This window comes from Leptotrichia massiliensis (assembly GCF_900104625.1).
GTDB classification, from domain to species: Bacteria; Fusobacteriota; Fusobacteriia; order Fusobacteriales; family Leptotrichiaceae; genus Leptotrichia; species Leptotrichia massiliensis.
In genome coordinates this window covers 1-57,671 of sequence record NZ_FNVZ01000003.1, presented here as the reverse complement: position 1 = coordinate 57,671, position 57,671 = coordinate 1, and the positions used below count along the sequence as shown (strand labels likewise).

General features: G+C 30.8%; 48 protein-coding genes, 8 tRNA genes and 1 rRNA gene (1 of these 57 running past the window's edge). 46 read left to right on the top strand and 11 right to left on the bottom strand.

Features of this window, described 5'->3' with window-relative positions; genetic code table 11:
• The 11 genes from tyrS to BQ5344_RS01050 form a co-directional block, all read left to right on the top strand.
• Positions 1-296 carry the 3' end of a tyrosine--tRNA ligase gene (gene tyrS, locus BQ5344_RS01100; protein WP_071123821.1) on the top strand. The gene continues 943 nt to the left of window position 1, outside the view, so the window shows 296 of its 1,239 coding nt (coding positions 944-1,239); its start codon lies off the left edge, out of view; it ends in the stop codon at positions 294-296.
• A gap of 777 nt (positions 297-1,073) precedes the next feature.
• Positions 1,074-1,442, top strand: coding sequence for a holo-ACP synthase (acpS, locus tag BQ5344_RS01095; RefSeq protein WP_071123870.1), 369 nt, complete (start codon positions 1,074-1,076; stop codon positions 1,440-1,442).
• Positions 1,443-1,463: 21 nt separating this feature from the next.
• The gene (locus BQ5344_RS01090; RefSeq protein ID WP_071123820.1) at positions 1,464-2,753 is read left to right on the top strand and encodes a thioredoxin/cytochrome c biogenesis CcdA family protein; all 1,290 of its coding nucleotides are present in this window, start codon (positions 1,464-1,466) and stop codon (positions 2,751-2,753) included.
• Positions 2,754-2,871: 118 nt separating this feature from the next.
• Positions 2,872-3,687, top strand: a complete 816-nt coding sequence (locus BQ5344_RS01085) for a toxin-antitoxin system YwqK family antitoxin (protein ID WP_071123819.1) — start codon at positions 2,872-2,874, stop codon at positions 3,685-3,687.
• Between the two features lie 31 nt (positions 3,688-3,718).
• Positions 3,719-4,621, top strand: a complete 903-nt coding sequence (whiA, locus tag BQ5344_RS01080; protein ID WP_071123818.1) for a DNA-binding protein WhiA — start codon at positions 3,719-3,721, stop codon at positions 4,619-4,621.
• A 28-nt stretch (positions 4,622-4,649) separates the two neighbouring features.
• The gene (lpxK, locus tag BQ5344_RS01075) at positions 4,650-5,663 is read left to right on the top strand and encodes a tetraacyldisaccharide 4'-kinase (protein ID WP_071123817.1); all 1,014 of its coding nucleotides are present in this window, start codon (positions 4,650-4,652) and stop codon (positions 5,661-5,663) included.
• Between the two features lie 148 nt (positions 5,664-5,811).
• Positions 5,812-6,591, top strand: a complete 780-nt coding sequence (locus BQ5344_RS01070; protein WP_071123816.1) for a hypothetical protein — start codon at positions 5,812-5,814, stop codon at positions 6,589-6,591.
• A 21-nt stretch (positions 6,592-6,612) separates the two neighbouring features.
• Entirely contained in the window at positions 6,613-7,884 is a 1,272-nt protein-coding gene (gene serS / locus BQ5344_RS01065) for a serine--tRNA ligase (protein WP_071123815.1), read from the top strand.
• A 150-nt stretch (positions 7,885-8,034) separates the two neighbouring features.
• Entirely contained in the window at positions 8,035-8,754 is a 720-nt protein-coding gene (locus BQ5344_RS01060; protein WP_006805021.1) for a glycoside hydrolase family 25 protein, read from the top strand.
• Between the two features lie 218 nt (positions 8,755-8,972).
• Entirely contained in the window at positions 8,973-9,956 is a 984-nt protein-coding gene (locus BQ5344_RS01055; protein WP_006805020.1) for a class II fructose-bisphosphate aldolase, read from the top strand.
• 676 nt (positions 9,957-10,632) lie between these two features.
• Positions 10,633-12,246, top strand: coding sequence for a CTP synthase (locus tag BQ5344_RS01050; RefSeq protein WP_071123814.1), 1,614 nt, complete (start codon positions 10,633-10,635; stop codon positions 12,244-12,246).
• A gap of 737 nt (positions 12,247-12,983) precedes the next feature.
• Here BQ5344_RS01050 and BQ5344_RS01045 read toward each other — a convergent pair.
• From BQ5344_RS01045 to BQ5344_RS01015, 7 genes are all read right to left on the bottom strand, one after another.
• Positions 12,984-13,244 (bottom strand): HPr family phosphocarrier protein, encoded by a 261-nt coding sequence (locus tag BQ5344_RS01045; RefSeq protein WP_006805017.1) that lies wholly within the window; start codon positions 13,242-13,244, stop codon positions 12,984-12,986.
• A gap of 123 nt (positions 13,245-13,367) precedes the next feature.
• Positions 13,368-14,999: an Rqc2 family fibronectin-binding protein gene (locus BQ5344_RS01040; RefSeq protein ID WP_071123813.1), complete on the bottom strand. Its 1,632-nt coding sequence runs from the start codon at positions 14,997-14,999 to the stop codon at positions 13,368-13,370.
• Between the two features lie 61 nt (positions 15,000-15,060).
• Entirely contained in the window at positions 15,061-15,966 is a 906-nt protein-coding gene (locus BQ5344_RS01035) for an Abi family protein (RefSeq protein WP_071123812.1), read from the bottom strand.
• A gap of 216 nt (positions 15,967-16,182) precedes the next feature.
• Entirely contained in the window at positions 16,183-16,845 is a 663-nt protein-coding gene (locus tag BQ5344_RS01030; RefSeq protein WP_071123811.1) for a MarR family winged helix-turn-helix transcriptional regulator, read from the bottom strand.
• A 64-nt stretch (positions 16,846-16,909) separates the two neighbouring features.
• Positions 16,910-17,548: a ribulose-phosphate 3-epimerase gene (gene rpe, locus BQ5344_RS01025; RefSeq protein WP_071123810.1), complete on the bottom strand. Its 639-nt coding sequence runs from the start codon at positions 17,546-17,548 to the stop codon at positions 16,910-16,912.
• A 33-nt stretch (positions 17,549-17,581) separates the two neighbouring features.
• The gene (rsgA, locus tag BQ5344_RS01020) at positions 17,582-18,451 is read right to left on the bottom strand and encodes a ribosome small subunit-dependent GTPase A (RefSeq protein WP_235846087.1); all 870 of its coding nucleotides are present in this window, start codon (positions 18,449-18,451) and stop codon (positions 17,582-17,584) included.
• Positions 18,452-18,550: 99 nt separating this feature from the next.
• The gene (locus BQ5344_RS01015; protein WP_071123808.1) at positions 18,551-19,504 is read right to left on the bottom strand and encodes a PASTA domain-containing protein; all 954 of its coding nucleotides are present in this window, start codon (positions 19,502-19,504) and stop codon (positions 18,551-18,553) included.
• A 758-nt stretch (positions 19,505-20,262) separates the two neighbouring features.
• Here BQ5344_RS01015 and BQ5344_RS01010 point away from each other — a divergent pair.
• From BQ5344_RS01010 to BQ5344_RS00905, 22 genes are all read left to right on the top strand, one after another.
• Complete coding sequence (locus BQ5344_RS01010; protein WP_071123807.1) at positions 20,263-21,393, top strand: SIMPL domain-containing protein; 1,131 nt, start codon at positions 20,263-20,265, stop codon at positions 21,391-21,393.
• 77 nt (positions 21,394-21,470) lie between these two features.
• Positions 21,471-22,532: an SIMPL domain-containing protein gene (locus BQ5344_RS01005; protein ID WP_071123806.1), complete on the top strand. Its 1,062-nt coding sequence runs from the start codon at positions 21,471-21,473 to the stop codon at positions 22,530-22,532.
• Between the two features lie 321 nt (positions 22,533-22,853).
• Complete coding sequence (locus BQ5344_RS01000; protein ID WP_071123805.1) at positions 22,854-24,248, top strand: sucrose-specific PTS transporter subunit IIBC; 1,395 nt, start codon at positions 22,854-22,856, stop codon at positions 24,246-24,248.
• Positions 24,249-24,319: 71 nt separating this feature from the next.
• Complete coding sequence (locus BQ5344_RS00995; RefSeq protein WP_071123804.1) at positions 24,320-25,918, top strand: prolyl oligopeptidase family serine peptidase; 1,599 nt, start codon at positions 24,320-24,322, stop codon at positions 25,916-25,918.
• 237 nt (positions 25,919-26,155) lie between these two features.
• On the top strand, positions 26,156-27,409 hold the full coding sequence (locus BQ5344_RS00990; RefSeq protein ID WP_071123869.1) for a Glu/Leu/Phe/Val family dehydrogenase: 1,254 nt from the start codon (positions 26,156-26,158) through the stop codon (positions 27,407-27,409).
• 183 nt (positions 27,410-27,592) lie between these two features.
• Positions 27,593-27,889, top strand: coding sequence for a YciI family protein (locus BQ5344_RS00985; RefSeq protein WP_083378167.1), 297 nt, complete (start codon positions 27,593-27,595; stop codon positions 27,887-27,889).
• Between the two features lie 267 nt (positions 27,890-28,156).
• On the top strand, positions 28,157-30,637 hold the full coding sequence (locus tag BQ5344_RS00980) for an AMP-binding protein (protein ID WP_071123803.1): 2,481 nt from the start codon (positions 28,157-28,159) through the stop codon (positions 30,635-30,637).
• 330 nt (positions 30,638-30,967) lie between these two features.
• Positions 30,968-31,055: transfer RNA gene (locus tag BQ5344_RS00975), tRNA-Leu, on the top strand.
• 13 nt (positions 31,056-31,068) lie between these two features.
• Positions 31,069-31,144 (top strand) — tRNA-Gly (locus tag BQ5344_RS00970).
• 6 nt (positions 31,145-31,150) lie between these two features.
• Positions 31,151-31,226: transfer RNA gene (locus tag BQ5344_RS00965), tRNA-Lys, on the top strand.
• A gap of 16 nt (positions 31,227-31,242) precedes the next feature.
• Positions 31,243-31,319 (top strand) — tRNA-Arg (locus BQ5344_RS00960).
• 3 nt (positions 31,320-31,322) lie between these two features.
• A tRNA-Ile gene (locus BQ5344_RS00955) sits at positions 31,323-31,399 on the top strand.
• Positions 31,400-31,412: 13 nt separating this feature from the next.
• Positions 31,413-31,487, top strand: a tRNA-Glu gene (locus tag BQ5344_RS00950).
• Positions 31,488-31,564: 77 nt separating this feature from the next.
• Positions 31,565-31,651 (top strand) — tRNA-Ser (locus BQ5344_RS00945).
• Between the two features lie 10 nt (positions 31,652-31,661).
• Positions 31,662-31,737: transfer RNA gene (locus BQ5344_RS00940), tRNA-Phe, on the top strand.
• A 242-nt stretch (positions 31,738-31,979) separates the two neighbouring features.
• A complete protein-coding gene (locus BQ5344_RS00935) occupies positions 31,980-32,576 on the top strand; it encodes an outer membrane beta-barrel protein (RefSeq protein WP_071123802.1) in 597 nt (198 codons plus the stop codon).
• Between the two features lie 236 nt (positions 32,577-32,812).
• On the top strand, positions 32,813-33,925 hold the full coding sequence (locus tag BQ5344_RS00930; protein ID WP_071123801.1) for an ABC transporter substrate-binding protein: 1,113 nt from the start codon (positions 32,813-32,815) through the stop codon (positions 33,923-33,925).
• Between the two features lie 56 nt (positions 33,926-33,981).
• Positions 33,982-35,097: an ABC transporter substrate-binding protein gene (locus tag BQ5344_RS00925; RefSeq protein ID WP_071123800.1), complete on the top strand. Its 1,116-nt coding sequence runs from the start codon at positions 33,982-33,984 to the stop codon at positions 35,095-35,097.
• Positions 35,098-35,348: 251 nt separating this feature from the next.
• Positions 35,349-36,245, top strand: coding sequence for a branched-chain amino acid ABC transporter permease (locus tag BQ5344_RS00920; protein WP_071123799.1), 897 nt, complete (start codon positions 35,349-35,351; stop codon positions 36,243-36,245).
• 24 nt (positions 36,246-36,269) lie between these two features.
• On the top strand, positions 36,270-37,400 hold the full coding sequence (locus BQ5344_RS00915; protein ID WP_071123867.1) for a branched-chain amino acid ABC transporter permease: 1,131 nt from the start codon (positions 36,270-36,272) through the stop codon (positions 37,398-37,400).
• A 46-nt stretch (positions 37,401-37,446) separates the two neighbouring features.
• A complete protein-coding gene (locus BQ5344_RS00910) occupies positions 37,447-38,205 on the top strand; it encodes an ABC transporter ATP-binding protein (protein ID WP_071123798.1) in 759 nt (252 codons plus the stop codon).
• A gap of 44 nt (positions 38,206-38,249) precedes the next feature.
• On the top strand, positions 38,250-38,963 hold the full coding sequence (locus tag BQ5344_RS00905) for an ABC transporter ATP-binding protein (RefSeq protein WP_021769782.1): 714 nt from the start codon (positions 38,250-38,252) through the stop codon (positions 38,961-38,963).
• A 194-nt stretch (positions 38,964-39,157) separates the two neighbouring features.
• Here the strand turns inward: BQ5344_RS00905 and BQ5344_RS00900 are convergent, their stop codons facing one another.
• Positions 39,158-39,718 carry a hypothetical protein gene (locus tag BQ5344_RS00900; RefSeq protein ID WP_071123797.1) on the bottom strand — a complete coding sequence of 187 codons (561 nt, stop codon included), beginning with the start codon at positions 39,716-39,718 and terminating at the stop codon, positions 39,158-39,160.
• A gap of 323 nt (positions 39,719-40,041) precedes the next feature.
• Here BQ5344_RS00900 and BQ5344_RS00895 point away from each other — a divergent pair, with 323 nt between their 5' ends.
• The gene (locus BQ5344_RS00895) at positions 40,042-40,860 is read left to right on the top strand and encodes a Cof-type HAD-IIB family hydrolase (RefSeq protein ID WP_071123796.1); all 819 of its coding nucleotides are present in this window, start codon (positions 40,042-40,044) and stop codon (positions 40,858-40,860) included.
• Between the two features lie 79 nt (positions 40,861-40,939).
• Entirely contained in the window at positions 40,940-41,806 is an 867-nt protein-coding gene (locus BQ5344_RS00890; protein WP_071123795.1) for an AraC family transcriptional regulator, read from the top strand.
• A 1,001-nt stretch (positions 41,807-42,807) separates the two neighbouring features.
• Here the strand turns inward: BQ5344_RS00890 and BQ5344_RS00885 are convergent.
• The 3 genes from BQ5344_RS00885 to BQ5344_RS00875 all read right to left on the bottom strand — a co-directional run bounded on the left by BQ5344_RS00885 (position 42,808) and on the right by BQ5344_RS00875 (position 45,817).
• Positions 42,808-43,761: an ATPase gene (locus BQ5344_RS00885; RefSeq protein WP_071123794.1), complete on the bottom strand. Its 954-nt coding sequence runs from the start codon at positions 43,759-43,761 to the stop codon at positions 42,808-42,810.
• 38 nt (positions 43,762-43,799) lie between these two features.
• Complete coding sequence (mreB, locus tag BQ5344_RS00880; RefSeq protein WP_021768479.1) at positions 43,800-44,831, bottom strand: rod shape-determining protein; 1,032 nt, start codon at positions 44,829-44,831, stop codon at positions 43,800-43,802.
• A 95-nt stretch (positions 44,832-44,926) separates the two neighbouring features.
• Positions 44,927-45,817, bottom strand: a complete 891-nt coding sequence (locus BQ5344_RS00875) for an alpha/beta fold hydrolase (RefSeq protein WP_021768480.1) — start codon at positions 45,815-45,817, stop codon at positions 44,927-44,929.
• A 333-nt stretch (positions 45,818-46,150) separates the two neighbouring features.
• On the opposite strand from BQ5344_RS00875, the gene recG reads away from it, so the two are divergent.
• From recG to BQ5344_RS00820, 11 genes are all read left to right on the top strand, one after another.
• Positions 46,151-48,220 (top strand): ATP-dependent DNA helicase RecG, encoded by a 2,070-nt coding sequence (gene recG, locus BQ5344_RS00870; protein ID WP_083378166.1) that lies wholly within the window; start codon positions 46,151-46,153, stop codon positions 48,218-48,220.
• A gap of 108 nt (positions 48,221-48,328) precedes the next feature.
• Positions 48,329-49,213: a DMT family transporter gene (locus BQ5344_RS00865; protein WP_071123792.1), complete on the top strand. Its 885-nt coding sequence runs from the start codon at positions 48,329-48,331 to the stop codon at positions 49,211-49,213.
• A gap of 100 nt (positions 49,214-49,313) precedes the next feature.
• A complete protein-coding gene (gene def, locus BQ5344_RS00860; protein WP_036070014.1) occupies positions 49,314-49,829 on the top strand; it encodes a peptide deformylase in 516 nt (171 codons plus the stop codon).
• A 25-nt stretch (positions 49,830-49,854) separates the two neighbouring features.
• Complete coding sequence (gene fmt, locus BQ5344_RS00855) at positions 49,855-50,814, top strand: methionyl-tRNA formyltransferase (protein ID WP_071123791.1); 960 nt, start codon at positions 49,855-49,857, stop codon at positions 50,812-50,814.
• 46 nt (positions 50,815-50,860) lie between these two features.
• Complete coding sequence (locus BQ5344_RS00850) at positions 50,861-51,517, top strand: redox-sensing transcriptional repressor Rex (protein WP_071123790.1); 657 nt, start codon at positions 50,861-50,863, stop codon at positions 51,515-51,517.
• Between the two features lie 11 nt (positions 51,518-51,528).
• Positions 51,529-52,419, top strand: a complete 891-nt coding sequence (folD, locus tag BQ5344_RS00845) for a bifunctional methylenetetrahydrofolate dehydrogenase/methenyltetrahydrofolate cyclohydrolase FolD (RefSeq protein WP_407936214.1) — start codon at positions 51,529-51,531, stop codon at positions 52,417-52,419.
• Positions 52,420-52,459: 40 nt separating this feature from the next.
• Complete coding sequence (gene accB / locus BQ5344_RS00840; RefSeq protein ID WP_071123789.1) at positions 52,460-52,933, top strand: acetyl-CoA carboxylase biotin carboxyl carrier protein; 474 nt, start codon at positions 52,460-52,462, stop codon at positions 52,931-52,933.
• Between the two features lie 54 nt (positions 52,934-52,987).
• Entirely contained in the window at positions 52,988-54,277 is a 1,290-nt protein-coding gene (locus tag BQ5344_RS00835; RefSeq protein ID WP_071123788.1) for a hemolysin family protein, read from the top strand.
• Between the two features lie 9 nt (positions 54,278-54,286).
• Positions 54,287-54,739 (top strand): NUDIX domain-containing protein, encoded by a 453-nt coding sequence (locus BQ5344_RS00830; RefSeq protein WP_071123787.1) that lies wholly within the window; start codon positions 54,287-54,289, stop codon positions 54,737-54,739.
• 176 nt (positions 54,740-54,915) lie between these two features.
• Positions 54,916-55,446 (top strand): adenine phosphoribosyltransferase, encoded by a 531-nt coding sequence (locus tag BQ5344_RS00825; RefSeq protein ID WP_036070020.1) that lies wholly within the window; start codon positions 54,916-54,918, stop codon positions 55,444-55,446.
• A 682-nt stretch (positions 55,447-56,128) separates the two neighbouring features.
• Positions 56,129-57,640, top strand: a 16S ribosomal RNA gene (locus tag BQ5344_RS00820).
• Positions 57,641-57,671 lie beyond the last annotated feature (31 nt).

Below are 57,671 nucleotides of genomic sequence, written 5' to 3'. Positions count from 1 at the left end.
ACTACGGTGAAGAAGCCGCTAAGGAAGCAAGAGACTGGTTTGAAAACGTATTCAGTAAAAGAAATCTTGATGTAGATTTGCCAGAAGTGGAAGTTCCTTATGGAGAAATTAATGTAATTGACTTGCTTGTAAAAGAAGCAAAATTACTTGGAGGAACAAGTGAAGCAAGAAGGCTAATTTCACAAGGCGGATTCAAAATAAATGATGAGCCGATAAAAGATATTAAGGCAAGTGTAAATGTCGAAAGCGGAATGATTATTAGGGCTGGGAAAAAGAAAATTGTGAAAGTGAAATAGTAAATTTTAACAAATAAAAAAATCTCTATTTAGGAATTATTTTTTCTTATGTAGAGTTTTTTTTTAATAAATATTAATACTAAATCCCGTTTAGAAATAGGAATAAATTTTTATAATAAGGTTGTTTAATAGCAAATTCGTAATTATTCAATTAAATTATTTTTTAGATATTTTGATTAATAAATATTTTTTCATATTACTATGTTTTTTCTTTTTTATTTTCGTAGGATTGCTCATTGCCGCAAATCCTACAACCTATGGCTAGTCTACGACATTTTTCTATACTGACAAAAAACTCGCTATGCTCAAACAGTTTTGCCAGCACAGAAAAATGCTCCGACGGGTTATTTATGCTAGACTATGTTTGAAAAATGAAAAAAATATACGTAAACTTATTTAAAATTAAACTACTAAAATTATACAAATTTTGTATTTTTAAAAATTTGTAGTATAATCTAACAATAGCAAAACATAAATTTTTTGGTATTAATAGTTAATTTTTTTATTTTTATATTTTTTCTTTTTTTATAAAGCAAAGGGGAACAGTCGCCATCCCCTTTGCAATCCCCGCTTGTCTAAGCATTTTTTGAAAACAAAATCGAAACTCGCTACGTAAAACTTCGCTCAAACAGTCGATTTTATTTCCAAAAAATCACGACATTTTTATTTGATTATAACAAATAATTTTATTAAAAAAAAGATAGCTATATAAATAAAAAAATAATTATTCATAAAATTAGTTTTTAAATAAATAGAAAATGAGGGAAGATGAGAAATATGGAAATATACGGTATTGGGACAGATATTATTGAAATATCCCGAATTGAAAAAGCGATTAATCAGACAAGCCTTTTTAAAAGGAAAGTTTATACGGAAAAAGAAATTGAGCATATCGAAAAGAAAAGGCATCCGTATGCCAGTTATGCAGGGAGATTTGCTGCGAAAGAGGCGGTTTCCAAGGCGTTTGGGACTGGGGTGCATGGGTTTTCGCTGAATGATATTGAGATTTTGAATGATGAGTTGGGGAAACCTTACGTGATGCTTTATAATGCCATAAAGGAGAAGGCAGAGGGGCTTACAGTTCAGATTAGTATTTCGCATAGCAGGGAATATGCGGTTAGTACGGTTATTATTTACAAAAAATAGAAAAGAAAGGTGTGAAAAAAGATGGTTTGGAGAAAAGATTTTAATATTGGGATAGAGAAAAGTAGATTTTTTGCGTTGATGATTATGCTTTTTGGTATATTTTGTATAAGTCAGATTGGTTATTCTGATGGAAATAGTCAGTCAAAGAAAGTAAAAATTGAGTACTTTGGTAGAAAAGACTGTAAAAATTGTGCAAATTTGGAGAAGTTTTTGAAGGAATTATCTACTAAAAGGGATGATTTTGAATATGTGGAGCATAAAATTGATGAAAGTAAGGAAGAAAAAGCGTTTTTTGATGAAACTACATCGAAGTTAAAACTTGTGAAGGGGACTCCGATTATTTACATTGACGGACATATTATTCAAGGGTTTAATACGGCTGATACGACTGGGAAAGAAATTGAAAATTTGATAAATTCTGGGAAAACAAAGGACAAGATTTTGACTTTAAAGGAATATGTGGAAAGTGGGCAGGCTGGCAATGTGAGCAGTAATGGTGCAGTTTGTACAGGCGATACGGTATGTGAAGTGCCGGGACTTACGAAAGGTGCTGAAAATCAAGTTCTTGTAAATATTCCAATTATTAATAAGATTGTTGACTTGACAAATTATTCGCTGTTTACAATGTCGTTGATTTTGGGAACAATTGACGGATTTAATCCTTGTGCAATGTGGGTTCTGGTATTATTTTTGACAGCTTTGATTGCCGTTGGAAATAAAGTGAAAATGTTCCGTGTGGCAGGGCTGTTTATTTTTGCGGAAGCTGCCATGTACTTTTTTATTTTGAATGCGTGGATTTATGCTTGGGACTTTGTGGGACTGGATAAATGGGTAACTCCGCTTGTTGGAATTATTGGAATTGCTGGTGGAATTTTCTTTATCAGAAATTACTTGAAAAAAGGTGATACGCTGGAATGTGAAGTGACAGATTTTGAGCAGAGGGCAAAAATTTCTAAAAAGATAAAGGATATTGCCAACAAGCCATTTACATTACTGACAGCACTTGCAATTATTGGCTTAGCACTTTCAGTAAACGTAATAGAATTTGCCTGTTCAGTTGGAATTCCTCAAACATACACAAAAATACTTCAAATAAACGAAGTTCCTTTCTGGACTAGACAATTTTACACATTTATCTACATAATTGGCTATATGGTGGACGATATAATAGTTTTTGGATTTGCATTAATGAGCATAAATAAACTGCAATTAACTACAAAATATTCTAAATGGGTAAATCTGTTTGGCGGAATTTTAATGATAATTTTAGGATTAATAATGTTGATTAAGCCTAGTTTGCTTATAATGTAAACTGAAACCAGAAAAATCAATAATTTAGTTTAAAAAATGAGAAAAATTTGTTATAATGTAAAAAGGTGAATTAATAAAATAAAAAAACAAACTTTATAAAATAATAGGAGATGAGAAAATGAAAAGAAATAATAGCAAAAAAATATTTTTTATCGCTGGAATGATGATGTTATCAGCAGTTGCATACGGAAAAGATGTATTTGCAAATTATGGGACAAATTTTGGGAAGGTTAGGTTGTCGAAACTTAGTTCTTCGAGTATGGATGATGTAAAAAGAATTGATTCTAATACTTATGAATTGACAGGAAGTGGAGAGTACAGAATTATGGAAGAAGGCGGAAGAAGACTTGTTGTTAATTTAAATAATGGAATGTTGAATGGGAAATATGATGAATTTTATGCAAACGGAAATAGATTTACGATAGGAAATTATAGAAATGGAAAAAAAGAAGGAGAATGGACAGTTTATACTGAAAATGGAAAAGTCTGGAAAAAATATCAATATAAAGACGATCAGTTAAATGGACGTTATTCTTCATATTATGGAAAAACAGGGTCTCAGGAAACAGTTGGGAACTATGAGAATGGAAAAATGACAGGAACTTGGACTGAGTATTATGAAAATGGCTCGAAAAAATCACAAGGAAATTATTCAAATGGACAGAAAAATGGATTATTTAGTGAATGGAACACTAACGGAGGTAAAAAATCTGAAATCAATTATGTAAATGATGAAATAAATGGGAAAATGAATGTCTACTACGAAAGTGGAAGACCTTTGTACGAAGCAAACATGAATGGAGAAACTGGAACTGTAAGAGGATATTATACAGATGGAAGCCTTGGATTTGAGGGAAGTATTAAAGGCAGAAGAAGAACAGGAACTTGGACTTATTATGATAAATCAGGAAATCCTAGAAAAGTAAATTATTAGAAGTTTATTGTAGTGAAAAAGGAGGGGGAAAATGTCGTATTCAGCAAATGTAAAAAGAGAAATCTTCAACTTGGAAAATTCAGATAAAGATACTGTTTATGCAGAGCTTTTTGGAATTTTTATTGCAAAGAATGTAATTACAGAACATGGAATTTATTTCAGCACTGAAAATGTATCGCTTGCTAAAAGAATTTATTCAAATTTACGGGCAGTAACAAATATCCCAATTCAACTAAAATACGTTATTAGTAAGCGTCTTGGAACACATAAAATGTATGAAGTGATACTTTTTCCCACTCAGCACAACCAGCAGGAATACAAATCATTTTTAAAAAAAATTTATTTTCACAAAAATTTTTCAGTTGTGGAGAATGAAAAACAGCTAGCTGGTATAATTAGAGGTTTTTTCCTTAGCTGTGGATATATAAAGTCTCCAGAAAAAGCTTATGCAATGGACTTTTTTGTGGATACTGAAGATTCTGCCACTTATTTGTATTATTTGTTTAAACAGATGGGGAAAAAAGTTTTTCAGACAGAGAAAAAAAATAAGAGCCTTGTTTATTTAAGAAATTCAGAAGACATTTTGGATATAATTTTTTTAATTGGGGGAATAAATTCGTTTTTTGAATTTGAGGAAGTTACGATAAATAAGGAAATTCGAAATAAAATTAATAGAAATATGAATTGGGAAATCGCAAATGAAACAAAAAAATTATCGGCTTCTGAAAAGCAGATTAACATGATAAAGGTAATTGATGAAAAAATGGGTCTTTCAGAATTGACAGACGTATTAAGCGAAACAGCAAGAATTCGGCTAGAGAATCAGGAAATGTCTCTACAGGAACTAGCAGACTTAATGGAAATTTCTAAATCTGGAATAAAAAATAGATTTAGACGGCTGGAAACAATTTACAAAGGACTGGTAGAAAACTAATTAAGAAAGTTAAGCTGAGGAAAAATTAATGAAATTATTGTCGATTATATATGGATTTATTGTTTTTTTACGAAATAAACTTTATGATTTGAATATTTTTAAAGAAAAAAAGGTTGATGGAGTGGAAATAATTTGCATTGGAAATATTGTGGCAGGAGGGACTGGGAAAACACCAGCTGTGCAGTATTTTGTGCAGAAATATCTAGAAAAAAATAAAAAAGTTGGAATTCTAAGTCGAGGTTACAAAGGAAAACGGGAAACTGATTTACTGCTTGTACGGGATGAAAAAAAGATTTATGCGACTTCCAAGGAATCAGGAGATGAAGCCTATTTGCATGCCTTAAATTTTCAAATTCCTGTCGTAGTCTGTAAAAATCGTTATGAAGGTGCAACTTTTTTAAAAGAAAAATGTGGTGTGGAAACAATTATTATGGACGATGGCTTTCAGCATAGAAAATTGAAAAAGGATAAAAATATAATTCTGATTGATGCAACAAATCCTTTTGGAATGAATGATTATTTGCCAAAAGGACGATTGCGGGAATCACTTGACTCTTTAAAAAGAGCTGATGAAACTATTATTACAAAAAGTAATTATGTTTCGAGAGAAGAAATTGTGAAAATTAAGGAAAGACTGGCAAAATATCAAAAACCGATTTCTGTTGCTACTTTTGAAGAAAGTTATTTTTACAAATTAAATTTTGAAAATAGGAAAAAATTGGGTAAAATAAATAATGAAAACAATATAAGAAATGAAAAATTTCCATTAGAAATTATTAAAAATAAAAATGTTCTGATTTTTTCTTCAATAGCAAATCCAGTCGTATTTTATAAGACAATAAAAAAATTAAATCCAAGTAATATTGATGAAATAAAATTTCCAGATCATCACATTTACACAAGTGAAGAAATTTTGGAAATAAAGGAAAAAGCCCAAAATTATGATTATGTTTTGACAACGGAAAAGGATATTGTGAAAATTGATGAAAATATAGAAAATTTAATGATTTTAAAAATGGAATTTAAAATTGTTGAAAAATAAAGTGGATTTAAGGTTTTGGAAAAATTAAAATTTTACAAAATTTTAAAAATAAAAGTTATAAAATCAAATATAAAAAATATTGTAGTTATTAAAAAAATTAAAATTTTTACAAAGATTATAAAATGAAGCAGAAGGGAGGAATTAAATTTTGACTGAAAATAAAAAGCTGGAAAGTGAAAATGTCTTTTTAAATACAGAAAATTTTTCAGAATTTATTCTAAAATATAAAAATAATTTTGAAAAACGAAAATATTTTCAGCTTGACAAAAATTTTAAGATAATAGTTAAAGAACCATCATTTATACTAGAATTGGGATATATTTATTTTAGTAAAAACAAAAAAAATGAAAATGTAAAACAAATCATAAGCAAACAATTTTTAGAAACATTTAAAGAAAAAGACAAAAAAATAGAACGGTTAAGCAAAGTTGAGCTTCCAAAATTAATAGATGGATTTATAAGAAGTATTTTTAACAAAGAATCAATTTATGCTGTAAAATTAGGAAATGAACTGCTGTATCGGGATAAAAATAAATTTTTTGAAATTTTATACAACTATTCATTAATTTCAACAGATACAAATAAACTTGTAAAAACTTTTTTTGCAAAAAAAATGATAGAAAAAATTGAAACTGAAAATGGTTCAAAATTTAACGAAATTCGTGATAAAATAGATGAGATAATAAAAAATATCATAAATTATTTCACAAAATCTGATTCAGCTTTCCTAAATTTTGAAAATATGGAAAACTTAAACTATTTTGTGGAAAATCAAGCTGATGAACTTTATAAAAAAATTTATGTGGAAAATTATGATAAAATTGTGGAAAAGTATAATATCCAAAACGTAAAAAAAATAGAATTTAGTAAAAATTATGATTTTGAAAATTTAAGTGAAAGTAAAAAAATACTATATAAATATATATAAAAAGAAAGGAAATAAAAAATTATGTTGGAAATGAAATACATAAGGGAAAATGCTGATAAAGTCAGAGAATATTTAAAAAATAGAAATAGTGACTTTGATTTGGATTCATTGCTGAAATTTGATGAAGATAGAAGAAATTTGCTTCAGGAAGTGGAAATGTTAAAGAAAGAAAGAAATGAATCAAGTGCGTTGATAGGAAAATATAAACAGGAAGGAAAAGATCCTGCTGAATTACTTGCGAGAATGCAGACTGTCAGTGCAAAAATTAAGGAACTTGACCAAAAGGTAGCAGAAATTGATGAAAAGCAGTTGGAACTTGCTTATACGATTCCAAACAAATTAAGTGATACGACTCCAGTTGGAAAAGATGAAGATGATAATGTAGAAGTTAGAAAATGGGGAACTCCAAGAGAGTTTGACTTTGAAATAAAATCACATGATGAACTAGGAGTAGAACTAGGGATTTTGGACTTTGAAAGAGGGGCAAAACTTGGTGGTTCAAGATTTACAGTTTATAAAAATGCAGCTGCAAGATTGGAAAGAGCTTTGATTGCGTTTATGATTGATGTTCATACTGGGGAACATGGGTTTGAGGAGATTTTTACGCCACAATTAGTTAGACGAGAAATGATGGTGGGAACAGGACAACTTCCAAAATTTGCTGATGATGCCTATAAAATTGAAGGTGATGAAATGTACTTGATTCCAACCGCAGAAGTTACACTTACGAACTTGCATAACAGTGAAATTCTAGATGAAGAGGAATTGCCTAAATATTACTGTGGATATACAGCTTGCTTCAGAAAGGAAGCCGGTTCTGGAGGGCGTGATTTAAAAGGTCTTATAAGACAGCATCAGTTTAACAAAGTAGAAATGGTAAAAATTGTAAAACCTGAAACTTCTTACAATGAACTTGAAAAAATGGTAAACTGTGCAGAAAAAATATTGCAAAAACTCGAATTGCCATATAGAGTGCTGGCACTTTGCAGCGGAGATATAGGATTTAGTGCGGCAAAAACTTATGATTTGGAAGTTTGGGTGCCAAGCCAAGGAAAATACAGGGAAATTTCTTCTTGCTCAAATACAGAGGACTTTCAAGCTAGACGTGCAATGATTAAATACAGGGAAAAGGAAACTGGAAAGAGCCATTTTGTACATACTCTGAATGGATCGGGGCTTGCAGTGGGAAGAACATTGCTTGCAATTATGGAAAATTACCAGCAGAATGACGGAACTATAAAAGTTCCAGAAGTATTAGTGCCTTATATGGGTGGAATGACAGTTATAAAATAATAAAATCGCTATAACAACCAGCTATAAGATTAATCTGATTTTTTTCATAAACTGTTAAAAAACCACTTTAAAATCAAGTTCAATAATAAAAATAAATTATTAAAATTTTGAAAACAATTTTGTTATTAAAAACGACTGAATGGAGAAAATATGGCGAAATTTATAAAATTTTTGACAATTATGATAATTTTTGGAGGTATAGCGGGGTTTTTGGAATTTAGCGGATATTTATATCATAATGATATTTTAGCGGAATTAGCTGGATATAAAGTTCAGGGGCTGGATATTTCACATCATCAGGAAAAAGTCAACTGGACTCGTGTAGATAAGAAATACAAATTTATTATTTTGAAAGCAACTGAAGGACAAAATTTTCTTGATACAGATTTTTTATATAACTGGAATAATGCCAGATTGAATGGCTTTATAGTGGGAGCATATCATTTTTTTACAATGACGAGCAGTGGAGAAGCGCAAGCTGATTTTTACATAAGCAAAGTGCCAGCTTCTGACAAAACTTTACCACCAATGATTGATTTGGAAATATCTACAAAAAAATATAAAAAACCAGATGTAATCAAGCATTTAAAAGATATGGTTGAAAAACTTGAAAAACACTATCAAAAGAGAGTAATTTTTTATGTAAATTATAACACTTATAATGCATATATAAAAGGTGAATTTCCTGAAAATAAAATTTGGATTACAGATTATAAATATTTTCCAAAAATAGAAGAAGATAGCAGGTGGATAATCTGGCAAGTTTCAAGACGTGGAAGAATTGAAGGAATTCCAGGCTTTACAGATAAAAATGTACTTAGAAAAGGAATGACAGTGGAAGAATTGATAAATCAAAATAAAATAAATTGATAACCATTGTTATAAAAAATTTTAAAATTAATAGTAAGTATGAATTACCAATATCAAAATTTAATTTAAAATTTTATTTTGGTGGTATTTAAGCATATATTTAAAAAAATATTTTATTTTTAACTATTATTTTTTGTTTTCTATTGATTTTTATACGAAAATTTGGTAACATATAATTAAAGAAGTTAATCTAATTAATAAATATTAGGAGGCGTAAAATGAAATATCATTTTAAAGATTTAGGATTAAGCAACACTAAAGAAATGTTTGCTAAAGCAAATAAAGAAGGTTATGCAGTACCTGCTTTTAACTTTAACAACATGGAACAATTACAAGGAATTATCGAAGCGTGTGTTGAAGAAGGGTCACCAGTAATTCTTCAAGTATCGACAGGTGCAAGAAAATATATTGGTAAAGAAATGTTACCTTGGCTTGCAAAAGCTGCAACAGCTTATGTAGAAGCATCAGGATCAGATATTCCAGTAGCATTGCACTTGGATCATGGTCCAAACTTCGCTGAAGCAAAAGACTGTATCGAATACGGATTCTCTTCAGTAATGTATGACGGATCTCACCACCCTTACGATGAAAACGTTGCAGAAGCAAAACAAGTTGCTGATTTCGCTCACCAACACGATGTTACAGTTGAAGCTGAATTAGGAGTTTTAGCTGGAATCGAAGACGATGTAGTAGCAGCAGAACATGTTTATACTCAACCTGATGAAGTTGAAGACTTCGTAACAAAAACAGGAGTTGATTCATTAGCAATCGCAATTGGAACTTCTCACGGAGCTCACAAATTCAAACCAGGAGACGATCCTAAATTAAGATTGGATATCTTGGAAGAAATCGAAAAAAGAATACCTGGATTCCCAATCGTATTACATGGTTCATCAGCAGTACCTCACCAATTTGTTGAAATGATTAACCAATATGGTGGAAAAATTGCAGATGCAATTGGTATCCCTGATTCAGAATTAAGAAAAGCTGCTAAATCAGCAGTAGCCAAAATTAACGTAGATACTGATGGAAGATTGGCTTTCACAGCAGGAATCAGAGAAGTATTCGCTAAAAACCCAGGAGAATTTGATCCTAGAAAATATGTAGGACCTGCAAAAGATTACATGAAAGAATACTACAAAGATAAAATCAGAAACGTATTTGGATCAAATGGAGCTTACAAAGCTGGAGCTGCAAGATAATAACAAATAAAAAATGAAAATTAATTTGGATTATCTCAAGTTTATTCTCAAACTTGGGATATTCCTTTTGAGTTTTACATAAATAAAATTTGTTTAAAAGAGGTGAAAATTTTTTTTTTCCTCTTTTTTTGTGGCAAATATATTGCAACAAACTGAAAAAATGTAAAAACTCATGATAATTTTATTTTAAAAAATCACGACATTTTTAGTTTAATTAAAACAATTAATTTAACTAAAACAAAAAATAAGCAAAATTTCGTTAGAAGAAAAATAGCTGTCTGAACTTTTGGAATAAATTTTGAATTATATATAGTTATTTATGATGAAATAATCTATATTCAAAAGCAAGTTCTATTTTTTTCTATAAGAAAGTTTTGCGTAAAGCGTGGGTAGTTCGTAGAACTTTCGCGAACATTATTAAGTGTTAACTAGTTAATTATGCTAAAATAACTGTTATTGCGAAACAGGGGAGATGGCGATTGATCTCCCTGCTTAAAATAAACTTGAATATAAATAAAAATAAAAAAAATACTTATTAATCATCATATATCAAAATTGAAAAAAGAGATTTAATAGAATAATTTAAAAAATAATATCTTACTAAATTAAGTGATATTTTATAAAAATGCCAAAATATTTAAAATTGAATAAATAGGAATAGAAAATAGGAGGAAAAATGAATACACATAATGATTCAACAAAATATATATTTGTTACAGGTGGAGTTGTTTCATCGCTTGGAAAAGGAATTGTGGCTTCTTCTTTAGGGAGATTACTTAAAGAAAGAGGCTATAAGGTTACAATTCAAAAGTTTGATCCATATATAAATGTGGATCCAGGAACTATGAGCCCTTATCAGCATGGGGAAGTTTTTGTTACAGAGGATGGGGCAGAAACTGACTTGGATTTAGGACATTATGAAAGATTTATCAATGAGAATCTGACAAAGTATAATAATTTGACAACTGGGAAAATTATGTCAAAAATTATTGCAAAAGAGCGTCGTGGGGAATTTTTGGGAGGGACTGTACAAACTGTGCCTCACATGACAGATGAAATTAAGTACAATGTTATAAAAGCTGCTGAGGAGAATAACTCTGATATTGTAATTACTGAGATTGGTGGGACAATTGGGGATATTGAAAGTGATCCGTTTATTGAAGCGATTCGCCAGTTGAAAAGAGAAGTTGGAAGAGAAAATATTGCTTACATTCATGTAACATTATTGCCTTATTTAAAAGCAGCTGGGGAGCTTAAGACTAAACCTACACAGCACAGCGTAAAAATGCTTCAAGGACTTGGAATCTCGCCAGATGTGATTGTAGTGAGAAGTGAACATCCTGTTGATGAAAATATCAAGAAAAAAATCTCACTTTTCTGTGATATTGATGAAGAAGCGGTTATTGAATCGCTTGATGCAAAAAGCCTTTATGAAATACCATTAACCATGGAAAAATTAGGACTTGCCGATGTAATTTGCAAGCATTTTAAAATAAGAAATGAAAAGCCATTACTGACTGAATGGACTAAAATGGTGGAAAAATTCAAAAATCCTAAAAAACTTGTAAAAGTAGCAGTTGTTGGAAAATATATCGAATTAAAGGATGCTTACATAAGTATTCATGAATCAATAGAGCATGCTGGGTTTAATCTTGATACAAAAGTTGAAATTGACTATTTTAAGGCTGGAGAATTTGACGTGAAAAAACTGGCTGATTATGACGGAATTTTAGTGCCAGGTGGATTTGGCGACAGAGGAATAGATGGAAAAGTTGAAGCGATTAAATTTGCAAGGGAAAATAACATTCCATTTTTTGGAATCTGTCTTGGAATGCAAATGGCGTGTGTAGAATTTGCAAGAAATGTGCTTGGCTATAAAGGTGCTACTTCAACAGAATTTGAAAAGGACACTTCATATCCAATTATAAGCCTTATGGAAGAGCAAAAAGGTCTGAAAGATATGGGAGGAACAATGCGTCTTGGGGCATATCCATGTATATTAAAAGACGACAGTTTAGCTGCAAGAGTTTATGGAAGAACTCAGATTGCTGAAAGACACAGACATAGATACGAATTTAATAACGCTTTCAGAGAAGAATTTGAAAAAGCTGGAATGGATATCGTAGGATTATCTCCAGACGGAAATTACGTGGAAGTAATCGAAATAAAGGATCACCCATACTTCATAGCCTCACAATACCATCCAGAATTCAAAAGCCGTCCAAATCGTCCACATCCATTGTTCACAGGCTGGATAAAAGCGGCATTAAAGAAACGAAGCGAAAAATAATAGTAATTAATTGAAAAACAAATTAAGCAGGAAAATTTTTATTAATTAGGAGTTTTTCTGCTTTTTTTATAAATTTTAAAATAATTCTATATAAAACTGTTTTAAAACTGAATTCAAAAGTTATGACTATTTGACTCAAACCTTAAATTTGTATAATTTTTAGTAGTTTAATTTTAAATAGATTTGAGTATAAAATTAATAAAAAATAATTATTATATTATCTTCCGTTTAAAAATGAGAATAAATTTGGTTGTTCAATAGCTAATTCATAAACTGATTCCTAATCATTTAACTTTTTAATTTTTTCTTTTCGTAGGATTGCTCATTGCCGCAAATCCTACAACCTATGGCTAGACTACGACTTTTATTTGCCCAACTCCGAAACTCCTCCTTACAGTCGTCAAACAGTCGCAGTTGAACAAATAAAAGCTCCGTCGGTTTATTAAAACAAAAAAATTATATTTTAATTATTTTGAAATACTAGTTTTTTATCCTTTATTGGAGAAGTTTGTAATAAATTCGTTATTTAAATAGGATTTATTATAAGAAAAAACAATTATTAAACAAAACAGTTCAAAATATAAATTCACAGAATAGTTAGTTTGAAAATAAATAATAAATAAAAAAAGACAATCTTAAAAATAAGAAAGTCTTTTTTTCTAGTTCAATAAAACATATTTTCTATAACAAATCTATAAAAAACAATATTTTTATTTTACTTAATTACTACAAATTTATTAGTCTCTGATAGTTGCTAATAATTCTCCTAATACTTCAACTGCTTCATCAGCATCAGGTCCTTCAGCATGAACTGTAACTTCTGAACCGTTTTTAATTCCAATTGATAATAATTTCAATAAAGATTTTCCATTTACTTTTTTTCCTTCGTTTTCCACTTCTACTGAACTTTCAAATTCTTTTGCTTTAGCAACAAATACTCCACCTGGTCTTGTATGTAATCCTGTAGGATTTGTCATAGTAACTGTTTTACTTGCCATTTATTTATCCTCCTTAATTATATCTCTACCTTAATTTTACAACAGTTTTTGGTATTTGTCAATAAGTCTGAAAAACATTTTTTCTGTTAGTCAGTCAAACAATATAGTTTGTTTAGAAAAAAATTATTGAACATCAATTAATAAAGAGTGGAAGTTTGTATAAATCACGTTTCCTGGTTTACTATTTTTTATTTTTTTTAGAAATTTTCGTTCGCAGTAGTCGACTGTAACTTTGTCCCCTTTTTTTGCTTTAGAATATTCACAGGCAAGGTTTGCAGCGTGCAGGAGAACATCTTCTGGAACTTCCTTATTATTTCGTAAAATAAGGACATGGCTTCCAGGAATGTCTTTTATGTGCATCCAAATGTCGTTAGGCTGTCCTTTTGAAAAGGATATTTCTTCATTTTCCTTGTTGTTTCTTCCAACGAAGATTTGAAAGCCTTTGTAGTCAAACGACAATAAATCACGTTTTTTTGGTTTATTCAATTTAATTTTATTTTTTGATTTATGTCCATTATTTGTTAAATTCAGTTCGTTTTCAATTTCCTCGATTCCAATAAAATCAGTTTCTTTTTCGATAAACATTTTTATTTCCTCAAAATATCTTATTTCATTCTGAATGTCTAAAAATCTGGAATCTAAGGCTGAAATTGTACGTTTTCCTTTATTATACTTATTGTAATAAAAGTTTAAATTATCATTTGGAGATAAAAGTGGATCCAGATTTATCGTAATTTCCTCATTATTATAAAAATCAAAAACTGTAATCTTTTTCATTCCATATTTTATCTGATGCATATTCGCTGCCAAAATATCTCCAATATTTTTATATTTTTCAAAATTTTCATTTTTTTTCAAGTCAACTTTTATATTTTTCTTAATTTTTTTGAATTTTTTTATTTGTGAATCAACGTATTTTAGTAGATTTTTCTTTTTTTCACTAATAACGTTGGAAGTAATAGTTGTTTTAAAATAAGCATTTAAACCTTCATTTAAAGTTTCAAAATATTTTCTTTCATTTTCTAAAGTTGCATTTTCCTTTTGATTAAATTCAGAAAATTCGTTGTAAGTTAGCACTTTCTGGATTTTTCCACGATTTAAAATTTCGTACATTACTGGCTTATAACTGGATAAATATTTTTTAAAAGTGTGATAATCCTGAGAACATTCCAGTGCAAAGGCACGTCCGACACCTTCGATTTTTTCCATAAAAGTTTCAGTTTCAAATGGAAAATTTTCGTCTTCCAGATAAAGTGGCGAAATCTTTTTTTCCTCAAATGGCAAAGTATATCTTGCACCTGTCATAATAACACGGTTTCCAACATCAATTGAAGTAAAATAAAGCGCAGAGAGAATTTTATCTTTGCTAGTTAAGAAAATATTGCTCGCTTTTCCCATAATTTCAATAATTAATGTGTATTTTTCCACATCTCCAAACTGATTTAACTTCTCAAAGTCAAAATATACAATTCTATCAAAACCTTCCTGACGAATATTTATTAAAATTGAATTTTGTAAATATTTTTTTAGTGATAACAAAAATTTTGATTGAAAATCAGTATTTGGATCTTTTTCGTCTTTTAAGTAAAAAATTGTTGAATTGTCCTTTACTTGAAAAATCAAGTTATTCTTTCCAAAAAAAAGTGAAAATGAAACTCTATCATATTGAAAAATTTTTGTCAATTTATATCGTAATATTTTTTCTTTTATCTCTTTTATTAAAAATGAAATTCCAATTCCATCTAAATAAAGCATATTCCCTCCTTGATATATTTTATTTTTATCAAAAAAATCACAATTAGATTAATAACTGTGATTATATCTTTAAATTTTTAATTATTTCAAAATCTTTAAAACCTAATTTTTGAGCTTCTTCATCTGTTTTGTTACGGCATAATTTTTTTAAACTTTTTCTAATAGCCCCATCTGGGTATTTTAAATTAATTACAAAAGCTAAATATTCTAATATTAAAATTGATACTGCTATCCTATCGGATATTTTACCATTAACAAAATATAATTTGTTTTTAAATTCATCTAATATTTTGGGCTTTGTGGAAAATTTTATATCTACAATATTTGAATTATGAGCTGACAAGTTTCTAATTAAATTGATATTTTCCAACCAAGATAAATATATAATTCCAGATAAATTATGCTCTTTAGCTATTTTATTCTGATATTTTTTATATAGTAATTTATATAAATCTAGTATTTCCCCAAATGTCAAAATATCTGTTACTAGCCATATTGGTATTTTATTGTGACTTTGTTTGTATGTTTTAAGTAATTCATTTTTACTATTTCCTAAACTTCTATCTATTCTTTTTTTAAAATCTTTTTCTTTAAATGCTCGGAAATGTCTACAATATTCTGTTTTATCGACCCACTTATAGAAATCTAGGTATCCATAAGCTCCAAATTTTTCACCTATTAAATAAGAAAATTTAGTTTTTAATGAAATTTCGACTTTTTCGGTTAATCTTAATAAATTGATTCTTAAATTTTTATTTTCATAAAATCTAGTTAATATTTCATCAAAAGTAATGTCTTGTGTGTATTGTCCATCTTTAAAATAAGGTAACGAGCATTCTTTTAGTTTATAGTAATTTATAAATTGCAATATTTTTTCAGCTTTTTCTTCATCAGTAATAATCATTCCTCTATCTTTAAAGAGTTTTACTTGTTCTCTAAAAGTCAGAAATTCATCTCTTGCCATCATTTTCTTAAATTCTCCTAAAAAAAAGCCCTGCGTAGGTATGCAACCTTGTATTATTTAAAATACTGCAGGGGGTTTGATATAATTAATTCTACTCTATTTTTATAAAATTGTCAATAAAAAATCAAAAAATTTATCACAGTTACTGTATTTAATTGTCATTGTTCTTATGTTGTTTTATTATTATCTTATTCAATGATTTTGTAATAGTGGACTTTCTTAAAGAGCATTTTTTCTAACCATAATATTTTCTGCATCTTCAATATTTAGTATCTTCTCATCCCCATCTACGAGCAAAGTTATCAAATATTTATCAATATTTATAATTTTTATTAGCGATTTTATCATAACACCTTTTTCATTTAAATATTTTCTGATTGCAACACTTCCTTTTATTGAAGAAACTTGAACCAAATCGTCTTTTTCAAAATTTAGTATTGATTCAGGCTGAATATCTTTTTTGACTTTATCAAGATTTTTTACAATTGTTTCAAAAACCTCGATAAATGTTTCTAATTTCTTTGATGGAATATCATCTGTAATTTTTTCAAGAATATTTGAGTGAAAATCTCCATGATAGTTTAACGCAACTTTTCCTTTTGAAGTAAGTCTTACAAAAACTTTACGCCTGTCAATATCCGACCGGGAACGTTCCAGAAATTGTTTGTCAGTCAGCTTGTTTACGGCGACTGAGGCTGTTCCCATTGTAATGCCTAGTTTGTCAGACAGTTCATTCATTGTAATTTCATTTTCCCCAATCGCTTCAATAATATGAAGTTCAGATGTAGTCAAGCATTTAATTACCTGATTTAAATTTATTTCTTCAATTTTATAATATGTTTTATAGAATTTGTCTAATAGATTTTCTATTTTTTCATACATTTTAATTGTTCCTTTCTTACTTTATTTCTGACTTTTTCATAACTTTATTTATTTTTTAAAATTATTATTTTAAAGATTCAATTTTTTCTTTATAATTTCCGCTAAAAATATATGAACCTGCAACTAACACATTTGCTCCAGCTTCTTTTACTAATTTTCCAGTTTCAGCGTTGATTCCTCCATCCACTTCAATATCAATATTTTGGTTAATTTTTCGCAAATCTTTTATTTTTTGAAGCATTTTAGGAATGAACTTCTGCCCGCCAAATCCTGGATTTACTGTCATAATTAACATCATATCAATATTATCCAGATCATATTTTATAACATCCAGTGGAGTAGAAGGATTTAATGCAATTCCTACTTTTTTTCCAAAAGATTTTATTAGCTGGATTGTTCTGTTTAAGTGCTTTGTAGCTTCAGCATGGACTGTGATTATGTCTGAGAATTGTGCAAAATCTTCTATTAAGTAATCTGGTTCGTTTACCATAAGGTGAATGTCAAATACAAGATTGCTATGTTTTCGTAAAGATGAAATAACAGGAGCTCCAAAGCTGATATTTGGTACAAAATTTCCATCCATAACATCCAAATGCAGATATTCTGCTCCTAGTTTTTCCACTTCCGTAATTTCTTCTTTTAATTTGCTAAAATCTGCAGCAAGCAGTGAAGGTGCAATTATTGTCCTTTTTTCTTTAATCATAAAAATCAACTCTTTCCTTTTTTTATTTTTAAATTATTTATTAAATTTTATATTTTGTAATGAATATAGATAAAAATCATATCGTTCTTGCGAAATATTATCATTTTCCACATTTTCCTTTATTGCACAGTTTGGCTCGTTTACGTGAATACAGTCTCGAAATTTGCAGTTAGGAATAAATTCTAAAAATTCTGGAAATAACTTTTCCAGTTCCTTTTTTTCTTCCAGTTTTGGAAAGTCCAATGTCGAAAATCCTGGAGTGTCTATTATGTACGAATGTGGTGCTGACATAAAAAATCGGCTTTCTATTGTTGTATGTCGCCCTTTTTTTGTTTTCTGGCTGATATCATTTGTAACTAGTACTTCTTTACCAATTAGAGTGTTTATAAGCGTGGATTTTCCAGCTCCCGATGGTCCTGAAATTACAACTGATTTTTTATTTATATATTGCTGTAATTCCTTAATTCCAGTATTCGTTTCAGTTGAAATTGGGAAAATAGAAATTGTTTCTTTAAAAATTTGTCTAAACTTATTAAAAAATTCTTTCAGCTCGTCTTCTGAAACCAAGTCAATTTTTGATAATATTAGCACAATTGGAATATTTTGAGAATTTGCGTTTAACAGCATTTTTTGAAAATTGGTAAAATCAAAATTTGGACTTTTTATTGCAAATAAAATACCAATAAAATCAATGTTTGCAATTAGTGGACGATATAAAAAGTTTTCCCTTTTTTCAATTTTTTCAATAACTTTTTCCTTTTCGTCAAATTCTACAATATCCCCGATAATACAGTTCATTTTATCATTTTTTACTTTTAATGTTCCACGTAACTTGCATTCATAAATATTTTCTTCATTTAAATTTTTGGAATTTTCATCTAAAACATAGTAAAATCCTTTTATTTTTCTAATAACTTTTCCTTTAATAAAATATTTGGGAGAAATTTCAAAATAACATTCAAAATAACTCCCATCTCCTTTCTAAATTTTTAATCATTTTAACTATTCGCTGCTATCTTCATCGCCACCAGAATCATTATTATTTCCACCGCCTCTTGAACCATTACGTGGGGAAGACTGCGAATTTCCATTGTTTTGCTGCTCGGTACCTTGCCGATCCATTTGGTTAATGGTGTTGTCGATAATTCTTTCTATTTCTTGATTATCTATATCTTCCTGAGATTGATTAATAATTTCTTCTGTTGATTTTTCACGTTTTTTAGGAGCGGCTCCAGTATTTAACACAATTGATATCTTCTGTCCTCTCTGAATCTTCGTTCCAGCTGCAGGATTTGTAGAAATAATCGTATTTACAGGCAATGTTGGGTCACTTGTACGTGAAATATTTCCAATATCAAGTCCAATTTGTTTTAACAATTCTCTCGCATCGTTTAAGTCAAGTCCTGTTATATTTGGCATAACTGACGGATCTACCATTTGCTGTGAAGAAACCAGTATTGAAATTTTTTGGTTAATCTCGAGTTTTGTACCTGGTTTTGGATAAACTCCTAAAATTGTATTATATTTCTGGTTAGATGGATAATAATCAATTGTTTCTATTTGAATATTTTGCCCTTTTAACCGAGATCTTGCTTCAAGCAGTTCTAATCCAATAATATTAGGGACTTTTACATCTTCCCCATTATTTACCCAGATTCTTATAACTCTGTTTACCTTTACTTCCTTGCCTGGACGTGGATCCTGATTATAAACCGTATCCAGTGGTACTTTTTCTGTTTTGGAATTAATAACTTTGACTTTTAACCCAGCTTTTTTCAAATATTTTACAGCATCCTTCTTGTCAAGGTTCATAACATCTGGAATAACTGTAAGTCTAGTGTTAAAAAAATGACGTTCAAAAACATCCTTACCAAATCTTATTAATGCCACTAAACAAAGCAGTACAATAATAGTTCTAAAAAATTTTCCATAATTAAATTTATATTTTGTGGCCATTTTTCACCTCGTTATTTTTATTGTTAATTCTTTACTCTATATAATATCATAAATATTGAAAAAATGATATAAATTTATTTTTTTAGATTGTAATTCGTCTTTTATATTTTTTAAGAGATCTTACCTAGAAGAAATTGATTTATGTGACATATTACAAAGCGTAGTTTATACAAATATGGAATTTAATCTAATACAAGATAACAAAGAATTAAATGATGTTAAAAAGGTGACAGGTAAAATAGAGATGAAATTCTATAACAATTAATTTGGTAACTTTGTAAATCGAATTTTTAAGTATCCATACAAGATTTTCATAATAGGGTTGTTTAATAGCTAATTCGTAATTATTAAATTAAATTATTTTTTATATATTTTAATTAATAAAAATTTTTTCATATTATTATGTTTTTTCTTTTTATTTTCGTAGGATTGCTCATTGCCGTAAATCCTTATCTTGCAGTAAAGGTTTATCCTGATAATCAAAATATTTGGCAAGATTGCTACGCAATAACCTATGGCTAGACTACGACTTTTATTTGCCCAACTCCGAAACTCCTCCTTTCAGTCGTCAAACAGTCGTAGTCGAACAAATAAAAGCTCCGTCGGTTTATTAAAACAAAAAAATTTTTGATTCTTTTGATTAATTTTATTTTGAAATAAAAATAAAAACCCTCATTTACTTTTAATATACGTGTGTTATACTTATATAAAAGATATGGAATTTAAAAAAATAATAAATAAAAATTATGGAGGGAAATATGAAAAAGATAGCAATTGCACTTTTTTCACTGATGAGCATAATTTCGTTTAGTGCGAATGAGAATATTGTCAGAAAGATAAGTGTTACTGGGAATGCAGAAAGGGAAGTTATGCCTGATTTGGCAAAGATTAACTTTAAGATTGAGGAAAAGGGGAGTAACTTGAGTCAGACAACTAATGAGGTTAATAAAAAAATTGAGAAGTTTAAAAGTGAATTGAGAGCTAGGAAAATATCGCTTGAAAATTTGGAAACAAAGGCGTTTTACAATAGGAAAGGAATCGAATATCAAGATGATGAAGATATTCTGGATGTGAAAACTGTTCCAAATAAAACTGTCAAAAAGACTGATAAAAAGCCAACTTCTTATGATGTGAAAATGTCAATGCTAGTAAAAAATACAGCTTTTAACAAAATTTCAGCATTGATTGACTTGGAAGACGGGGATAATTTGCAAAGCATTCAGAAAAATTTTGATGAAAATACATTTGCATTTAACATAAATGAAAACGGAACAACGGTTGATCAAGTCTTAAATAAAGTATTTAACAAACTTAATACTTCAAGAAGAAAGCTGATTTCGGCTGGAATCCCTGAAAGTGATATTATTTTGAGCGATTATCAAATAAAAGAAAATTATACTGAAAATAAAGGTACAAAAAAAGATGTTTACTATGTTATAGATGAATTCGTGCTTACGACAAAAAATATAAAGGAACTTAATACAATAATTTCAATTGCTGATGATAATGGAATAAATATAAACGGCTCAATTAACTTTGACTTGTCAGACAAAGACAGAATTGAGTCAGAAATGTACAAAGATGCCTATAATCAGACAAAACAGAAGGCAGAAAGCATTTTGCGTTCCAGTAAGATGAAATTGGGAACACCGATTATCGTGAGTGAAGATGTGGAATTTCAGCAAAAAATGATTGACAGAATTGATCAGGCCTGGGAAGTAAAGTATGAAGCGGCAGCAGCACCGATGGCAGAATATTCAAATGCTAAACTCTCAGCTTATTCAGAGACAACATCTTTACGAAAGGATAGCAGAAGCTCAAGAGTTGACTATACTCCAAAACCATTAAAACTTGTGCAAAATATATCAGTTATGTATGAAATGAAATAACAAAAATAGCATAACTTTATATTTATACTAGACTATATTTAAAGAATGAAAATTAAATTTTAGAAAGGAATTTTAAAATGAAAAAAATAATAGCGTTACTTATAATGATTTTTTCAGTATTGTCATTTGCAGATGGCGAAGTTGCTGGAAAAAGAATACAGGTTAGAGGAGTTTCACAAAAGGAAATTATGCCAAATTTGGCAAAAATTGCCCTTACAATTCAGACTGAAAACGAAAGTCTGGATAAGGCAAGTGCTGAAAATTCTAAAATTTTAGAAAGATATAAAAGATTGCTTGCTCAGACTGGGACAAAATATAACAAGATTAATTCGACAGGATATTCTACCTATGAAACATATAATTGGGATACGGTAATTGAAAATAAAGGGAAAAAGGAATATAAAACAAAACTTTCAGTAGAAGTTGACAGAATTTCTCTTGATGCGTTGAAAAATTTTATGAGTGTTCTTGCAGCTGAAAAGATTTATTCCTTGAACAGAAGTAAAAACGGGACATATATTTTCACTGTTGAATCTCAGGATGCGACAAATAAACAGGCATACCAGAATGCAATGTCAAAGTTTAATGATATTCAGCAAAAATTGATCAAAGCAGGAATTCCCGCAAATTCAGTAAAAATCTCAGGATACGACAATAAGGAAGTGAGCCTTGAAAAAAGAACAAGCAATAAAAAAAATATCCAAGTCGTTTCACACCAGATAGAAGTTGAAACAAGAGATTTAAAAAATCTTGGAAACATCATAAATGTAGCAAGCACATTGGGAATCGGTACGACTGGGCAAATCGAATACGATATTGACAATAAGCAGCAGCTGGAAAATGAACTTTACGAAAATGCCTACAAGGAAGCCTTGAAAAAAGCCCAAGTTATCTTAGGAAAAACAGATTTAAACCTAAAAAATCCTGTTACAATCACAGATAAATCATACGGAGTTATCCAGCCTTATTACGATTACAACTACAATTACTACAACGAAGCCAGTTACGCAACTAATTTAGTGCAAGTGAAAAAAAGTGACAGAGAACTTCTCGATGAATCCACAAGAAGAAACATCGTAATTTCGCCAAAAAAATTAAATATTTCAAAAACTGTATACATTGAGTTTGAAATGAACTAAAAATCTAATTTAAGAAAACTGCTGTATTTATATAATATGGCAGTTTTTATTTTTTTATGAATAGCGAATATTTAATAAATTTTGAATAGGATACTATTTACTAATGAATTATACTCGAACCCGTTTAAAATTAAACTATTAAAAATTATATAAACTCAAGGTTTGAGTAAATATTCATAGCTTTTGAGTTCTGTTTTAAAGTGGTTTTACTATAAAGCATCTTGTTTTTTAAAATAGTTTTTAAAAAAAGTGGTATTGACTTTAAAACAAAATAGGGTTATAACAAATGTAATTTTAAACAATATTGTGAAGGAGAGGGAAATGGCAAAAAGTTACGAAGAAATAGCTAAAGAAGTAATAGAGGCTATTGGAGGGAAAGAAAATATAAGTTCATTTGTCCATTGTGCCACAAGGCTTAGAATTATGGTAGTTGATAAGGATAAAATTGATAAGGATAAGGTAGATAATATTGAAAAAGTAAAAGGAACGATGTTTAATTCGGGGCAGTTTCAAATAATCTTTGGGACAGGAATTGTCAATAAAGTATATGAAGCTGTTCAAGGAATTGGAGGAGTGAGCGAATCTTCAGTAGCGGATATGAAAAAAGAAGCAGTAAAACAGGGGAATATAATTCAACAAATTTCAAGAACATTTGGCGATATTTTTGTCCCAATTATACCAGTGTTGGTTGCAACTGGTTTATTTATGGGGCTTCGTGGATTATTAACAAATGAAAATTTATTAAAATTGATGGGAACAACGCCAGAAAGTATAAATCCTAATTTTTTAATGTATACACAAGTATTAACAGATACAGCATTTATTATTTTACCAGCGTTAGTTGCATGGTCTGCATTTAAAGTATTTGGTGGATCGCCTGTATTGGGAATTGTATTAGGTTCTATGTTGATTAGCAGTTCTTTACCGAATGCTTATCAAGTAGCATCGGGAGATGCACATCCAATAATGTTCTTTAAGTTTATTCCAGTAGTTGGATATCAAGGAACAGTTTTACCAGCATTATTCGTAGGTATGATAGGAGCAAAATTAGAACAAAGATTAAGAAAAGTTATCCCAGATGCATTAGATTTATTATTAACACCATTTATTGTATTTTTAGTAATGAGTACATTAGGATTATTTGTTATTGGTCCAGTATTTCACAGTCTAGAAAATTATATTTTAATTGTTACAGAATGGATTTTAAAATTACCGCTTGGAATAGCAGGAATAATAATTGGAGGACTTCAGCAATTAATAGTTGTAACAGGAGTACACCATATATTTAACTTCTTAGAAATTCAATTACTTGCAAAAGATGGATTCAATCCATTTAATCCATTATTATCAGCAGCTGTAGCAGGGCAATTTGGAGCAGTTCTAGCAGTTGGTATTAAGACAAAAGATGCGAAATTAAAAGCATTGGCATTGCCATCAGCATTGTCAGCAGCATTAGGAATTACAGAACCGGCAATTTACGGGGTAAACTTAATTAAAGGTAAAGGAAAACCTTTCTTAATGGGTCTTGCTGGTGGAGCAACAGGTGGATTTTTAGCTTCAATTTTTGGACTTAAGGCTTCTGGAATGGCAGTTACAGTAGTACCGGGAATGTTGTTATTCTTAAATGCACAAATGCCTTTATACTTAATTTCGATAATAGCAGCTTCAGGAGTAAGTTTTGCATTAACATATACAATGGTAAAACTTGATAAATAATAAAATTTTAGCGGGAGTCTTTAACTCCTGCTTTTTTTGAAAAATACCAAAAATAAGGAGAGTGACTGTTTATGAAAAAAAATCTAGTAATAATTTTATTTATTATGCTAATTGCTGGAGTAATTGGAAATGCGGTGACGCGTGGTAATAGAAAGAGAATTAGCAGGAAAAAAATTGGAAATGTGAAAGTGAGTGAAAAAACTGTGGATTTATCAAATTATGACGGGATAAGAAAAATTAACATTTTTGTACAAGGTTTTGAGAGCGGGCCTGCTGTGAGCAAGATTATTTTGGAAATGGATGATTATAAAATTACGAATCTTAATAAAAATGATTGGAAAGTAAGGACAAATGGGTTTGAGAGGAAAGTAACAAATGTGCATGTTTCAGATAAGAAAGGAGAGAAAGCCTTTGACACTGGGATTGTTACACTTGAATTAGAAAATAAGTTTAATCCTGATACCTTGAAATATGAAGGTTCGCCCTTTGCTTATAATAGACAGAAATTTTTTAATGAATGGGTAAAAGAATATGTTGTGGAAATCGAGGGGAAAACTACAATTGATGGGAAAGATTATTTAGTCAGTAAAAAAGAGGATGTGATTAATAATAGAGTTTCGGCTGATACAGAATTGTTTAATTACAGAAGTTCATTTAGTGGAAATTATAAAAACCCAATTACTAAAAAAATAGAAAATCTAAAACTGGAAATGGCAGCTTATGAGCCTGAAAACTTAAAATTGGGAGTAAAAAAACCTTTAATTATATGGCTTCACGGACAAGGGGAAGGTGGAACAGATCCTGATATTGATATTTTGGGTACAGAAACTTCGGCACTTGCGAAAGAGGAAATTCAGAAATATTTTACTGCAGGAGGAACTGATACAAAAGGAGCATTTGTTTTGGCTGTACAAACTCCAACTTACTGGATGGATGAAGGCGATGGGACTAATGGAAATGGAAGCGGAAATTCAAGATACACTCAAATCTTGATGGATACAATCAAGGAATACGTAAAACATAATCCGTATGTTGACACAGGCAGAATTTATCTTGCTGGAGATTCAAACGGAGGATACATGACTGTAAATATGATAATTACTTATCCAGACTATTTTGCAGCGGCAGTACCGATTTGTGAGGCGTATGCTTATCACGAATATGCAAGAAATAGCGACGGAACTTATAAGACAAATAATATTGAAGTTTCGGCAGGCGGTAAAAACAGTGCAGTTTCAAGATTTGTAGAAACTAAGAAACTGTGGGTAACAAAAGAAAAAATTCAGAAGATGAAAAAAACGCCAGTATGGTTCATTGCGGCGGCAGATGACGGAATTGTTACGCCGAAAAAATTCTCGCTTCCAACGTATAGGGATTTATTAAGGGCTGGAGTGGACAATGCGTGGTATTCGTATTATGAAAATGTAGTTGGGACAGATGTGCCAAATTCAAGATTTCCTGGACATTTTTCGTGGATATATTTTTTGAATAATCAAGTGGAAGGTGTGCAGAACAGGAATAAAATAAAAAATTCCAAAGATACCGAAACTTTTGGATTTGAGCCAAGTAACGCTGGAAAAGGCGGGAATGAAAAGGCCAATGTAAACGGGAAGACATTTAAAAATGTATTTGAGTGGATGAATTTTCAGAAAAAAAGCAATAATCATTAGTCAATGTTATTATTAATGTCGAAAATAGAATTGATTTTCATCAGAAAATTTAATAAAAAATAAAGTTATAACTAAATTACAATGCAATTTAAAATATTTTGGTAAAAGGAAAATTTTAAGTTCTATAAAAAATACTTGCAATTTTATATAAAATTGTAGTATGATGTAAAAGTAGAGAAGATTTTTAACATGAAGTTTAAAAATCAAAATAGACTAGAGAAAAGAGAGGTAAAAAAGATGGCAAAAGAAACATTGAATCCATTTGAGATTGCACAAAAACAAGTAAAATCAGCTTGTGATAAGTTAAACGCAGATCCAGCTGTGTACGAAATCCTAAAAAATCCAATGAGAGTGTTGGAAGTATCGTTCCCAGTAAGATTAGATGACGGAACAGTTAAAACATTTACAGGATACAGATCTCAACATAACAATGCGGTAGGGCCTTTCAAAGGTGGACTTAGATTCCATCCAAACGTAACAAGAGATGAAGTAAAAGCATTATCAACTTGGATGACATTCAAATGTTCAGTAGCAGGAATCCCTTATGGTGGTGGAAAAGGTGGAATGGCAATTGATCCTAAAGATTATTCTAAAGCTGAGTTAGAAAGAATTTCTAAAGGCTTTGCAAAAGCAATTTCACCAATTATTGGAGAAAAAGTAGATATACCAGCTCCAGACGTTAATACAAACGGACAAATCATGTCCTGGATGGTTGACGCTTATGAAGAAATTGAAGGGAAATCAGCAAAAGGTGTATTCACAGGAAAACCTTTAGAATTTGGCGGATCTCTTGCAAGAACAGAAGCAACTGGATACGGAGTTAATTTGGCAGCTAAAAAAGCGTTAGAAAAACTAAACATTGATGTCAAGGGAGCAACTTACGCTGTACAAGGATTTGGAAATGTAGGTTTTTACACAGCGTACTATGCACATAAAGATGGTGCAAAAATTGTAGCTTTCTCAAATGTTGATGTTGCAATTTACAATGAAAATGGAATTGATATGGAAGCTGTAATCAAAGATTTTAAAGAAAACGGATGTATTTCAGAAAACAAAGGTTACGGAAAAGATATTACAAATGCTGAGCTGTTGGAACTAGAAGTCGATGTTTTAACGCCATGTGCTTTGGAAAATCAAATTACTTCTGAAAATGCTGACAGAATTAAAGCAAAAGTAGTTGTAGAAGGAGCAAATGGACCAACTACTCCAGAAGCTGATGAAATCTTATTTAAAAAAGGAATCTTAGTTGTGCCTGACATTTTGGCAAACGCAGGTGGAGTTGTAGTTTCATACTTTGAATGGGTACAAAACCTGCAAAGTTACTACTGGTCTTTTGAAGAAGTTCAACAAAAGGAAAATGTGCTATTATCAGGAGCATTTGAAGATGTATGGGCTTTAGCGGCTGAATACAAGGTAGATTTAAGAAATGCTGCTTATATGAAGAGTATTGAAAGAATTGCAAAAGCAATGAAATTAAGAGGATGGTATTAATTTTTTAAGTTTTTGATATTAAATATTTAAATAAAGAACCTATTTCTATTTTTAATTATAGAATGGGTTCTTTTTTTGTAAAATTTATTTCATAATTTAAATTTTGCAGTAAAAAAGTTGATTATTTTAAAATGTATTGTAAAATAATAGAGTAAGAAATAATTTTAGGAGGAAAATAAACTTATGAAGCAAATATTTATTATATCTACGACTTATACAAAATCACTAGAGGAAGTGGGAAAATTTAGACAGGAGCATTTTGAGTTTATTCAAAAAAATATTGATGCTGGAAAATTTATTGCTGGCGGACGGCAAAATCCTCCAACTGGCGGGCTTATTCTTGCGTTCAATGTAACTAGGGAAGAGCTTGAGGAAATATTAAAGGAAGATCCGTATTACAAAAATAATTTGATAGAAACCGTGATAACTGAATTTACACCTGCGTTACTGGATAAGGAATTTGAAAAATATTTTAATTAGGCTTCCGATCTTGAAAACTTTGCATATACTCAAACCTATTTAAAATTAAAATGCTAAAATTATATAAATTTAGGGTTTGAGTAAAATTTTAGTTCGGCTTTAAAGCAGTTTTACTGTACAAGTGCTTAAAAGTTAAGGAATAGCAGGTGTTAATTGTTGTTTAGCATAACTGAATTTATTAAAAAAAATGAATAGTTCACTTTTCTTATTTATTATGATATACTAAATTAAATTTTGGGTATAACAATAAAAAAAGGAGGCAAAATTATGTTTTTAGAGAGAACAGAGCGGCTGGCGTTAGTTGATTTTGACAATAAGCACATTAATTATATTGATTTGATAGATAATATAAAATATTTTTCTGAGTATGTAGTTGAATTGGGAAAGGAGAAGTTTGGACTGATTGTTATGGAAAATCGTCCAGAATGGATTTACAGCTTTTTTGCAGTATGGGATAAAAAATCAGCTGGAATCGCCCTTGATGCCAATAGCAATTCAGGCGAAATTTTATACGTGCTGGAAGATTCACATCCAAACGTAATTTTCTGCTCAAACGAAACAGAAAAAACTATTTTTGAAGCAGTTGAAAAATATAGTTCAAAAAATACTGTAAAAATAATAAATGTGGATAAGATTACAGTTGAACAGGGAAAAATGAATGCTATAAAAAATATGCAGTTTGAACTCGAAAATCCAGCTGGAGATGAAACAGCGGCTATGCTTTATACTTCAGGAACAACTGGAAGTCCAAAAGGTGTAATGCTGTCTTTCAATAATTTAAATACTGAAATGGAAGGACTTTATGAAAAAGGAATATTTGATTACAGAGATCAGATTTTGGCAATATTGCCGTTTCACCATGTTCTGCCTTTGACGGCGAGCGTTCTTTTGATGTTAAAATATCAGACTTCAATTGTATTTGTAGAAAAAATTGCAAGCAAGGAAATATTTGACGCTCTTGAAAAAAATAGAGTAACTGCAATAATAGGTGTGCCAAGAGTATTCAAGCTATTTTATGATGGAATAAAGCAGCAAATTGACGCAAAATTCATTACACGGTTTATTTACAAAATGATGAGCAATGTCAAATCATTGAAGATAAAAAGAAAAGTCTTTGCAAAAGTTCATAAAAAATTTGGTGGGCATCTTGACTTTATCGTTGTCGGTGGAGCAAAAATGGATCCTGAAATTTCAAGGTTTTATGAAACATTAGGATTTTACGCCCTTGAGGGTTATGGACTTACCGAAACTGCACCGGTTATCGCTGTAAATTCAAAAAAAGAAAGAAAAATCGGAACAGTTGGGAAAAAACTTAATAACATTGAAATAAAGATTGTGGATGAAGAACTGTGGGTAAAAGGTCCGATTGTTATGAAAGGCTATTACAATAAGCCTGATAAGACTGCGGAAGTAATTACTGAAGACGGATGGTTCAAGACAGGAGACTTAGCGACAATTGATGAAGAAGGCTATGTTACAATTCGTGGAAGAAAAAATACAATGATTGTTCTTTCAAATGGTAAGAATATTGATCCAGAAACGCTTGAAAATAGAGTGGTTGCACAAAGTAATGGATTAATCAAGGAAATTGGTATTTTTAATTACAAAAATAAGTTAGCTGCAATAATCGTTCCAGATTTGTTGGAGTTTAGAAAACGTGGGATTACAAATACAAAGGCTTATATAAAAAATATAGTGGAAGATTATAACCTAAAGGCACATAACTACGAAAAAGTGCTTGATTACAAGTTATTTGAAGAAGAATTGCCAAAAACTAGAGTTGGAAAGACACGTAGATTTATGCTGCCAGACTTATATGAAAAAAATGAGATTGTAAAAAAAGAAAAAACGCCTGAACCAACTGATGAAGCATATAAAATATTAAAGGAATATGTCAAGAAAAATAAAGGAATTGAGCCACAGCCAGAAGAAAATCTGGAACTTGAAATCGGAATGGATTCACTTGATATTGTGGAATTTTTTGCGTTTATAGAAAACAGTTTTGGAATTCAGCTGGATGAAGAAAAGTTTGCTGGAATGCCCAATTTAAAACTATTATCTGAATACATCAACCAAAAAGCTACAAAATTTGAAGACAACGATATTGACTGGAAACAGATTATAAGTGAAACAAAACCTATAGAGGACAATAAAAACCGTTGGGTAACAAAATTTTTAAAAATATTTCAACCAATTGTCGATTTATATTTTAGAGTAAAAAAAATTGACAGGAAAAAATTAACAGACAATCCGCAAATTTTTGTATCAAATCATCAAAGTTTTGTAGATCCATTAATTCTAGGATCACTATTTCCAAATAAAATTGTTTTTAATACATTATTTTTAGCAATTGACTGGTATTTTAAAAAAGGTGTAATGAAACTTCTTGTTTCAAATGGAAATGTCGTTTTAATTGATATTAACAAAAATATTAGAAAAAGTGTAGAAGAAATAGTCGGATACCTGAAAAGCGGGAAAAGCATTGTAATTTTCCCAGAAGGAGCAAGAACAAAAGATGGAAAAGTTGCTCAATTTAAAAAGGTATTTGCTATAATTGCAAAGGAACTGAATGTCGATATTCAATGTCTTGGAATAAAAGGTGCATTTGAAGCATATTCAAGATATATGAAGTTCCCAAAACCGAAAAAAATTGAAGTAGCAGTGCTGGAAAAATTCTCGCCAGAAGGAAGCTATGATGAAATTACACAAAAAGCAGAAAAAATTATAAAAGAATATGTTGAGAATTAAATTTATTTAAATTATTTTTTTATATATGCAGGAATGTCTCATAAGATAAAGAAACATTTTTTATTTTTAAAAACATTAATTTAATAAAAAAATATTTTAACTTATGAGACAACCTAAAAAAACACAATACTAGTTATTAATTACTAAATTTTGAATAAAAATTCAAAAAAAGTTTATTTTTTTATTTTTTATAAAACTAGTATGTAAGCGGAAAAAATAAGAAAAATAAGAGAATGTTAAAAAAATTCAAAAAAAGTGTTGACAACTAAAATTAATTATGATATACTAATCGAGTACTTGTGAGTTAGAAATAACAAATAAATATCAAATGCCTTGGTGGCGAAATCGGTAGACGCACAGGACTTAAAATCCTGTGGGAATTTATCCCGTGCCGGTTCAAGTCCGGCCCGAGGCACCACGAATCATATTATGCGGGAGTAGCTCAGTTGGTAGAGCGTCAGCCTTCCAAGCTGAATGTCGCGAGTTCGACCCTCGTCTCCCGCTCCAAAATATGAGCCATTAGCTCAGTCGGTAGAGCACTTGACTTTTAATCAAGGTGTCACTGGTTCGATCCCAGTATGGCTCACCATTTAATTTAACCATATGTGCCTGTAGCTCAGTTGGATAGAGCAACGGCCTTCTAAGCCGTGGGCCAGGAGTTCGAATCTCTTCAGGCACGCCATATGGATCCATAGCTCAGCTGGTTAGAGCACTCGGCTCATAACCGAGCGGTCGCTGGTTCAAGTCCAGCTGGATCCACCATTGAAAAACTTGTGCGGCCTTCGTCTAGTGGTTAGGACCTCGGGTTTTCATCCCGGTAACAGGGGTTCGATCCCCCTAGGCCGTACCATTTATTTTTTTGGAACCATAATTTAAAATTGTGGTATTTTTTTTAAAAAATAGTATTTAATATTTTAGTAAAGTTGTGGGTGGATGTCCGAACGGCTAAGGGACCGGTCTTGAAAACCGGCGAAATCGCAAGATGTCTGGGTTCGAATCCCAGTTCACCCGCCATATATAATATGCCCAGATAGCTCAGTCGGTAGAGCAAGGGACTGAAAATCCCTGTGTCCGTGGTTCGATTCCGCGTCTGGGCACCATTAAAACAATTAAAATTTAAATATATAGTGTAACTCAGTGTTTATCATAAGTTGCACTTTTTATTTTTCAGCTAAGTTTTCGGATATTTATTAATTTTTTGCTCAAAGATAAATATAAATGTATAAAAATTTATTTATAAGAACTATGAGGTATAATTAAGTAACATCAGAAGACGGATATGTTTTCAGATGTAAAAAAATAAAAATCGAAGGAGATTTTTGAAAAAGAAAGGTGATTGATTATGAAAAAGACATTAATTGGATTATTTTTAGTTTTAGGAGCAGCTTCGTTTGCAGATGCTGGAAAAATTGAAGCTAAAGGTGGAATAGATCTTGGTGGAAAATATCATTATGGAAAGAATTATAAAAACCAAAAAGTTAAAAAAAGTTCAGGAGAAATTGGTGCTGAATACAGATACGAAGTAACTCCAGGATTAGAAGTAGGTGGAGGGACAGCATTCCAATTCCATAAAGACTTAAAAGATAAAGTTTCTGGACAAAATTTGAAAAACTATAATTCATTCCCTCTATATGGAACTGCAAAATATACTTTTGATACACAAACAGCAGTTAAACCTTATGTTAAAGGTGATTTAGGATATTCATTCAATAATGGAGATCATGACTATGGTAATGTTGGGAAATATAAAGCTAAAGGTGGAGCATACTACGGTGTAGGTGGAGGAGTTAACTTCAACAATGTAAACGTAGAACTTATGTTCAAAGAAAACAAAGGAAAATATGAATACGAAGGACCTTTAGGTGTTAAATCTAAATATAATGCTGACTACAAAAGAGTTAGTCTTGGTGTAGGTTATGACTTTAATTTAGGAAACTAATATAAAAAGTAATTTGTGAATTGAATATAAAAAATATGTTTAATTAAAATATTTTTTACTACCACATTTGTGGTAGTTTTTTTTTGGAATTTTTTCAAAAATAATTTCATTTCTTTATCTTTTATGATATAATATTAAACATATAATAAAGTTATAGTTTATATTTAATCAATAAAAAAGATTATTTTTATATTTACTATACTTTGAAAATTTAATAATGAAAGGGTGTTGAAAGTATGAAAAAATTATTTCTGACAATGTTATTAGTCACCATTCTTATTGTTAGTTGTGGAAAGAAAACTACTAATAGTAATATTATAAAAATTGGAGTTATTGCACCACTTACTGGAAATTATGCACAATATGGGATTGCAGTAAAAGAAGGTATTGAACTGAAAGTAGAGGCTATTAATAATGCAGGAGGGATTAATGGTAAAAAAATCGAACTTGTTATTGCAGATAGTAAAGGTGATGTTCAAGAATCGGTGAATGCATTTAAAAAAATGGTTTCACAAGATAAGGTGAATATCGTGATTGGAGAAGTTGTTTCGGCTACTTCACAGGCTATTTCAGGACTTGCTCAAAGTGCAAAAGTACCTTTAATTTCGGCAACTGCTACAAGCCTTGATGTTACAAAAGGAAAAGATTTCGTGTTTAGAACGACATTTACAGATCCTTATCAAGGAACAGCAACTGCAAAATATGCAAAATCAAAAGGCGTAAAATCAATCGCAATTTTAACAAATTCTTCAAATGATTATTCTATAGGAATTGCAAATGCATTTAAAGAACAGGCTGCAAAAGATGGAATAACTATTACTGAAGAAAAATATACAAATGATGATAAAGATTTTAAAGCAATTTTGACAAAAGTAAAAGGGCAAAATCCACAGGCTATCTTTATACCAGATTATTACAATACAATTGGATTAATTATTTCTCAAGCAAAAGATCTGGGAATAACTGCACAATATTTTGGTGGAGATGGATGGGATGGAATTCAGACTAACTTTGGAGCAGTTGCGGAAGGAGCAATTTTTGCAAGCCAATTTTCTCCAGAAGATAAAGCTGAAAATGTTCAGAAATTTATGAAAGATTATCAAGCTAAATTTAATAAAGAACCAATAATGTTTGCTGCACTTGGATACGACACAGTGGAAATTGTAGAAGCTGCATTAAAATCTTCAAAAGATTTGACAGGATCATCTATAAAAGAAGCTATGAACGCAGTTAGCGGAATTGATCTTATAACTGGAAAGTTAAAGTTTGATGCTGATAGAAACCCTGAAAAAGCAGTTACATTTATTGAAGTAAAAGGTGGAAAACTTACATTAAAAGAAAAATTTTAAATTTAAGAAATAAAATAAATTATTTATAAAAAATATAATAGTGAAGGAGAACGACAATGAAAAAAATATTATTCTTAGTTTCATTGTTGGCATTATTCGTACTGAGCTGTGGAGCAAAGTCGTCTAAGGACAGCAATGTTATAAAAGTTGGTGTTATAGGAGCATTAACTGGAAATGTGGCACAATATGGAACAAGTACAATAAACGGATTTAAATTGAAGGTAAAAGAAATAAATGCCGCTGGTGGAATTAATGGGAAAAAAATTGAAATTGTGGAAGCGGACAGTAAAGGTGATGTGCAGGAAGCGATTAATGCGTTCAAAAAAATGGTTTCACAAGATAAAATTGACATTTTTGTAGGAGAAGTTACATCTGGACCATCTCTTGCAATTGCACCGCTTGCACAACAAGCTAAAATTCCTATGATTACAGCAACTGGAACTGCATTTGACATCACAAAAGGAAAAGATTTTGTTTACAGAACTACATTTACAGATCCTTATCAAGGTGTCGTTGTTGCAAAATATGCAAAAGCAAAAGGTTATAAAAACATTACTGTTTTAACTAATACTGGAAGTGACTATTCTGTAGGGCTTGCAAACGCATTTAAGGAACAAGCTAAAAAAGAAGGAATTCAAGTAAAAGAAGAACAATACACTGCTGATGACAAGGATTTTAGAGCATTGCTTACAAAAGTAAAAGGATACAATTCTGAAGTAATTTTCGTACCAGATTATTACAACACAATTGGACTAATCTTGACACAGGCAAAAGAACTTGGAATAAAGGCTCAATTCATGGGTGGAGATGGATGGGATGGAATCCAGACTAACTTTGGAAAAGTTGCAAATGGAGCAGTTTTTGCAAGCCAGTTTGCACCAGATGACCCTGATCAAAATGTTCAAAAATTTATTGCAGCATACAAAAATGAATATAAAATAGATCCAATTATTTTTGCCGCTTTAGGATATGATACTGGAACTATTTTAGAAACAGCGTTGAAAAATGTTTCTGACTTGTCTTCTAAAGATGCAATAAAAGAAGCAATTAAAAAATTTGATGGTACTTTGGTTACAGGTTCGCTAAAATTTGATACAGAAAGAAATCCTGAGAAAAAAGTTACATTTATTGAAGTGAAAGATGGAAAACTTTCATTGAAGGAAAAATTCTAGGAAAGAAAAAATTCTAAAAATATAGAGAATAATAATTGTTATAAAGTTCGGTTGTTAGGAGAAATTTTCTTTCTTCTAACAGTCTGGAACTTTTTTTATCTAAAAAGAAGAAAATTAATTTGGGTAAATATACGTAAGCAGCTTTAAGATTATATTTAATTACAGGGGAAGAGTATAATTTTAAAGTTGCTTAAGTATATGAATGAAAAATAAAGCGTATTTTAAGTAAAGAGTATGAGGAGTTTTTAAATATGTTAAAGAGTTTTATTGAACAGACTATTAACGGACTGCAGACTGGAAGTATTTATGCATTGATTGCATTGGGCTATACAATGGTTTATGGTATCGTTAAACTTATAAATTTTGCACATGGTGATATACTTATGGTAGGGGCTTATGCTACTTTAATTGCCGTGTCACATGGAATGCCCTTAATTGTGGCTATTATTTTGTCGATTGTTATATGTGCTATTTTGGGAGTTGTAATTGATTTCTTTGCATATCGTCCAATTCGAAATGCACCTAAAATTTCGGCACTTATTACAGCGATTGGAATGAGCTTTTTGCTGGAAAGTTTGGCACTTATAATATTTGGAGCAAATCCAAAAGTTATTGATCAGAAATATATACCAGGTTTTTTATCAAATAATAATAAAATCAATCTAGGATTTTTGCAAATTAGCATGCTTACAATATTTGTAATTGTAGTTACTTTAATTTGTATGGTCGCTTTGAACTTGTTTATTAAAAATACAAAACTGGGAAAAGCGACAAGAGCAGTTTCGCAGGATACAGGAGCTGCACAGCTTATGGGAATTAATGTAAATAAGACTATTGCCATAACATTTGCAATTGGATCAGGGCTTGGTGCATTGGGTGGAGCATTGTATGCGATTGTTTATCCGCAAATTGAGCCATATATGGGAATGTTGCCAGGACTGAAGGCGTTTATTGCGGCTGTATTTGGAGGAATTGGAAGTATTCCAGGAGCTATGGTTGGTGGATACGTCTTAGGACTTCTTGAAGCTTATGTAAAAGGTTCATCACTTACAACTTGGGCAAATCCTATTGTATTTGGTGTGCTGATATTAATATTAATTTTTAGGCCAAATGGACTATTTGGTAAGAATATGAAAGAAAAAGTCTAATTTGAAGGGAGGAAAATGGGAAATATGGAAAAAAACAATAAAGATGTAAAAACAAAAAATATAGATAATACAGAAAAAAATCAAAACGAACAGAATAATAAGATCAAAGAAAATAAAGAAGTACAAGAATATAAATGGAAAAACTTAAATTATTTTAACAAATTAAATGTAAAAAATTATGTAGTTACATTTATTTCGATAGTTGCACTTTATATCGTCCTAAGTTTTACTTTTGATCCAAATGATGCTTTCAGTTATACAAAAGGAATATATATAAACATATTAATTTTTGTTTTATTTGCAGTGAGTCTAAACATAACAGTTGGTCTTATGGGACAGCTTAATTTGGGGCAAGCTGGATTTATCGCAATTGGTGGATATTCAGCGGCATTTATTTCAAAAATACTTGTAAACTATAATTTGCCTCCATTTTTACAGTTAATACTAGTATCATTGTTTGGTGGATTGGTTGCGGCTGTATTTGGATTTTTTGTTGGTGGAAGTACTCTTAGGTTAAGAGGGGATTATCTTGCTATTATAACACTTGCCTTCGGAGAAATTATAAAATATATTATTCAAAATCTGGACTTTTTAGGAGGAGCAACTGGACTTAATAATATTCCAACAATTCTAGATTTTTCAAACACATATTTCATTGTAGTTATTTCAATTATTATAATTGCAATGGCAATGACTTCCAGAAAAGGGAAGGAAATTCTATCAATTAGGGAAGATGAAATTGCGGCAGAAAATATAGGAATCGGATTAAATCGTGTAAAACTCTATGGGTTTGCTTTTTCAGCATTTTTTGCTGGGGTTGGAGGATCGTTATTTGCTCATAATATTGGAATTTTGACGCCAGATAAATTTGGATTTTTATTCTCAATAGAAATTCTTGTTATGGTAGTGCTAGGTGGGCTTGGAAGTATTACGGGAGCAATTATCGCTGCAACGATTTTGACACTTCTAAATGAAAGATTAAGAGATGTTTCGCAGTTTAGATACTTAGTTTATGCAATCATATTAATTTCATTAATGATTTTCCGTCCAAAAGGGATTTTTGGTACGAAGGAATTTACATTTGCAGGAACAAAGAGAAGAATTAACAGGATTAGAAATTATAGAAATAATAAGGGTGAGAAAAGCGAAAGCTAAATATTTTTGATAAATATAAAAATGAAGTAAAATAGGAGATAAAAATATGTCATTATTAAAAACGACAGATTTGGGAATATCTTTTGGTGGGCTAAGAGCTGTTGATGAGGTAAATATTGAGATTAAAGAAGGGGAACTGGTTGGATTGATTGGTCCAAACGGAGCTGGGAAAACGACAATATTTAACTTGCTGACAGGCGTTTACAAGCCTACTGATGGAGATATTTCTATAAATCAGATTAGTATAAATAAAAAAACTACTCCACAAATAGTTGCTTTAGGAGTTGCCAGAACATTTCAGAATATAAGGCTATTTAAGGAATTAACAGTGCTTGACAACGTAAAGATGGCACTTAACAGCAGTATGAAGTACAATACTTTTGAAGCGATTTTTAGGCTTCCTAGATTTTGGAAGGAAGAAAAGGAAATAACAGATAAGGCACTTGATTTGCTGGATATTTTTGATATGGCTGAAATGGCAAATATTACAGCTGGAAACTTGTCTTATGGGCAGCAAAGAAAACTCGAGATAGCAAGGGCTTTGGCGACAAATCCCAAATTATTGCTATTGGATGAGCCTGCAGCGGGAATGAATCCAAATGAGACAAGAGAACTGATGAATACAATCAGCTTTATAAGAAATAAATTTAAAATTGCAATTTTGTTAATCGAGCATGATATGGACTTGGTAATGGGAATTTGTGAAAGACTTTATGTGCTGAATTTTGGAAGAATTATTGCTTCAGGTCTGCCTGATGAAATTCAAAATAATAAAGAAGTTATTGCAGCTTATTTGGGAGAATAAAATTTAAGACGAAAATATAATAAAATTAGCAAAAAGGAGGAAAAGTGAATATTTTAAATGTAAATGATTTAAATGTATATTATGGCGGAATTCACGCTATAAAAAACATTTCATTTCAGATAAAAAAAGGTGAAATTGTTTCTCTAATTGGTGCAAATGGTGCGGGAAAAACCTCCACACTTCACGCTATTTCAGGGCTTGTACCAATAAAATCAGGAGAAATTTCCCTAAGTGGAGAAAATGTGACCAATATAGATGCTTACAAGCTTGTCAGCCGTGGAATGGCACACGTGCCGGAAGGACGTAGAATCTTTACAGAATTGACTGTATTGGAAAACTTGGAAATGGGAGCATTTACGAGAAATGATACAGACCAAATAAAAAAAGATATGGAACATATGTTCTCGCTGTTTCCACGACTTGCCGAACGTAAAAAACAGCTGGCAGGAACAATGAGTGGAGGAGAACAGCAAATGTTGGCAATGGCAAGAGCCTTAATGTCAAATCCTTCACTACTATTGCTAGATGAGCCGTCAATGGGACTAGCACCATTATTAGTGCAGGAAATTTTCAACATAATTGTAAGAATTAATAAAGAAGAAAATGTAACAGTGCTGTTAGTAGAGCAAAATGCCAATATGGCACTATCAATTGCAGACAGGGGCTACGTTCTGGAAACTGGAAAAATCATTCTGGAAGGAACAGGGAAGGAATTGCTTACAAATCCTGAAATTAAGAAGGCTTATCTTGGAGGATAAAAATAAAAAATTAGAATATTTGTTTTTGAAAACTGTCTTGAAAAGTTTTTTAGCTTTTTGGGATGGTTTTTTATTTTGGATAAGTTTTGAGAAAAGAAAAAACTGGGATTTCTCCCAGTAGAGTGTACTCTTTTATGAAATAAAATTATATTAATTTACTAACAAGAGTCTTGATATTTTATTCAACTAATATATTAATTAGTGTTATGTAATAGCCAATCTAGCCATGCTTTGGTATTTTTTTCTGTAGCAGGATCAAGTCTTTTTGCATTTTTAGACTTTAACAGAGCATTTAATTCACTTTCTGAAAGAATTTGATAACTATCTCTTTCGTATTTTTTCCCATTTTTTATTTCCGTACCAGTACGCATACCTATAAACATAATATTATAATTGTATGAAGATGCTGCAGGTATTTTCTCGTTTTTTCTACTTTTTACAACATATCCTGTTGTTGTTGTATAAGTTAATGTAGGATACCCTTCTTTATCATAAGAAGTAACTTCTTCAAAAGGAGTATAGGCAATTTTATATTTTTTTCCAACTGGAAGAACATAGATAAAATAATTATGTTTTTCCCATTTAGTGTTTTCTCCATCAAAATCATCTGGATATTGTCCAAAAAACCAGTCCTTCTGATTTGAAATATAGACTTGTGTCTTTGGAGAAAAAAAGCTGTCAGCTTCCTGTTCCGTTATTTCTGAAAAAGCAACACTTCCTAAAATAAATAATAGCATTAAAATAAATTTTCTCATAATTTAGACCTTCCTTATTACTAAATTTTTAGATAACCTATCATATAATAATTTTACTTCAAAAAAATTTAAAAATCAATACCTTATGTAAGAATATTAAGAAGTTACGTTTTAATTTAGTTTTTTAAGAAATTTCTACTTATATAGACATTCCACATTATTTCCTGTATAATATCAAGTATAACATCGATATAAAGTGCCAGTTTTTCATTTTGGGGAAAATATGATGAAAATTACACAATGATAAGATTGTCGACGAACTGAGCAACTACGGAAAAAAATTTGAATAAAATTATTATAAATAAAGAAAGTGAGAGGATTTTATGAATTACAAATTAATTGCAACTGATATGGATGGAACATTGCTTGATGAGGAGCATGGGATAACAAAGGAAAATGTTGAGGCAATTATTAAAGTTCAGAGGGAAAAAGGCGTTAAATTTGTACTTGCGAGTGGAAGACCAAGTTATGCGATGCTTGAATATGCAAAAGAGCTTCAAATGGATAAATACGAAGGATATGTGCTGGCATTTAATGGTGGCGAATTAATTGATATGAAGACAAACGAAGTTATTTTTCACGAAGGGCTTGGAAAAAAGGATATTGAAAACGTTTATAAAGTTTCAAAGGAAATAAATGTTCCGATGATTTTATACGTTGGAGATACAATTTATGGAACTGAAGCGACAGATGGAGTAATGTATGAAGCCGATCAATGCAAGATGAAATTTCAAAAATTCGATACACTTGAAGACTTGGAGAAAAAAGGAATTGATAAAACTACAAAATGTATGATTATTGGAAAGCCTGAAGAAGTATTGATTGCTCAGGAACATATGAATAAAGTTCACGGAAACGATTATTTTATCGCCATCTCAAAACCAATCTTCCTAGAAATTGCCAACAAAAATGTGGATAAAGGAAAAACATTGAAAAAATTGGGAGAAATTGAAAATATAAAGCCTGAAGAAATGATTGCAGTTGGTGACAGTGCGAACGATAAGCCATTGCTGGAGTACGTGGGAATGCCTGTGGCTGTAGAAAATGCTATTCCTGAAATTAAGGAAATAGCTAAATTTATTTCAACATCAAATGTGGATCATGGATTGAAAACTACGATTGAGGAGTTTTTTGAATTTTAAAACTATAAAATTTGTACAGGAATTATCGAGAAAAAAGTCGAAAAATCATATATACTTTTAATGTAAGGAGGAAAAATATATGATTAAGGCATTTAATGAAACGATGAAATATATCGAAGAGACCATGACTGAAAGAATTGACGAGAGAAAGTTTGCATTGCTTTCTGGATATTCGTATCCGCTGTTTAGCAGAATGTTCTCAATTATGGTGGATTATCCATTAAGCGAGTATATTCGCTTTAGAAAGTTAAGCTGCGCCGCGATAGATTTACGTGAAAGCGATGAAAAAATAATAGAAATAGCCTTTAAATACGGCTATGAATCTCAAGATTCATTTTCCTTGGCATTCAAAAAATTCCATGGGCACACGCCAAAGGAAGTCAGAAAAGGAAGTGCATTTCAAATTTTTTCTCCTATAAGATTATCTTTAAGCATTGAAGGAGGAAAAAACATGGACATCAAAATTATGAAAAAATCGGCTTTTAAAGTTGCAGGCTTGACAGAAAGAATTGAAGAAGGTGGCGATTTTCCTAATGTTTGGGACAAACTTTTTAAAAAAGTATCTGAAAAAAAATTGGAAAGCTTAGGAAATGGACAAAGTTATGGAGCATGTTACGAAATCGAAAAAAATGAAAAAGAAAATTCTGAAAGCAAGTATACAGTAAGCTATATGGCTGGATATGATGCTCAAAATATTGACAAGGCAAAAGATTTAGGACTGAGTATTCTTGAAGTCCCTGAAGCTGAATATGCTGTGGTGAAATTGAAAGGAATTGTTCCAAATTGCATTCACGAAGGATGGAAATATGTGACAGGGACATTTTTTCCAGAACAAGGTTATAGACACGCTGGAATGCCTGATTTTGAAGTTTATAGTGAAGGAGATATGTATAATCCTGACTATGAAATGGAACTTTGGGTTCCGATAGTAAAAGATAAAAATTAAATTTATAATATTTTCTCTAAATCTTTTAAAAAATTATTTTAACTGATTTCTGCTATTTAAATGTTATAAAAAAATGGGAGATATTCTGACTACACAGTTTATTTCCCATTTTATCTTTATTATACTAAACCTCATTTAAATAATAGAAATAAAATTTTACAATAAGTAATTCGATAGTTTTATTAAAAAAATCAAATTTAATTCTTAAGTATCCATATAAAGGATTTTTATTTAGATTATGAAAAACTGTTTATTATTAATAAATATTTTTTCACAATCTTATGTTTTTTCTTTTCATAAAGCAAGGGAAATCAGTCGCCATTTCCCCTCATTTCGCAATAATAGTTATTTTAACATATTTAACTAATGGCATATTAAAGAGAATAGCGAAAGTGCTACGCACTAACCCTGGCTCGTCTAAGCATTTTTTTGAAATATTCCCAAATTTTATTTGGGAAAGTAGTCAAAACATTTATTATTTGGATAAACCTGAATTACTACGAAAACGAAACTCGCTAACACTCACTTTCGCAAATAAATATTAGAACAACTCTATAAAATATATTTGCTATAAAGGTTTTGACGAAAGAAACACATAAATGTGTTTAGTCGTTTTCATTCCAAAAAAATCACGACATTCTGTACTAAATTATATAGATTATTATATTTAAATTCTAGGCTTTTGCATTTGGAAAATATTAAATAAGCAAAATTTCTTTATAAGAAAGTTTTGCGTTAAGCGGTGGTTGTAAGGGCATGGCGTCTGATGCCCTTACGTTAAAAAAAATTGAATAAAAAAATAGAAAAAACTATTATAAATCATAATACTTATAAATAAAATTATAAAAGTCTTTAAGTTGGATACTTAATGATAAAATTTAATTAAAGGATATTTTAATATTTACATAGATTGTATAATAGCATATGTAAAAAATGATTTTAATTTCATGAATTTTTGATTTTTGCTCTTTAAATGCGAAATAGTGTTAATTTCTTCTTTTTCAAGAATTTTGTAAAATATCAAAAAAGTTAAAAATAACACTTTTTACATTTACATTGCTTCTAATACTGTTTTTCAAATTTATCAATTTTTTCAAATCTTCTGCTTCCACAGAATGTTTTACATTTATAATAATTTTTGAAAGGAAATTTATCAGAAATTCCTTTTCCTTTTTTAGTTCACTTTCGATTTCGTTTATAAAAAAATATACATTTTCGATATCCCAGAAACGTATTCGCTGTGATAACAATTCAATACTTTTATTATATTTTATCGTCAAATCTAGATTATTTTTTATAGCCAGTTCTCCAGTTGTGTAATTTTTCATTTCAAAAATAATTTGTAAAATATCTTCCACTGTATTAATTTTAAATTGAATATCCTCAAGTGAGAGATTTTGCCTTTTAAATTCTAAAATATCGTTTTCATTTCCATCAAAGAAATAGTAGATTTCCTTGCTGATTCCCAGTTCCTCGTTGTTCATTCCAGATAGATAAAATTTGATTGTACGGGATTTTATTGTGGAAATGATATTTAATGTTCTTGATAATAAAATAAAATATACATTTTGTGGGGGCTCTTCTAAAATTTTTAAAAGTGCGTTTGAAGATTCTTTTCGTAAGTTTTCGATTCCGCATAGAATAAATATTTTTTTTGGCGAGTTAAATGAAGATTCTATTGACGAATAGATGATTTCCCGCACTTCGTCAATTTTTATGTTTTCATTATTTTTATTTATTATTTCAATATCAGGATGCTGGAAATTATTAATAAGCCGTTCTATTTTGTCTTTTTCAGCGTCATTCTGTACATTCTTTGTCATAACCATTTTTGAAAACATTAGTGCATAAGAAAGCAAGTCAACTCTTTTATCACCGTAAAAGAGGTAACTTGCACTTATTTTATCTTGATTTATTTCGTTCTTAAATTTTTCTGTTATTTCCTGTAATTTCATTTTTTCTCATTTTCTCTTTTTTTAATCAACAACAAATATTAATTTTCTTTCATTTGAAGAGTTCTTAATAATTTTTTGTTATCAAATGCGGCTCCTCCACCTAAAACTACTGAGTCCAATGGGTTTGGAGATAAGAACACTTTGATTCCAACTTCTTTTTCCATCATGTCAACAAAGTTTTGGATCAATGAACCTCCACCAGTCATTACAATTCCATTATCTAAAATGTCGGCTGCTAATTCAGGTGGGCATTTTTCAAGAACTTCTTTTGTAGAGTTTACAATTTGGAATAAAGAATCTTCAATTGCTTCGTAAATTTCATTTGCATTAATTTCTACTGTGTTAGGAATACCAGATTCCAAGTCTCTACCTTTTATTTCCATAACTTCAGGCGACTGTAGCTTTATTGCTGTTGCCATTTCTTTTTTAATTTTTTCAGCAGTTCTGTCTCCAATTAACAAGTTGTATTTTCTTTTTACATATTTTACGATATCTTCATCAAATTTATTTCCAGCAATTCTGATTGATTTACTTGCAATAATTTCATCAAGAGAAAGAATTGCAATGTCAGTAGAACCTCCACCTATATCAATTACCATACTTCCTTCAGGTTGTGAAATATTTACGCCTGAACCGATAATAGCGGCTCTTCCTTCTTCAATAATATATGTCTTTTTAGCACCTTTTACTGCATCAAACAATGCTTTTCTTTCCACACTTGTTACTTCAATTGGTACACAGATCATAACTTCTGGTTTGAATAATGAATTTCCATAAATTTTGTGGATGAAGTATGTAATCATTTCCTTTGTTGAATCGATGTCGGCAATAACTCCATCTTGTAAAGGTTTGATAGCTTGAATGCTGTCAGGAGTTTTTCCTAACATTTCTCTAGCTTCTCTTCCAACTGCAATTAATTTTCCAGTTTTTCTATCTCTTGCAACCACAGATGGCTCGTTTAAGACTATTTTTTTTCTTTGTTTATCATAAATCAATATGTTTGCAGTTCCCAAATCTATTGAGATACTTTTATTTACTCTAAATATTTTTACAAAATCAAATGCTCCCATTTTTCCTCCTATTAAAATTAACTTTCTTAATTATATCATACTTTTTGATAAAAATTTATTATTTTTTGTAAATTTTTTAAATTTTTTGGTATAAATTAAAAATCTTTTGCATTTAGCCACTTTAAAATTTCATCATAAATTTCGTGCTTATTTGTTTCATTAAGCGATTCATGTCGCCCGTTTTTGTTTTCAAGAATATTTATTCTTCTTTTTTTCTTTCTTAATGTATTAAAAATTTTACTAATATATGGAATATCAACTACTCTGTCCTCAGTTCCATAAATGGCGAGTATTTTTGCATGATTATCTAATTTTTTGTAATTTCTGTTGATAAATCCCATCATAGAAAAAATTCCAGAAAAAAACTTTGGTGTGACAGGATAACCACAAAGTTCGTCATCTTCATATTTTTTATTTTCAGTTTCATCTCTTGTTAACCAGTCAAATTTAGTTGTATTTGGCTCAAATGCTGAATTCCATTTTTCAAAAATTTTGTTAAATGCAGAAATTTTTCTAAAAATAATTCTTTCCAAAAGAGTGGCAAGGTTTCCACCAACGGCTGATAATTGATTTTTTAAAGGGAAAGCTGATAAAATGAAGTATTTGTATTTATTTTTTATTCCCCACTGCATTCCAATAAGGGTACCCATGCTATGTCCCAAAATTGTTGTATTACTTGGAGTTGCTCCAACTTTGCTTAAAATCTTTTCAAAAAAGTTATCAATATCTTTAAAGACAGCTTTTATTCCGTTTTTTCCAAAATCTCCAATTTCATCCTCTTTCAATTCACCATGTCCTCGAATTTCCATAACAAACACATTGTATCCATTTGAAGCTAAAAATTCCCCAAATTCAGTATATCTATCGACAGGCTCCATCATTCCGTGAAATATCACAACATTGTTTTTATATTTTTCTCTTTTTGATTCAAAAAATAAATAAGGAATTTTTTTATTATCAAAACTTTCAAAATACTGTTTTTCCATTATTTTCCTTTCTCAAAAAATATTATAAAATCTCGATTTTTTATTAATGTTAAATAAACATACACATCCATTATAATATAATATTATTTTTTTTGCAATTACAAATTTTTTTGAAAGAAGTGAAGAAATAACAACATATCTAATTTGAATTTTTTATTTATTTTTCAAAATATGGAAAATTTCCATAAATTGTGGTATTATTAGTAATGATATAGAAGAAACAGTAATAAAAAACACAAACATTGAAAAATATTATTAAAATTCAAACATAAAAATTATTTTATTTATTAATTGTTTTTTGTTTGGAGACGTTAAAATAAGGCGGAAATGGCTATGAAAACATATAACTTGCTTTATGAAAATTTAGAAAATTTGAAAATAAAAGGAGTTACAAAAACAAATATTCCAAAATTCAGAAAATTGGGAGTTTTTACACTTTATGATTTGCTTTATTTTTTCCCGAGAGCTTATGAAAACAGGAGTAATCATAAGAAAATAGGAGAAATTTTGGCAGATGAATTTGTGATTTTGCAAGGAACAGTTGTGAATGTGGCTAATCAGTATATAAAAGCTGGAAGAACTATGTTTAGGGCAGTTTTGAGTGATGATAGCGGAATGGTTGAGCTTGTGTGGTTTAATAACAGGTTTGTGAAAAACGGGATTCATATTGGCGATGAGATTACAGTTTATGGGAAAGTGAGAAAGACTGTAAAATTTCAGCTTGTGAATCCTGAGTATAAAAAAATCAAGCAGGCTAGTTTTGATATGCAGAAACAAAAACAGATATTACCCATTTATCCGTCTACAGAATCGCTTAGACAGCAGGCAATCAGAAAAGTTATGGAAAATGCCCTAATGGATTACGGATATTTGTTGCAGGAAAATTTACCAAAGGAATTTTTGCAGAAGGAGAAACTGCTTGGAAGAAAAGAGGCAGTTTTAAATATTCATTTTCCAGAAAATGAGGAAAAGCAGAGCAAAGCACGAAAAAGATTTATGCTGGAGGAAATTTTGCTTCTGGAAATGGGGATTTTGCAAAATCGTTTTAGTGTTGACAAGGCAAATAAGAATCTTTACAAACTTGAGGACAATAAAAGTCTTGTGAGCAAATTTATAAAGGGTTTGGATTATGATTTGACAAAAGCACAGAAGCGTGTAATAAAGGAGATTTATTCTGAATTAAAGGCTGGAAAGATTGTAAATAGGCTGATTCAGGGGGACGTTGGTTCTGGAAAGACTATAGTTTCGTTCATAATGCTTCTTTATATGGTTGAAAATAATTATCAAGGCGTAATTATGGCACCGACAGAAATTCTTGCCACACAGCATTATCTGGGAATTGTAGATGAATTTATGAATCTTGACATACGAGTGGAACTTTTGACTGGAAGTGTGAAGGGAAAGAAAAAGGAAAAATTACTGAACGAGATAAAAGAAGGACTTGTTGACATAGTAATCGGAACACATTCTCTAATTGAGGACAATGTGATTTTCAAAAATCTTGGGCTGATTGTAATTGATGAACAGCACAGGTTTGGGGTAACACAGCGAAAACTTTTACGTGATAAGGGAAATCTTGCCAATTTAATTGTTATGAGTGCCACTCCGATTCCACGTTCGCTTGCACTTACAATTTATGGAGATTTGGACGTGTCAATTATTGATGAGTTGCCTGCTGGAAGAAGTCCGATTAAGACAAAATGGATACAAAATGAAATTGACAGACAAAAAATGTATAACTTTATGGAAAAGAAAATGAAAGATGGACGGCAAGTGTACATAGTGTCGCCATTAATTGAGGAAAGTGAGAGCCTGAATGTAAAATCAGCACAGGAAACATACGAAGAATACATTTCAATTTTTCCAAATAGAAAAATCGGACTTATGCACGGACGGCAAACTTACAAGGAAAAGCAGACAGTTATGGAACAGTTTAAAAATCACGAACTTGATATTCTTGTTTCCACAACAGTAATCGAAGTTGGAGTAAACGTTCCAAATGCCTCAATTATGGTAATCCGTGATGCTCAAAGATTTGGACTTTCTTCACTTCATCAGCTACGTGGAAGAGTTGGCCGTGGAAAATACCAGTCCTACTGCTTTTTAGAATCCGAAACAACAAATGAAATTTCAGTAAAAAGACTGGAAGTTATGGAAGAAACAACAGATGGATTTAAAATTGCAGAAGAAGATTTAAAGTTACGTAATTCAGGAGAAATTTTAGGAACAAGGCAAAGTGGAGTATCTGATATGCTTTTTACGGACATTGTAAAAAATGTGAAGGAAATCAAATTTGTACGTGATTTTGTAATGGAATATTTGAAAAAGAATGATGGGAAAATAGAAAATGAATTTTTGAAAATGGATATTTATAAGAAGTTTTTTAGCGATGAAACAAAGTAATAAAATGAATTGTAAAATTATTTTTAAACAGTGTTTAATATAAGTTAGATTTATTTAATTTTACTAATTTATTTTTGGAAAAATTTCAAAATGATAAGGAGAAGTTTTGTGAAACAGTATTTAGCAGATTTTGGGCTGCTTTTTGTAGGGATATTTTGGGGACTTGGGTTTGTATTTGTGAAGATTGGGCTGAATACAGGAGTTGATCCGTTCTATTTGTCAGCAGTTAGATTTCTTGTTGGAGGGATTATTCTTTACGGAATTTTCTTTAGGAAAGTCGGTAGATTTACGAAAAAGGATATTTTGGCTGGAGTAAATGTTGGAATTTTTCAGTTTTTTGGATATGCCTTTCAAACTTATGGAGCAATGCTCACGACTGCTAGTAAAAATGCCTTCTTTACATCAATTAATGTTATAATTGTGCCTTATATTTTTTGGTTTTTGCACAAAAAGCGCCCTGATATTTTTGCATTTTTGGCTTCGGTTATTTGTGTAATGGGAGTTGCTGTGATAAGTTTTGACAGGAAGATGAATCTTGCAAATCTTAATTTTGGTGATATTTTGACAATTATAAGTGCGATATTTTTTGCAGGGCAAATTGCTACGAATGGATATTTCAGTAAAAAAGTTGAACCTTTAAAACTTGTCATTATGCAGATGTTTGTAGCGGGAATATTGTTTGTGATAAATATTTTTATCTTTTCAGATACGAGCAAAATTCAAAAGCCTGCTGGAATGATGTTAATTGCAATAATTTATTTAACAATCTTCTCAACAGCCATACCAACAGTATTACAGACATTCTGCCAAAAATATACAACTTCAACAAGAGCTTCGATACTAATGTCAACAGAATCGCTTTTTGCTCCACTTTTTGCATTTTTTATACTAAGTGAAAGATTATCACTAAGAGTGGCAGTTGGGGCTGGACTGGTGCTTTTTGCAGTGCTTGTGTCGGAAACAAAATTGGGATTTAAGAAAATTGAGGAATAATAAATAAAAAATTAATTGATGTTTTGTATTAAAATTTATCAAATAATATGATAAAATAAAATGTACAATAATGAGTTTAATAAGGAGAGAAAAAATAAAAATGAAAATAGTTTTATACGGACACCCAACTTTACGTGAAAAATCAGAAAAAGTTGACGTAGTTGATGATAATATAAGAGAAATTTTAGATGAAATGGTTGCTCTTATGAGAAAAGCCAATGGAGTGGGACTTGCTGCAAATCAGGTGGATATTGCCAAAAGATTTTTTGTGCTGGAACACGAAGGAGTTGTAAAAAAAGTTATTAATCCAGAAATTTTGGAGTTTTCTGAAGAAATTGCAGATATGGAGGAAGGATGCTTGAGCATTCCTGGAGTTTTTAAGAAAGTAAACCGTCCTGCAAAAATTAAAGTGAAATATTTGAATGAAAATGGGAAAGAAGTCATTGAAGAACTCGATGAAATGTGGGCTAGGGCATTTCAGCACGAATTTGATCACATAGAAGGAATCCTGTTTACAGATAAACTTTCGGTTATGAATAAAAGATTAGTTGCTAAAAAATTAGATGTTCTAAAGAAAGATTTTGCAAAAGGCAGAATTTACAGAGACTTGGACTAATAAAGTCAGGAAAGTGAGAAATTAAATGAAGACAATATTTATGGGAACGCCAGAATTTGCAACACCAAGTCTGGAAGTTGTATTTAAAAATACTAATTTACAGCTTATTTTTACAAAAGAGGATAAAATAAATGCCAGAGGAAATAAAATTATATTTTCTCCCGTAAAGCAGTTTGGAATTGACAATGATGTTGAAATTATTCAGCCAAAAAAAATGAAGGATGAAGAAGTTATAAACAAAATTAAAGAAATAAATCCTGATTTAATCGTGGTTGTGGCTTATGGAAAAATTTTGTCAAAAGAAATAATTGATATTCCAAAATATGGGATAATAAACGTGCATTCTTCACTTTTGCCGAAATATAGAGGAGCTTCGCCTATTCATTCTGCTATTTTAAACGGAGATACAGAAACAGGCGTGAGCATAATGTATATTGAGGAAGGGCTTGATTCTGGAGATGTGATTTTAAAGGAATATTGTGAAATTACAGAAGATGATACGCTTGGAACTCTGCACGATAAATTGAAGGATTTGGGAGCCACTGGACTTGCAAAGGCGTTGAAACTGATTGAAAATGAGGAAGTTCAGGCAGAAAAGCAGGATGATAGCAAAGCCACTTTAGTAAAGCCAATTACAAAGGAGCAGGCAAAAATCAACTGGAATAACACAAAAGAAGTTATTTACAATCAGATTCGAGGATTAAACCCATTTCCATCGGCACATACTTCCAACGAAAAAGGTGAAAACATAAAAATTTACAAAAGTGAAAAAATTGAAAAAAAATATGAAGATGAAATAGAAAATGGTACAATTGTTGAAATTATCAATAAAAAAGGGCCTGTTGTAAAAGTTGCAAATGGGGGAATATTGATTTTGGAGGCAAAATTTGAAGGGAAAAAACTTCAAAAGGGAGTAGATATTATTAATGGACGTAAAATGGTAATTGGAGAAAAATTATTGTATAGCAATTCTAGTTCAAAATAAGAATAGAAGGCTAGGCTATAATTTTCTAATTTTCATAGGAGGAAATATGAAATTAAAAAAAATGGAAATTTCTGAAAGAGTTGTACAAAGATTGACAGAATATTTATCTATTCTAAAAGAAGCTAGAAAACAGGATAATGAAATAAATTCAATCGAGCTTGCTAAAATTATGAACACCACTTCTGCTCAGGTACGTAAGGATTTATCTACATTTGGCGAGTTTGGTGTCCGAGGAAAAGGCTATGATATTGATAATTTGATAGAAATTATTACAAAAATTCTAGGAATTGATAAAATTAATCATGTTATAATTGTAGGACATGGTAAAATGGGAGAAATGATTTCCTCAAATCTTGATGTTCTAGGTGAAGGATTTAAAATTGTTGGAATATTTGATAAGGATAAGAATAAAATTGGAAAAACGACTGCTAATAATTTAATCGTTCAGGATATACAAAATGTTGATGAATTTATAAAAAATATGAAAAAAGAGTTTAATATAAAGATAGACACAGCTATTTTGGCAGTTGTAAAGGAGCAGGCACAAATCGCTGCGGAAGGGCTTGTAAAAAATGGAATTTGTGCGATACTTAATATGACTACTTACAAATTGGAACTAAATGAGAAAGTTAGAGTTGTAGACATGGATATTTCTGCAAAATTACAGGAATTAAATTTTTGGAGATTAAATAATACAAATTAAAAAATAGAAAAATGAAAGGAGATACTGCTAGAACTGACTTAGTGGTAAAAGCTATGACTATAATTGACGGAAAGGCACTTTCAGAAAAGGTTTTGAAAGAAATTGAAAAGGAGCATAGTGAGCTGGAAAAAAAAGTTGGAAGAAAAGCTGGACTTGCAGTAATTATAGTAGGAGAAAATCCCGCTTCGCAAATTTATGTAAGAAATAAAATAAGAGCATGTGAAAAAGTAGGATTTCATTCTGAAACAATTAGGCTTGATGAAAATATTACAGAAGAAAATTTACTTTTGGAAATTGAAAAATTGAATAATAATAGCAATATAGATGGAATTCTGGTACAATTGCCGATTCCAAAACATATTGACGGATTGAAAATTATAAATGCAATTTCAGCCGAAAAGGATGTGGACGGGTTTCACACAACAAATATTGGAAAAATGATGATTGGAGATGAAACAGGATTTTTACCTTGCACACCAGCTGGAGTAGTTCACATGTTTGAGGAATACAACATTAATCTAGAAGGAAAAGATGTCCTTGTAATTGGACAGAGCAATATCGTAGGAAAACCAATGACACTCTTACTTATAAAAAAACGTGCAACAGTTCAGGTATGTAATTCAAAAACAAAAAATCTGTCTGAAAAGTTACAAAAAGCTGATGTAGTTGTAGCAGCTGCAGGTTCTCCAAAATTGATAAAGGCAATAGATGTAAAAGAAGATGTTGTTGTAATCGATGTTGGAATAAATCGTGTGGATGGAAAATTGTGTGGGGATGTGGACTTTGAGGAAGTTTCTAAAAAAGCCTCATTTATAACCCCAGTTCCTGGCGGTGTTGGTCCAATGACAATAGCAATGTTAATAAAAAATACATTCAAATCTTATAAACAAAAAAATAGATAAATAATAAAATTATTAAATAAAAAGAAAGAGAGAAAAACTAATGAGAGATAAAATTAAATTTATTGAAAAATTAGCTGAAAGTATGAATGAAAATAAAATTGAGTCATTAAAGTACGAGGATAACAATTTTGAAGTTTCATTAACAAAAAAAAGAAAAGAAAGAAATGTTATTTTTAGCAGTACAATGGCTCAACCTGTAGCGGCAAATGTTCAACAAGAAGCAGAAACGCAGGAAGTAGCTGTATCAGTTGAAACAGTAGCCACTCCTGAAGAAATTTCAGGAACAAAAATTACTTCCCCAATGGTTGGAACTTTTTATGCCTCACCATCTCCAACGGCTGGTCCATTTGTAAAGGAAGGGGATTCTGTAACAGAAGGACAAACACTTTGTATTGTTGAAGCAATGAAACTTATGAATGAAGTAAAATCAACAGTTTCAGGAAAAGTGAAAAAAATATTGGTAAAAGATAAAGATGGTATAAAAAAAGGACAAACATTGATGATTATTGAATAAAATTAAATATTTAAGTTTAAAGTTATAAATTTGAAAAATAAAGAAGGGATAAATTTGGAAGAGAAGAGGATTTTGTTAGATGTTATTCTATTATTGGTTTTGTTGTTTCTTACATCGTTTCTATCTGCGGCTGAATCAGCATTATCATCGTTAAAGCAAATTCATTTGAAAAGTGATTCAAAGGAAAAGGAGAAAACGAAAGAAAGTGAATTGTTAAAATTTTGGCTTGAAAATCCAAATGAATTACTTACGACATTGTTATTTATAAAAACAATCACATATTCATCTATGGTTTTTTCAGGAACTTATTTAATAAAAAAACTATATAAAGACAATCTTTATATCGGAATTTCGTTTTTTGTGTTAATTATTTCTATTCTTTTATTTTCTGAAATGATTCCAAGATTAATAGCCAGAAATAATATTTACGGTGTTTCCAAAACTTTAATAATTCCATTAAATGCATTGCGAATTGCACTAAAACCATTAATAAGGCTATTTATATATATTTCAAGGTTTATTGTCGGATTATTTAAGATAAAAGTAAAAAATCAAATGTTTGAAATAACAGAAGATGAAATTTTGACATTTTTAAAGGCCGGGACAGAAAGTGGTGTGTTTGAAGAAGGCGAAGAGGAGATGATTACCAGTATTTTTGAATTTTCTGAAACAACAGTCAAAGAAATACTTACACCTCGAAGAGATGTGTTTGCACTTGAAGCAGAAAGCAAGATTGACGATGTATGGAATGAAATTCTAGATCAAGGTTTCACACGTATTCCTATTTACACTGAAACAATTGATAAAATTGTAGGAACAGTTCATATGAAAGATTTACTACGTTATGATAAGCAAACTGGAGAAAACCCTCCAATAAAGGATTTCATGAAAGAAGCCTACTTTGTTCCTATTACAAAATCGTTGATTGAGCTGCTAGAAGAATTTAAGTTAAAGCAGCTTCATATGGCAATAGTTATTGACGAATATGGCGGAACGCAGGGAATTGTAACGATTGAAGACTTGCTGGAGGAAATTGTGGGAGAAATAAGAGATGAATTTGATCAGGAAGAAGAAAATATTCAGCAAATTCGTGAAAAAATATTTGATATAAAAGGAGATACACCTATTGAAGAAGTAAACGATAAATTGGAAATAGAAATTCCCTTGTCTGAGGAATATGATACTATTTCAGGATATATCCAAGATAAATTAGGGAAAGTTGCCGATGTTTTTGATCAGGTAAAGGATAAAAATTTTATATTAAAAGTTACAGATATGGATAATAAGCGTGTCGAAAGAGTAAGGGCAATTATTATTGAGCAGGAAGAAGAAAAAGAAAAATAAGGAGAGAAAATGGAAGAAATCAGACCACGAATACGTGTGGCAGGCATTCTCATAGAAGATAATAAAATTCTATTAATTCAGCATTATAAAAATAATAAAAAATATTGGCTTATTCCTGGTGGAGGAAACGACTGGGGTGAAACTGCAAAAGAAGCTTTAATACGAGAATACAAGGAAGAAACAAATATGGACATAGAAGTCGATGAATTTTTATTTCTTTCAGAAACAATATTTCCTAATAAAGAACGCCACATTTTAAATTTATTTTTTAAAATACACCGAATTAACAAGAATAATGATGTTATTAAATTAGGAGAAGAAGCTATTCTCACAGATTTAAAATTTGTAACAAAAGAGGAGTTACAAACGATGATAATTTATCCAGACATCAAAGAAAATTTGTTAAAATTAATGAACGCCAAAAAAATAGAAACTTATTTAGGAAGTTTATGGAATGACTAAAGATTGTAAATATTATTTAGTTTATTACAAAAAAAGCTTAATCAAACATTTAAATCCTAAAAATTAGGATAACGTGGAGCGATTGAATTTTAAACAGGTAAAATGTGATAATATTTTTAGATTTGTCTAATAATAAATATATCGCTATTAATTTTAGAAAAGAGGAAAAAGAGAAAATGAAAATAGAAGAAAAAGAAAAAATAGAAAAATTAATCCGTTCAGTAAAGGATTTTCCTGAAAAAGGAGTAATTTTTAGAGATATTACAACAGCGTTAAAAGATAAAGAAGGATTAGAAATTGTTATAAAAGATTTCACAGACAGATATAAAGATAAAGGAATAGACTACGTGGTAGGAGCTGACGCAAGAGGCTTTATTTTCGGAGCTGCAATAGCTTATAATATTGGAGCAGGTTTTGTTCCTGCAAGAAAACCTGGAAAATTACCAGCAGAAGTGGAAAGTGTAGAATATTCATTAGAATACGGAAAAAATAGCATTGAAATTCACAAGGATGCCTTTGGAAAAGGTTCAAAAATATTAATAGTGGATGATTTGCTAGCTACAGGAGGAACAGCCAAAGCTATGGCTCAGCTGGTAGAAAAACTAGAAGCAGAAGTATATGAATTAGCTTTTATGATAGAATTGTCTGATTTAGGAGGCAGGGATTTTCTTAAAGGTTATGAAGTTTACTCGCAATTAAAATATTAATTTATAAAAGGAATTATTTTCAAGTTATATTAATTGGAAAAATTCCTTTTTATTGTACACTTAATTTTGAAACAAAGAAAATTAAAAAATATTAAAATAAAAGATACAATTCATAATTCCAATTTTAAAACCTATTTACTATATATCTAAAAAGCTTATTTGACAACTATCAAAATAATAAAATTTTAACAATTCATTGAAAATAAAAACTATTACACATTTTTAAGTAATAAAAAAAATACACTCAAATCTATTTTAAATTAAACTACTAAAAATTATATAAATTTAAAGAATGAGCAAAATAATTATAACTTTTTAGTGTAAAATTAAAGAAGTTTTACTATATAGATAATAATAGAAATTTTAAGTTTTCAGACTTTTCTAATAAAATATTTCACAGAATACAAATCAAAATTGAATTTTAAAGCACTTTCTAAGAAATAAAAAATAGACTACGAATAAAAATATTCAAAAACACAAATTTTTTGAAAAAAAGTAGTTGACAAATAAATTCAGTTATGATAATATATATCTTGTCGATACGAAATCGTGTCGCAGGACAATTGAGATAAGAATAGAAGAAGCAATAATGTGTAAAAGATAAATAATAGTCAAGAGCTCTTGTTGTAAAACAAGATTCTCGTCAAGATAAAGGTGAAATTTAAATATATGTAAAATATATTGAATGAAGAGTTTGATCCTGGCTCAGGATGAACGCTGACAGAATGCTTAACACATGCAAGTCTTTGGCAAATCTGTGCTTGCACAGCCTAGCCAAGGCGGACGGGTGAGTAACGCGTAAAGAACTTGCCCTGCAGATAGGGATAACAGACGGAAACGACTGATAACACCTGATACAATTGCCGGCACGCATGTGCCTGGCAATGAAAAGAGATGCTGCAGGAGAGCTTTGCGTCCTATTAGCTTGTTGGTGAGGTAACGGCTCACCAAGGCGATGATAGGTAGCCGGCCTGAGAGGGTGAACGGCCACAAGGGGACTGAGATACGGCCCTTACTCCTACGGGAGGCAGCAGTGGGGAATATTGGACAATGGGGGCAACCCTGATCCAGCAATTCTGTGTGCACGAAGAAGGTTTTCGGATTGTAAAGTGCTTTCAGCAGGGAAGAAGAAAGTGACGGTACCTGCAGAAGAAGCGACGGCTAAATACGTGCCAGCAGCCGCGGTAATACGTATGTCGCAAGCGTTATCCGGAATTATTGGGCATAAAGGGCATCTAGGCGGCCAGACAAGTCTGGGGTGAAAACTTGCGGCTCAACCGCAAGCCTGCCCTGGAAACTGTTTGGCTAGAGTGCTGGAGAGGTGGACGGAACTGCACGAGTAGAGGTGAAATTCGTAGATATGTGCAGGAATGCCGATGATGAAGATAGTTCACTGGACGGCAACTGACGCTGAAGTGCGAAAGCTAGGGGAGCGAACAGGATTAGATACCCTGGTAGTCCTAGCTGTAAACGATGATTACTGGGTGTGGGCATGAAGAGTGTCCGTGCCGAAGCAAATGCGATAAGTAATCCGCCTGGGGAGTACGGCCGCAAGGCTGAAACTCAAAGGAATTGACGGGGACCCGCACAAGCGGTGGAGCATGTGGTTTAATTCGACGCAACGCGAGGAACCTTACCAGATCTTGACATCCTACGAATGCCTGTGAGAACAGGCAGTGCCTTCGGGAACGTAGAGACAGGTGGTGCATGGCTGTCGACAGCTCGTGTCGTGAGATGTTGGGTTAAGTCCCGCAACGAGCGCAACCCCTATCGTTAGTTACCATCATTAAGTTGGGGACTCTAGCGAGACTGCCTGCGAAGAGCAGGAGGAAGGTGGGGATGACGTCAAGTCATCATGCCCCTTATGATCTGGGCTACACACGTGCTACAATGGCCGGTACAGAGAGCTGCAAAGCGGCAACGCCAAGCGAATCTTTAAAGCCGGTCCAAGTTCGGATTGAAGTCTGCAACTCGACTTCATGAAGCTGGAATCGCTAGTAATCGCAGATCAGCAATGCTGCGGTGAATACGTTCTCGGGTCTTGTACACACCGCCCGTCACACCACGAGAGTTGTTTGCACCTGAAGCTGCCGGTCTAACCGCAAGGAGGAAGGCATCTAAGGTGTGGATAGTGATTGGGGTGAAGTCGTAACAAGGTATCCGTACCGGAAGGTGCGGATGGATCACCTCCTTTCTAAGGAGTTAATTCATTACACTGCTTCTTC

Excerpts from the sequence above, each read along its gene's own strand:
- acpS (WP_071123870.1), top strand. The coding sequence starts at position 1,074 with ATGGAAATATACGGTATTGGGACAGATATTATTGAAATATCCCGAATT.
- BQ5344_RS01090 (WP_071123820.1), top strand. The coding sequence starts at position 1,464 with ATGGTTTGGAGAAAAGATTTTAATATTGGGATAGAGAAAAGTAGATTT.
- BQ5344_RS01085 (WP_071123819.1), top strand. The coding sequence starts at position 2,872 with ATGAAAAGAAATAATAGCAAAAAAATATTTTTTATCGCTGGAATGATG.
- whiA (WP_071123818.1), top strand. The coding sequence starts at position 3,719 with ATGTCGTATTCAGCAAATGTAAAAAGAGAAATCTTCAACTTGGAAAAT.
- lpxK (WP_071123817.1), top strand. The coding sequence starts at position 4,650 with ATGAAATTATTGTCGATTATATATGGATTTATTGTTTTTTTACGAAAT.
- serS (WP_071123815.1), top strand. The coding sequence starts at position 6,613 with ATGTTGGAAATGAAATACATAAGGGAAAATGCTGATAAAGTCAGAGAA.
- BQ5344_RS01060 (WP_006805021.1), top strand. The coding sequence starts at position 8,035 with ATGGCGAAATTTATAAAATTTTTGACAATTATGATAATTTTTGGAGGT.
- BQ5344_RS01055 (WP_006805020.1), top strand. The coding sequence starts at position 8,973 with ATGAAATATCATTTTAAAGATTTAGGATTAAGCAACACTAAAGAAATG.
- BQ5344_RS01050 (WP_071123814.1), top strand. The coding sequence starts at position 10,633 with ATGAATACACATAATGATTCAACAAAATATATATTTGTTACAGGTGGA.
- BQ5344_RS01045 (WP_006805017.1), bottom strand. The coding sequence starts at position 13,244 with ATGGCAAGTAAAACAGTTACTATGACAAATCCTACAGGATTACATACA.
- BQ5344_RS01040 (WP_071123813.1), bottom strand. The coding sequence starts at position 14,999 with ATGCTTTATTTAGATGGAATTGGAATTTCATTTTTAATAAAAGAGATA.
- BQ5344_RS01035 (WP_071123812.1), bottom strand. The coding sequence starts at position 15,966 with ATGATGGCAAGAGATGAATTTCTGACTTTTAGAGAACAAGTAAAACTC.
- BQ5344_RS01030 (WP_071123811.1), bottom strand. The coding sequence starts at position 16,845 with ATGTATGAAAAAATAGAAAATCTATTAGACAAATTCTATAAAACATAT.
- rpe (WP_071123810.1), bottom strand. The coding sequence starts at position 17,548 with ATGATTAAAGAAAAAAGGACAATAATTGCACCTTCACTGCTTGCTGCA.
- BQ5344_RS01015 (WP_071123808.1), bottom strand. The coding sequence starts at position 19,504 with ATGGCCACAAAATATAAATTTAATTATGGAAAATTTTTTAGAACTATT.
- BQ5344_RS01010 (WP_071123807.1), top strand. The coding sequence starts at position 20,263 with ATGAAAAAGATAGCAATTGCACTTTTTTCACTGATGAGCATAATTTCG.
- BQ5344_RS01005 (WP_071123806.1), top strand. The coding sequence starts at position 21,471 with ATGAAAAAAATAATAGCGTTACTTATAATGATTTTTTCAGTATTGTCA.
- BQ5344_RS01000 (WP_071123805.1), top strand. The coding sequence starts at position 22,854 with ATGGCAAAAAGTTACGAAGAAATAGCTAAAGAAGTAATAGAGGCTATT.
- BQ5344_RS00995 (WP_071123804.1), top strand. The coding sequence starts at position 24,320 with ATGAAAAAAAATCTAGTAATAATTTTATTTATTATGCTAATTGCTGGA.
- BQ5344_RS00990 (WP_071123869.1), top strand. The coding sequence starts at position 26,156 with ATGGCAAAAGAAACATTGAATCCATTTGAGATTGCACAAAAACAAGTA.
- BQ5344_RS00985 (WP_083378167.1), top strand. The coding sequence starts at position 27,593 with ATGAAGCAAATATTTATTATATCTACGACTTATACAAAATCACTAGAG.
- BQ5344_RS00980 (WP_071123803.1), top strand. The coding sequence starts at position 28,157 with ATGTTTTTAGAGAGAACAGAGCGGCTGGCGTTAGTTGATTTTGACAAT.
- BQ5344_RS00935 (WP_071123802.1), top strand. The coding sequence starts at position 31,980 with ATGAAAAAGACATTAATTGGATTATTTTTAGTTTTAGGAGCAGCTTCG.
- BQ5344_RS00930 (WP_071123801.1), top strand. The coding sequence starts at position 32,813 with ATGAAAAAATTATTTCTGACAATGTTATTAGTCACCATTCTTATTGTT.
- BQ5344_RS00925 (WP_071123800.1), top strand. The coding sequence starts at position 33,982 with ATGAAAAAAATATTATTCTTAGTTTCATTGTTGGCATTATTCGTACTG.
- BQ5344_RS00920 (WP_071123799.1), top strand. The coding sequence starts at position 35,349 with ATGTTAAAGAGTTTTATTGAACAGACTATTAACGGACTGCAGACTGGA.
- BQ5344_RS00915 (WP_071123867.1), top strand. The coding sequence starts at position 36,270 with ATGGAAAAAAACAATAAAGATGTAAAAACAAAAAATATAGATAATACA.
- BQ5344_RS00910 (WP_071123798.1), top strand. The coding sequence starts at position 37,447 with ATGTCATTATTAAAAACGACAGATTTGGGAATATCTTTTGGTGGGCTA.
- BQ5344_RS00900 (WP_071123797.1), bottom strand. The coding sequence starts at position 39,718 with ATGAGAAAATTTATTTTAATGCTATTATTTATTTTAGGAAGTGTTGCT.
- BQ5344_RS00895 (WP_071123796.1), top strand. The coding sequence starts at position 40,042 with ATGAATTACAAATTAATTGCAACTGATATGGATGGAACATTGCTTGAT.
- BQ5344_RS00890 (WP_071123795.1), top strand. The coding sequence starts at position 40,940 with ATGATTAAGGCATTTAATGAAACGATGAAATATATCGAAGAGACCATG.
- BQ5344_RS00885 (WP_071123794.1), bottom strand. The coding sequence starts at position 43,761 with ATGAAATTACAGGAAATAACAGAAAAATTTAAGAACGAAATAAATCAA.
- mreB (WP_021768479.1), bottom strand. The coding sequence starts at position 44,831 with ATGGGAGCATTTGATTTTGTAAAAATATTTAGAGTAAATAAAAGTATC.
- BQ5344_RS00875 (WP_021768480.1), bottom strand. The coding sequence starts at position 45,817 with ATGGAAAAACAGTATTTTGAAAGTTTTGATAATAAAAAAATTCCTTAT.
- recG (WP_083378166.1), top strand. The coding sequence starts at position 46,151 with ATGAAAACATATAACTTGCTTTATGAAAATTTAGAAAATTTGAAAATA.
- def (WP_036070014.1), top strand. The coding sequence starts at position 49,314 with ATGAAAATAGTTTTATACGGACACCCAACTTTACGTGAAAAATCAGAA.
- fmt (WP_071123791.1), top strand. The coding sequence starts at position 49,855 with ATGAAGACAATATTTATGGGAACGCCAGAATTTGCAACACCAAGTCTG.
- BQ5344_RS00850 (WP_071123790.1), top strand. The coding sequence starts at position 50,861 with ATGAAATTAAAAAAAATGGAAATTTCTGAAAGAGTTGTACAAAGATTG.
- folD (WP_407936214.1), top strand. The coding sequence starts at position 51,529 with ATGAAAGGAGATACTGCTAGAACTGACTTAGTGGTAAAAGCTATGACT.
- accB (WP_071123789.1), top strand. The coding sequence starts at position 52,460 with ATGAGAGATAAAATTAAATTTATTGAAAAATTAGCTGAAAGTATGAAT.
- BQ5344_RS00830 (WP_071123787.1), top strand. The coding sequence starts at position 54,287 with ATGGAAGAAATCAGACCACGAATACGTGTGGCAGGCATTCTCATAGAA.
- BQ5344_RS00825 (WP_036070020.1), top strand. The coding sequence starts at position 54,916 with ATGAAAATAGAAGAAAAAGAAAAAATAGAAAAATTAATCCGTTCAGTA.